The 57,671-nt window shown below is 56.0% G+C and carries 53 protein-coding genes, 1 tRNA gene, 1 other RNA gene and 1 pseudogene (1 of these 56 running past the window's edge); 16 read left to right on the forward strand and 40 right to left on the reverse strand.

Features of this window, described 5'->3' with window-relative positions; all coding sequences use genetic code 11:
* The first annotated feature begins 217 nt into the window (after window positions 1–217).
* The 12 genes and pseudogenes from C4520_21450 (at window position 218) to C4520_21505 (ending at window position 13,414) form a co-directional block, all read left to right on the forward strand.
* Window positions 218–2,458, forward strand: a complete 2,241-nt coding sequence (locus C4520_21450) for a hypothetical protein (GenBank protein RJP14287.1) — start codon at window positions 218–220, stop codon at window positions 2,456–2,458.
* A 325-nt stretch (window positions 2,459–2,783) separates the two neighbouring features.
* Window positions 2,784–3,230 (forward strand): hypothetical protein, encoded by a 447-nt coding sequence (locus C4520_21455; protein ID RJP14288.1) that lies wholly within the window; start codon window positions 2,784–2,786, stop codon window positions 3,228–3,230.
* Between the two features lie 65 nt (window positions 3,231–3,295).
* A pseudogene (locus C4520_21460) lies at window positions 3,296–3,784 on the forward strand (DUF1440 domain-containing protein).
* A gap of 378 nt (window positions 3,785–4,162) precedes the next feature.
* Window positions 4,163–4,972 (forward strand): hypothetical protein, encoded by an 810-nt coding sequence (locus tag C4520_21465; GenBank protein ID RJP14289.1) that lies wholly within the window; start codon window positions 4,163–4,165, stop codon window positions 4,970–4,972.
* Window positions 4,973–5,067: 95 nt separating this feature from the next.
* Window positions 5,068–6,222, forward strand: coding sequence for an acyltransferase (locus C4520_21470; protein ID RJP14290.1), 1,155 nt, complete (start codon window positions 5,068–5,070; stop codon window positions 6,220–6,222).
* A 225-nt stretch (window positions 6,223–6,447) separates the two neighbouring features.
* Window positions 6,448–8,061 carry an ATP-dependent acyl-CoA ligase gene (locus tag C4520_21475; GenBank protein RJP14291.1) on the forward strand — a complete coding sequence of 538 codons (1,614 nt, stop codon included), beginning with the start codon at window positions 6,448–6,450 and terminating at the stop codon, window positions 8,059–8,061.
* 114 nt (window positions 8,062–8,175) lie between these two features.
* Window positions 8,176–8,541 carry a nucleotidyltransferase domain-containing protein gene (locus tag C4520_21480; GenBank protein ID RJP14292.1) on the forward strand — a complete coding sequence of 122 codons (366 nt, stop codon included), beginning with the start codon at window positions 8,176–8,178 and terminating at the stop codon, window positions 8,539–8,541.
* The gene (locus tag C4520_21485) at window positions 8,522–8,914 is read left to right on the forward strand and encodes a HEPN domain-containing protein (GenBank protein RJP14293.1); all 393 of its coding nucleotides are present in this window, start codon (window positions 8,522–8,524) and stop codon (window positions 8,912–8,914) included. The genes C4520_21480 and C4520_21485 overlap by 20 nt, the downstream gene beginning before the upstream one ends.
* 34 nt (window positions 8,915–8,948) lie before the next feature.
* Entirely contained in the window at window positions 8,949–10,193 is a 1,245-nt protein-coding gene (locus C4520_21490; GenBank protein ID RJP14294.1) for a 2-hydroxyacyl-CoA dehydratase, read from the forward strand.
* Window positions 10,194–11,015 carry a hypothetical protein gene (locus tag C4520_21495; protein ID RJP14295.1) on the forward strand — a complete coding sequence of 274 codons (822 nt, stop codon included), beginning with the start codon at window positions 10,194–10,196 and terminating at the stop codon, window positions 11,013–11,015.
* A gap of 141 nt (window positions 11,016–11,156) precedes the next feature.
* Window positions 11,157–12,737, forward strand: coding sequence for a long-chain fatty acid--CoA ligase (locus C4520_21500; protein ID RJP14296.1), 1,581 nt, complete (start codon window positions 11,157–11,159; stop codon window positions 12,735–12,737).
* A gap of 59 nt (window positions 12,738–12,796) precedes the next feature.
* Window positions 12,797–13,414, forward strand: coding sequence for a LysE family translocator (locus C4520_21505; GenBank protein RJP14297.1), 618 nt, complete (start codon window positions 12,797–12,799; stop codon window positions 13,412–13,414).
* A gap of 53 nt (window positions 13,415–13,467) precedes the next feature.
* Here C4520_21505 and C4520_21510 read toward each other — a convergent pair whose 3' ends face one another.
* The 3 genes from C4520_21510 to C4520_21520 all read right to left on the reverse strand — a co-directional run bounded on the left by C4520_21510 (window position 13,468) and on the right by C4520_21520 (window position 17,221).
* Window positions 13,468–15,072 (reverse strand): hypothetical protein, encoded by a 1,605-nt coding sequence (locus C4520_21510; GenBank protein ID RJP14298.1) that lies wholly within the window; start codon window positions 15,070–15,072, stop codon window positions 13,468–13,470.
* A 150-nt stretch (window positions 15,073–15,222) separates the two neighbouring features.
* A complete protein-coding gene (locus C4520_21515) occupies window positions 15,223–16,920 on the reverse strand; it encodes a pyridine nucleotide-disulfide oxidoreductase (protein ID RJP14299.1) in 1,698 nt (565 codons plus the stop codon).
* A 22-nt stretch (window positions 16,921–16,942) separates the two neighbouring features.
* Window positions 16,943–17,221 carry an ArsR family transcriptional regulator gene (locus C4520_21520; GenBank protein RJP14352.1) on the reverse strand — a complete coding sequence of 93 codons (279 nt, stop codon included), beginning with the start codon at window positions 17,219–17,221 and terminating at the stop codon, window positions 16,943–16,945.
* Window positions 17,222–17,706: 485 nt separating this feature from the next.
* On the opposite strand from C4520_21520, the gene C4520_21525 reads away from it, so the two are divergent.
* Window positions 17,707–19,461 (forward strand): N-acetylmuramoyl-L-alanine amidase, encoded by a 1,755-nt coding sequence (locus C4520_21525; GenBank protein RJP14300.1) that lies wholly within the window; start codon window positions 17,707–17,709, stop codon window positions 19,459–19,461.
* A gap of 13 nt (window positions 19,462–19,474) precedes the next feature.
* On the opposite strand, the gene C4520_21530 is transcribed toward C4520_21525, so the two are convergent.
* The 22 genes from C4520_21530 to C4520_21635 form a co-directional block, all read right to left on the reverse strand.
* Window positions 19,475–20,089, reverse strand: coding sequence for a hypothetical protein (locus tag C4520_21530; protein ID RJP14301.1), 615 nt, complete (start codon window positions 20,087–20,089; stop codon window positions 19,475–19,477).
* Between the two features lie 4 nt (window positions 20,090–20,093).
* Window positions 20,094–21,065, reverse strand: coding sequence for an MCE family protein (locus C4520_21535; GenBank protein RJP14302.1), 972 nt, complete (start codon window positions 21,063–21,065; stop codon window positions 20,094–20,096).
* Entirely contained in the window at window positions 21,066–21,893 is an 828-nt protein-coding gene (locus tag C4520_21540; GenBank protein RJP14303.1) for an ABC transporter ATP-binding protein, read from the reverse strand.
* A gap of 20 nt (window positions 21,894–21,913) precedes the next feature.
* On the reverse strand, window positions 21,914–22,750 hold the full coding sequence (locus C4520_21545; GenBank protein ID RJP14304.1) for an ABC transporter permease: 837 nt from the start codon (window positions 22,748–22,750) through the stop codon (window positions 21,914–21,916).
* Window positions 22,705–23,046 (reverse strand): anti-sigma factor antagonist, encoded by a 342-nt coding sequence (locus C4520_21550; GenBank protein RJP14305.1) that lies wholly within the window; start codon window positions 23,044–23,046, stop codon window positions 22,705–22,707. Before C4520_21550 ends, C4520_21545 begins: the two co-directional genes overlap by 46 nt.
* Window positions 23,036–23,491, reverse strand: a complete 456-nt coding sequence (locus tag C4520_21555; GenBank protein RJP14306.1) for an ATP-binding protein — start codon at window positions 23,489–23,491, stop codon at window positions 23,036–23,038. The genes C4520_21550 and C4520_21555 overlap by 11 nt, the downstream gene beginning before the upstream one ends.
* Window positions 23,488–24,135 (reverse strand): ribulose-phosphate 3-epimerase, encoded by a 648-nt coding sequence (locus C4520_21560; GenBank protein RJP14307.1) that lies wholly within the window; start codon window positions 24,133–24,135, stop codon window positions 23,488–23,490. The genes C4520_21555 and C4520_21560 overlap by 4 nt, the downstream gene beginning before the upstream one ends.
* Window positions 24,132–25,127 (reverse strand): PASTA domain-containing protein, encoded by a 996-nt coding sequence (locus C4520_21565; GenBank protein RJP14308.1) that lies wholly within the window; start codon window positions 25,125–25,127, stop codon window positions 24,132–24,134. The genes C4520_21560 and C4520_21565 overlap by 4 nt, the downstream gene beginning before the upstream one ends.
* A 12-nt stretch (window positions 25,128–25,139) precedes the next feature.
* On the reverse strand, window positions 25,140–26,486 hold the full coding sequence (rsmB, locus tag C4520_21570; GenBank protein RJP14309.1) for a 16S rRNA (cytosine(967)-C(5))-methyltransferase RsmB: 1,347 nt from the start codon (window positions 26,484–26,486) through the stop codon (window positions 25,140–25,142).
* A 27-nt stretch (window positions 26,487–26,513) separates the two neighbouring features.
* Window positions 26,514–27,449: a methionyl-tRNA formyltransferase gene (locus tag C4520_21575; GenBank protein ID RJP14310.1), complete on the reverse strand. Its 936-nt coding sequence runs from the start codon at window positions 27,447–27,449 to the stop codon at window positions 26,514–26,516.
* A 10-nt stretch (window positions 27,450–27,459) separates the two neighbouring features.
* Window positions 27,460–27,774, reverse strand: a complete 315-nt coding sequence (locus C4520_21580) for a YbaB/EbfC family nucleoid-associated protein (protein RJP14311.1) — start codon at window positions 27,772–27,774, stop codon at window positions 27,460–27,462.
* Window positions 27,775–27,800: 26 nt separating this feature from the next.
* A complete protein-coding gene (gene dnaX / locus C4520_21585; GenBank protein RJP14312.1) occupies window positions 27,801–29,540 on the reverse strand; it encodes a DNA polymerase III subunit gamma/tau in 1,740 nt (579 codons plus the stop codon).
* Window positions 29,541–29,604: 64 nt separating this feature from the next.
* Window positions 29,605–29,869, reverse strand: an RNA gene (ffs, locus tag C4520_21590) — signal recognition particle sRNA large type.
* A 72-nt stretch (window positions 29,870–29,941) separates the two neighbouring features.
* A tRNA-Ser gene (locus C4520_21595) sits at window positions 29,942–30,037 on the reverse strand.
* A 114-nt stretch (window positions 30,038–30,151) separates the two neighbouring features.
* Window positions 30,152–30,997 (reverse strand): c-type cytochrome biogenesis protein CcsB, encoded by an 846-nt coding sequence (gene ccsB, locus C4520_21600; GenBank protein RJP14313.1) that lies wholly within the window; start codon window positions 30,995–30,997, stop codon window positions 30,152–30,154.
* Entirely contained in the window at window positions 30,990–32,831 is a 1,842-nt protein-coding gene (locus C4520_21605; GenBank protein ID RJP14314.1) for a hypothetical protein, read from the reverse strand. The genes ccsB and C4520_21605 overlap by 8 nt, the downstream gene beginning before the upstream one ends.
* A gap of 432 nt (window positions 32,832–33,263) precedes the next feature.
* On the reverse strand, window positions 33,264–34,259 hold the full coding sequence (locus C4520_21610) for a polyprenyl synthetase family protein (GenBank protein RJP14315.1): 996 nt from the start codon (window positions 34,257–34,259) through the stop codon (window positions 33,264–33,266).
* A 271-nt stretch (window positions 34,260–34,530) separates the two neighbouring features.
* On the reverse strand, window positions 34,531–35,919 hold the full coding sequence (gene lpdA, locus C4520_21615) for a dihydrolipoyl dehydrogenase (GenBank protein ID RJP14316.1): 1,389 nt from the start codon (window positions 35,917–35,919) through the stop codon (window positions 34,531–34,533).
* 103 nt (window positions 35,920–36,022) lie between these two features.
* Window positions 36,023–37,456, reverse strand: a complete 1,434-nt coding sequence (locus C4520_21620) for a fucose isomerase (GenBank protein RJP14317.1) — start codon at window positions 37,454–37,456, stop codon at window positions 36,023–36,025.
* Window positions 37,457–37,696: 240 nt separating this feature from the next.
* Window positions 37,697–37,921 carry a hypothetical protein gene (locus C4520_21625; GenBank protein ID RJP14318.1) on the reverse strand — a complete coding sequence of 75 codons (225 nt, stop codon included), beginning with the start codon at window positions 37,919–37,921 and terminating at the stop codon, window positions 37,697–37,699.
* 6 nt (window positions 37,922–37,927) lie between these two features.
* Complete coding sequence (locus tag C4520_21630) at window positions 37,928–38,110, reverse strand: hypothetical protein (GenBank protein RJP14353.1); 183 nt, start codon at window positions 38,108–38,110, stop codon at window positions 37,928–37,930.
* 12 nt (window positions 38,111–38,122) lie between these two features.
* Window positions 38,123–38,395: a hypothetical protein gene (locus C4520_21635; GenBank protein RJP14319.1), complete on the reverse strand. Its 273-nt coding sequence runs from the start codon at window positions 38,393–38,395 to the stop codon at window positions 38,123–38,125.
* Between the two features lie 329 nt (window positions 38,396–38,724).
* On the opposite strand from C4520_21635, the gene C4520_21640 reads away from it, so the two are divergent.
* Window positions 38,725–39,813: a hypothetical protein gene (locus C4520_21640; GenBank protein RJP14320.1), complete on the forward strand. Its 1,089-nt coding sequence runs from the start codon at window positions 38,725–38,727 to the stop codon at window positions 39,811–39,813.
* 135 nt (window positions 39,814–39,948) lie between these two features.
* The gene (locus C4520_21645) at window positions 39,949–41,364 is read left to right on the forward strand and encodes a hypothetical protein (protein ID RJP14321.1); all 1,416 of its coding nucleotides are present in this window, start codon (window positions 39,949–39,951) and stop codon (window positions 41,362–41,364) included.
* A 154-nt stretch (window positions 41,365–41,518) separates the two neighbouring features.
* On the opposite strand, the gene C4520_21650 is transcribed toward C4520_21645, so the two are convergent.
* Entirely contained in the window at window positions 41,519–42,391 is an 873-nt protein-coding gene (locus tag C4520_21650) for a 3-hydroxyacyl-CoA dehydrogenase family protein (protein RJP14322.1), read from the reverse strand.
* 231 nt (window positions 42,392–42,622) lie between these two features.
* On the reverse strand, window positions 42,623–43,288 hold the full coding sequence (locus C4520_21655; GenBank protein ID RJP14323.1) for an alpha/beta hydrolase: 666 nt from the start codon (window positions 43,286–43,288) through the stop codon (window positions 42,623–42,625).
* Window positions 43,289–43,467: 179 nt separating this feature from the next.
* Here C4520_21655 and C4520_21660 point away from each other — a divergent pair, with 179 nt between their 5' ends.
* Window positions 43,468–44,601, forward strand: a complete 1,134-nt coding sequence (locus C4520_21660) for an acyl-CoA dehydrogenase (protein ID RJP14324.1) — start codon at window positions 43,468–43,470, stop codon at window positions 44,599–44,601.
* A gap of 16 nt (window positions 44,602–44,617) precedes the next feature.
* On the opposite strand, the gene C4520_21665 is transcribed toward C4520_21660, so the two are convergent.
* The 13 genes from C4520_21665 to C4520_21725 form a co-directional block, all read right to left on the reverse strand.
* The gene (locus C4520_21665) at window positions 44,618–44,968 is read right to left on the reverse strand and encodes an EthD family reductase (protein ID RJP14325.1); all 351 of its coding nucleotides are present in this window, start codon (window positions 44,966–44,968) and stop codon (window positions 44,618–44,620) included.
* A 90-nt stretch (window positions 44,969–45,058) separates the two neighbouring features.
* Window positions 45,059–45,832 carry a hypothetical protein gene (locus C4520_21670; protein RJP14326.1) on the reverse strand — a complete coding sequence of 258 codons (774 nt, stop codon included), beginning with the start codon at window positions 45,830–45,832 and terminating at the stop codon, window positions 45,059–45,061.
* Window positions 45,833–45,869: 37 nt separating this feature from the next.
* Window positions 45,870–47,603 (reverse strand): long-chain-fatty-acid--CoA ligase, encoded by a 1,734-nt coding sequence (locus C4520_21675; GenBank protein ID RJP14327.1) that lies wholly within the window; start codon window positions 47,601–47,603, stop codon window positions 45,870–45,872.
* A 130-nt stretch (window positions 47,604–47,733) separates the two neighbouring features.
* The gene (locus C4520_21680; GenBank protein ID RJP14328.1) at window positions 47,734–48,852 is read right to left on the reverse strand and encodes a pyridine nucleotide-disulfide oxidoreductase; all 1,119 of its coding nucleotides are present in this window, start codon (window positions 48,850–48,852) and stop codon (window positions 47,734–47,736) included.
* Window positions 48,853–48,886: 34 nt separating this feature from the next.
* Entirely contained in the window at window positions 48,887–49,843 is a 957-nt protein-coding gene (locus tag C4520_21685) for a carbon-nitrogen hydrolase family protein (protein RJP14354.1), read from the reverse strand.
* 113 nt (window positions 49,844–49,956) lie between these two features.
* Window positions 49,957–50,769, reverse strand: coding sequence for a TIGR04290 family methyltransferase (locus tag C4520_21690; protein ID RJP14329.1), 813 nt, complete (start codon window positions 50,767–50,769; stop codon window positions 49,957–49,959).
* Between the two features lie 51 nt (window positions 50,770–50,820).
* Window positions 50,821–51,957 carry a glycosyltransferase gene (locus C4520_21695; protein RJP14330.1) on the reverse strand — a complete coding sequence of 379 codons (1,137 nt, stop codon included), beginning with the start codon at window positions 51,955–51,957 and terminating at the stop codon, window positions 50,821–50,823.
* Between the two features lie 16 nt (window positions 51,958–51,973).
* Window positions 51,974–53,059, reverse strand: a complete 1,086-nt coding sequence (locus tag C4520_21700) for a hypothetical protein (protein RJP14331.1) — start codon at window positions 53,057–53,059, stop codon at window positions 51,974–51,976.
* Window positions 53,056–54,363 (reverse strand): glycosyltransferase, encoded by a 1,308-nt coding sequence (locus C4520_21705; GenBank protein ID RJP14332.1) that lies wholly within the window; start codon window positions 54,361–54,363, stop codon window positions 53,056–53,058. The genes C4520_21700 and C4520_21705 overlap by 4 nt, the downstream gene beginning before the upstream one ends.
* Window positions 54,364–54,391: 28 nt before the next feature.
* Entirely contained in the window at window positions 54,392–55,534 is a 1,143-nt protein-coding gene (locus tag C4520_21710; GenBank protein RJP14333.1) for a glycosyltransferase, read from the reverse strand.
* A 260-nt stretch (window positions 55,535–55,794) separates the two neighbouring features.
* On the reverse strand, window positions 55,795–56,082 hold the full coding sequence (locus tag C4520_21715; protein RJP14334.1) for a hypothetical protein: 288 nt from the start codon (window positions 56,080–56,082) through the stop codon (window positions 55,795–55,797).
* The gene (locus C4520_21720; GenBank protein RJP14335.1) at window positions 56,043–57,125 is read right to left on the reverse strand and encodes a gfo/Idh/MocA family oxidoreductase; all 1,083 of its coding nucleotides are present in this window, start codon (window positions 57,123–57,125) and stop codon (window positions 56,043–56,045) included. The genes C4520_21715 and C4520_21720 overlap by 40 nt, the downstream gene beginning before the upstream one ends.
* On the reverse strand, window positions 57,122–57,671 hold the 3' portion of the coding sequence (locus C4520_21725) for an L-iditol 2-dehydrogenase (GenBank protein RJP14336.1). It continues 470 nt past the right edge of the window; 550 of the gene's 1,020 nt are visible here — the last part of the coding sequence; the start codon falls outside the window, past its right edge — the gene reads right to left on this strand; its stop codon occupies window positions 57,122–57,124. Before C4520_21725 ends, C4520_21720 begins: the two co-directional genes overlap by 4 nt.

Below are 57,671 nucleotides of genomic sequence, written 5' to 3' on the forward strand. Positions count from 1 at the left end.
AGAGAGAGCCAGAGAAAATGTAGTGCCTAGAGCTTTTTCTGTCTCTGTAAGTTCTTGATACAAAATAGCTTAATTTTTCAAACTGTCGAAAATGAGTTAAATCTATCAATGAATTCGCTTTTCGACAAGAGGCTCAAGCTGCCGCTGTCGATCTTAAGGGAACCGCGACATTATTTTATGGGAATTTTGAACAGAAAGGATAATTGCGGGGGGATTTATGGAATCCAAAATGTCCTCTGCATTCAAAAATGGAAGCTCTCGATCGAAACCGGAAGGTTTATCACAACCTGAATATCGGCGGCATCTTCCCGCTCAAAACAGGATACTGATTGAAAGCAGGAACTGCTGGAGGCTTGCTCATGCCGACCGGTTTGCGTTTCTTATTGATGCCGACGCGTATTTCGCCGCTTTGTACGAGGCGGTGACGCGAGCCCAACAATGCGTGATGATCGTCGGCTGGGACTTCGACCGCAGGATCAACCTCTTGCGAGATCGACGGAATGGCGAGTACCCGGTTATCCTTGGCGACCTCTTCATGTCCGTCCTTTCGCGGCGGCCGGAACTGAACATATACATACTCGAGTGGGACTATTCCATCGTCTATATGTTTGAGCGGGAACTCTTTGCCCGCTTCCGTGCCATCCGCAGTCATCCGCGACTGCATTTCCGACTTGACGGAAACCATCCTCTGGGCGGATGCCATCATCAAAAAATCGTCGTGATCGATGACGCCCTCGCCTTTTGCGGCGGAATTGATCTGGCGCAGCAAAGGTGGGATACACGCAGCCACAAACCACACGACCCGCGGCGGCTCAATCCGCAAGGACAACTGTATCCGCCTTATCATGACGTGCAAGTCGCGGTGGATGGCGCCGCGGCTGCTGCGCTCGGCGAATTGGTTCGCGAGCGTTGGCTCCGCGCAACGAGCCGCCGAATTCCTCCCGCTCAGCCTGCCGCCGCAGATCCATGGCCGCCGGACGTAATTCCCGACATTCGCGAGGTCGAGGTGGGGATCGCTCGCACCGAACCGGCCTACAGAGGACGAAAAGAAGTCCGCGAAATAGAGACGCTGTACCGCGACTGCATTCTCGCGGCCCGGAAATACATCTACATAGAAAACCAGTATCTCACTTCGACGGCGGTCGGCGACGCGCTTGCCAAGCGACTCCGCGAGAAAGACGGCCCCGAGATCGTCATTGCGCTGCCTTACAGAAGAATAGGATGGAGGGAGGAATACACCATGGGCCTCCTTCGCGGCCGCATCGTCCGCGAACTGCAGCGCGAGGATGAATACCATCGGCTGCGCATATATTATCCCCATGTGGAGGGGCTCGAAAAGGGCTGTAAGAACATCCATTCAAAATTAATGGTGGCCGACGACTCCCTCGTCCGGATCGGCTCGGCAAACCTCAATAACCGCTCAATGGGCCTCGATACCGAATGCGACCTTGCAATTGAGGCATCAGGCAATCTACAAGTCGAGCGCGCAATCAGGCTGCTGCGAGATCGTCTCTTCGCGGATCATCTCGGATTAGAGGCGGAAGAAGTGCAGCAAACCATCGAGAGCGAAGGCTCTCTCATTGGCGCGGTCGAAAAGCTGCGCTTACGCGTAACCGGTTTCTCGGTAAAACCGCTTTCGCCCCACCTCCCGGAGTGGCTGGAAAAGGTGGTTCCCGTCAAACTGCTCCTGGACCCGGAGCGGGCTTTCTCTCTTGGGAATCCAGTAAGAGCCTTTCTTCCGGACGAGAGCAGGAGGGTGAGTTCGCAATTCCTCGTTGGAACTCTTATAGCGCTCCTTCTGATATTTTCGATGGCCGGCATTTCCCACTGGACGCTGTCGTCATTCGGACCGCTGAAAGCCGCCCTCGCGCAATCGATGGTTTCGCTTCTTCAGGTCCCGGCATTATCATCGCTAATCCTTGCCATTTATGTCCTCGGCAGCATGCTTCTCATTCCCATAACATTACTGGTTTTCATATCCGCCCTTTTGTTTGAACCGCTCCACGGCTTCCTTTACGCTTTTCTCGGATCGCATTTGGCGGCGATGGTCCTTTTTGTTGTGGGACGCTGGGCCGGCTATGACCTTCTCAATAGGTGTGCAGGGAACCGGCTGGGTCGGCTCAGAGGTCGAATGCAAAGGGGGGACATCAAGGCGGTCTTAGGAGTGCGCTTCTTTCCCGTTGCTCCTTTCACCCTTGTGAGCCTTGTCGCTGGCGCGTCACGAATCCACTCCCGCGATTTCCTTCTTGGGACCCTCGCGGGAATGACCCCGGGAATCGCCGCCACCGTTTTTTTGGTTCATTGGATGAAAATCATATTTCGCGAGCCCGGTTTCGCCAAATACATGCTCATTTTCAATTTGGCGGCGCTGGTTGTGCCGGTTCTCTTGCTGATCATTCATTTCCGTATCCATCGCGTGCATGCCGGCAGAAAGACGGATCAAACAAGTCAGGAATGACAAATTTCCGCATCAGTCCCCCGATCAAATTCCCCTTCTTCCCGAGAAAGCCCTTCGCAAACAAAACCCACCATGATCAGCCTTTTTTGGCTCCCCCTTTTGCCGCACATCAGGCTCCGGATACACCGTGGAACACTTAGGCGCGCCAGGCTTCCTTATACGACATTCTTCCACAAGTGTCGCGGCTCCGAGCGATGGATAAACCCATTTTAACACCTTCATAGCACAGGAGATGCCTCACTCGTTCCAAATAAAATTCAATAGAATTTCCGTAAAAAAATGTGCAAACTTTAAATGGACATCGCAACGAAGAGAGGTGTTATCGATGAGAAAAAACTCCCGGTTTTTCTTTGCAGGGCTGTTAATCGCCGGCTTCCTGTTCGGGGCGGAACTTCCCGCTTTCGCTCAGCCGCATGAACGAGCAGCCACAAGGCTCCACGAAAAGAAATCCGTCGGCCAGCTTGAATACGAGAGAATGAGAAATATTATTTATGACCGTGATCCCTTTCGCTACGACAGGCCGTATCGAAGATATCCGTATTATCATTTTCAACGAAGATTTTATTACGGCCACCCTTACTACGGCTATAGGTATCCCTATGGTTACAAATATCCCTATGCCTATCGGTATCCCTACGGCTACCGCTGGCCTTACACCGATCCCTACGACTACTTCGCCGCTCCCGATTATCTTCGGCCGCGGGACTACGGCTATTTTGGGTATCCGCCTCACTACTATCGCAACTACCGGTATCGGGCATATTGGGATTGAAAGCTAATGACAAGACGAATAGGTGGTATTTTGAGGACTCATTTGCGAAAGGAAAGGATTCGGCAATGAAAGGTAAAGAGGCGCTTTCGAATGTCGGGATCGGACTGGTGGGCGGCCTGATCGGCAAAATGCTGATGCAGCCGGTCTCGAACAAACTTTATCGGTGGGAGCCCGAAGCGGTGCGCCAGCGCGAGATCGACGTCCGCCCCGGACTTCCAGCCGATATTGCAGCCGAAAAGATTCGGCAAAGACTCAATCTCGACCTCTCGCAGGCGCAGACGCAAAAACTGGGGCGAGTGCTTTTTTATGGCGCCGGCATGGCGTGGGGACCCATTTACACGCTGCTGCGAAATGCGAATTTTCACCCGCTGGCCGCGGGACTGGTTACCGGAGCCGCAATGTCGGCCGTGGTCGACGAGATAATGACGCCCGGGTTGGACCTGAGCGCGCCTAACCGCGCATATCCCCTGCTTACACACCTGAGAGGATTTGCCGCCCACCTGGTCTACGGGTTGGCGGTGATGGCGACGGTTGAGATGATAGCAGGATTGGGCAGGACTATCGCCCGAAGGGCTGAACCCGCTGAGTTCACTTCCCTTATGGGGCGTGAGGAAGCGGCCGTTTCCGCGACCTGAGGCAGCCGTTTCCCGCCGTCTCGTAAACGAAGTCCGGCCGCTCGACAGAATCTACCGGAGCAAGCGTACGCGCCTGCTCAGCAAGTGAATGCCGCCCTTTAATCCCGCTGAAGAAACACTCCATCAATGTGGCTCTTTCGCCGCACAATGCATCTGGATGCGAACGCCGGCCCAATGGATGTATAATGGCGCTCATGGTGCACGTCTTCGCTTGCCCGTCTATCTCGCTTGAGAGTTCCCATTGCAAGGAGAAGCGGCGCGCGCTTGTCAATAGTCATTACCCCCGGGAGGGGCCCTTTGGACGTTGAACTCTCCCAACGAAGCATACTGGAGTACCGCCGTCGCGCCTGGCCGCAGGGGAGCCTGCACACGCTCGATGAGATCGCCGCATTCGTGAAGAGAGCGGGGCTGGTCCTGATTTTCGGTTCCCGTGAAATTCCGCTGCCGAAATTGTATGACTGCGCCGATTACAACTCCGACTGGTGGGAATCAAAGGACCTGTTGCAGACAAAGAAGGTGGCATATACCGGACGTGTGGTGCGGCATAAAGCCACCCTGATCTCGATGGATTTGCTCGCTGCTTTTCTTTCCGTATATCTTCACGGCGGCGGTTATCTCATTTATGAAGAAGAATATTACTGGGGGAAATTGAGCGAGCTTGCAAACCGGATTGCAGCATATCTGGATTCACACGGTCCCACACCTGTCGACCAGTTGCGCCAGTCGCTTATGACGCCCGGCAAGGAAAATACGCGCAAATTCCATGTGGCCCTCTATGAGCTGCAGACAAAATTCAAGACCGTCTCCGTCGGCCTCAAACAAAAGGGATGGGGCGTGCGCGTGCTTGGATTGTTTATCGATTGGGTTCCGCCCAAGGTCGAGCGCGAGGCCGAGCGCATGCCAAGAGAGAAAGCGCTGCAACTCATCATTGCGCGAGCGGTCGAGACAGCAGGCGCCGTTCCAGCCTCCCTGCTGCCGCGCCTGTTCGGCTGGAATCCGGAGGAGGCGTCGCAGGCGGTTGAAAACCTGGTGAAAAATCGAAAAGTACATCGCGCGCGCATGCCAAAGAGGCGAGATGAATGGGTGGTCTTTCCAGACTTGCGTTAATTCCTTTGAACAGACGGGCATAGTCGCACCTGCGATGAAGATCCTAATGAGAATGTGTATTTCCCGAAGGCGCACTTCCATCTCCATTTATCAAGATGCAGTGGAGGCAGAGAATGAGCGGCGTTCAAGTAAGACGCTACGACATAGATTGGCTTAGGGTGCTGGCCGTGTTACTGCTCATTCCTTTCCACACAGCAATAATCTTCGCTCCCGCAGATTCGCTATCATACATCAAAGACCAAGAGAATCGGGTTCTGAACCAATTCTCGTGGTTTGTGCACCAGTGGCACATGCCGTTGCTTTTCCTCGTTTCGGGAGCAGCCACATGGTTCTCCCTGAATTCTCGGACGGGCCGACAGTACCTTGGAGAAAGGGTTCAGCGACTCGTCATCCCCCTTGTCTTCGGTACGCTTGCGATTGTTCCGCCGGCAGTGTACTTTCAGCGCCTGCAGTTCCAGCAATTTCAGGGCTCTTACATTGCTTTCTATCCGCACTTCTTCAACGGCATCTATCCCGAGGGGAATTTTATGTGGGGAAGCCTGTGGTTTCTCGCATACCTTTTCGTTTTCTCTTTGATTGTATTGCCGTTGCTTCTCTTTTTCAGGAGAGAGTTCGGAAAACGTCTTATATCAACGGTTGCCTCCCTTTGTGAAAGGCGCGGTGAGATATTTCTCTTCGCCGTTCCACTTGCCGTCATTCAGGCAGCCCTGCGAGCGAGATGGCCCGGCTTTCAAAATCTTATCGGTGATTGGGCAAACTTCTTCTTCTATATCACCTTCTTTATCTATGGCTATCTCCTGTGCTCCGAACGAAGATTTGAGGAAGCAATAGCAAGAAATGGGACCCTTGCCCTTGGGATGGGGGTAGTCTCGTGGCTGTTTATTGGCGGGATATCTTGGATCGGCAAAGAGCCGGTCCCGGGTTACTCGCCCGAATGGATTCTTTACATGATTCTCTTTGGTTTCAACTCTTGGTTCTGGATAATCGCCATTCTGAGTTTTGGTCAGAGACACCTTGGTTTCACCAATAAGGTACTTCAATATGGAACCGAAGCTGCTTTACCCTTCTATATTATCCATCATACTATTATTGTGGTGATCGGATATTATGTGGTGCAATGGAACCTGCGGGGTATGAGCAAGTTCTTTGTTATCACGACTGCTTCGCTGATCGTGACCATTCTGTTATACGACATATTTGTGAAGCGGGCAAATGTAACGCGATTTCTCTTCGGGATGAGAGTTGGGTAAAGACAGAGCATGGACATGTGCGCTTTCCCTTATCCAACCTGCATTTTCTGCCGGTCGCAGGTCGGGTCTTGGCCCAAATAAAGTCCGATTCTGACAGGCAGACGCCAGTCCTGCGCAGATTGACATTCCTTTCTTTCCTTTGATAATATTGGGCCACGAAGAATTTTCTTTCATTTTCCATCCCTTGCCCTCGTCGTCTCAGCGAAAGAATCGGGAGTGTGTCATATGGCAATCGAACTGAATATGATGATCCTCGGCCACGTGATCCAGATGAAGGCGGAATCGGCGCCCGACAAGAAGTGCCTCATTTTCGAGCGCGGCGAAAAACCGGATGTCCACCTCACCTACGCCGACCTGTGGAAAAACACCAACAAAGTTGCCGCGCTGCTCCAGGAGCACGGACTCAAAAAGGGCGATAAGTTCGCCGTCATGATGCGCAATCATCCGGAATTTCTTTACGCCATGACGGCGGGCACATTAACCGGCGCGATCTCCGTCCCCATCGACCCGCGCACCAAGGGAGAAAAACTCAAGTATTATCTGAATAATTCCGAGGCGAAGCTGGTTCTCATTACCGCCGACCTCGTGGAGAATCTGAAGCAAATCCTGCCCGATGTGCCTTCCGTCAAAGCTGTGTATGTGAATTACATGCCGTGGGAAAAACTCCCTGCCGATTCGCCCTACCCCATCCTCAACCAGGTGATGGACGGGCCGGAGAAAATGGTCGGGAATCATATCGAGGACCCCATGCACCCGATGGAGATCATCTACACATCCGGCACCACCGGCGACCCGAAAGGCGTCGTCTGCGCGAACAACCGCATCGCGCAGTACGCGCTCATGGCCCAAATGGTGTGGAAATATCAGGAGGATGATGTCCTCTATACCGGGCTCTCGCTTACTCACGGCAACGCGCAGGCGGTAACCCTCATGCCCGGCCTCGTGCTCGAGCGGCTCGTCGTTTTGAGCGAACGCTTCACCAAATCGCGCCTGTGGGATATCTGCCGCAAGTTCGGGTGCACCACGTTCTCGCTGCTCGGCGGCATGGCGACTGCGATCTACAGCGAGCCCGCAAAACCGAATGACGCCGATAATCCGGTGAAAGTGGTCATCAGCGCGGGCACGCCACGCGCCATCTGGGAAGCGTTCGAGAAGCGCTTCAACGTCCAGATACTCGAATGGTATGCGGCCGTCGAAGGCGGATTCGCCTATAAGCCAGTCGGCGAAGGACCGGTCGGCTCATTTGGGAAACCGGTGCCCGGTCTGCTCGAGATGAAGATCGTGGACGAAAACGACAACGAGTGCCCGCCTAATGTCATCGGCGAACTCGTTTCGCGTCCCGCCAGCGGCGAGCCGGCCCACGTCGAATATTATAAGAATCCGGAAGCCTCGAAAAAGAAGGTGCGCGGCGGCTGGCTGCGCAGCGGCGACATGGCGCACACCGACGAGAACGGCTATTTCTTCTTCGACTACCGCAAAGGCGGCGGCATCCGCCACAACGGCGATTTCGTGCATCCGGATTATGTGGAGAAAGTCATCGCCGAGCATCCCGACGTGACCGAGGTCGCCGTCTACGGCGTGCCATCCGCGGGCGGGGCGCCGGGCGAACTGGACGTCGTCGCCGCTATCGTTCCGGTTGACCGGGCGAAATTGAATCTGGGGTCCATTTACGCCAAGTGTCGGAAAGAACTTGAGACTAATTTCGTGCCCTCGTACCTGCAGGTGCTCGAAGAGATCCCCAAAACGATTTCCGAAAAGCCGCAGGAGCGGTTCCTCATAGACCTGTTCGAGAAGCGAAAGGAAGACGTCTATACGGAAGAACGCGCGAAGCGGGGATAGAAACAGATTATGAAAACCGGCATCAGGCCCGGCGCCGGCCTCTGTCATGGATAGCATATTATGAAGTAAGGTGAACATCATTTCAAAAGAGCAAGAGTCATTTTGCATTAATAGATGGAACTAGACATGTCAATTACCGTTCAACAAACCGGGGAACTGATCTCGGAAGAAATCATTAGGGCTGTCGTTCAGAAAATTGCCGAAAATTTCTTTCCGGATAAAATCATAATCTTTGGCTCCTACGCCTCTGGCAACCCGACTCCCGATAGCGACCTGGACTTGATGGTAATCATGCAGACAGACCTTCCACGCCATAAACGAGCTGTCCCTCTTCGTCTTCTTTTCCGCCCCACTCCATGTGCCATGGATATCCTTGTCTTCACACCGGAAGAAGTATCGTACTGGAACGGCGTGACCAATCATATCATCACAGAAGTGTTTGCTTCCGGAAAGGTCGTCTATGAACGACAAAAAGCGTGACTTAGCAAAAGCCTGGCTCAAAAAGGCCCAAAATGATCTCGTTACGGCCAGCCAAACGCTCTTGCTTCCCGATGGGCCTACCGATACCGTCTGTTTCCATGCTCAGCAGGCCGTCGAGAAGGCACTCAAGGCGATGCTGGTTTACCAGAATGTAGCCTTTCCCAAAATACATGACTCGCTCAAGTTGCTCGATTTGGTTCTTCCTTCTGCGCCGGATTTGGAAAAGTATCGCCAACGCTTTGCCGAGGTCTCCGGCTATGCGATTGAAGTGAGATATCCGAGCGACCTGGTCGAGCCGACCCGGGAAGAAGCGCTTCAAGCCTTCAAGTTTGCTGAAGAAGTGGTTCAGAAAATAGCCGCGCGCCTGATCTGAAAACCCACGGCTCCTGCCGTTGGAAGGATAATCCGTGAAAGCTGAAAGCTCGAAGAAACGCCTCAAAATCTCGAAGGAACTCTGGCGGCTGGTGCCACAGTACTTCGCCGACGCGCATGCCGCAAAGGCCGAGGGCAAACTCATCGCGTGGCTGCCTCCGATGAACGGCGCCATCGAGGTATTTCGCGCGCTCGATATCGTGCCCGTCATGCCGGAGAACTGGTCGCCCATCTGCGCGGCCACGGGACTCGCGGTCGATTGTATCGAGGCCGCCGAGCGAATGGGCTACTCGCGAGACCTGTGCGGCTACCTGCGCAACGCCATCGGCTATATCGAAGAAGGCATGAAGAAGCCCGATCAGCCGCTCGGAGGGCTGCCGTCACCCGATCTGATCGTCGCGTTCGGCGGCGGCTGCATCCCTGCAATGAAGATTTTCCAGGCGTTCGCCGAACATTTCAATGTGCCCACGTATCTTGCCGACGGCCCACAAATCATGCCCGACCGCATAAACGAAAAGACCGTTTCCTTCGCCTCCGAACGTTTTCTGGATTTCATCCGGTGGACCGAGCAGCAGACCGGCAGAAAGCTCGATATGGACCGCCTCAAGGAGGTCGTCCGCCTCTCCGATCGTGCCTGCGAGCTGTGGGATCAGATCATGGATTACCGCCGCTGCGTGCCCACTCCGTTCAGCGCCGCCGAGATCGGCGTGATGTTCGTCATGGTCGTTCTGCCCGGCACGCAGCAAGCGGTCGATTTCCTCGAAAAATTCAAGGAGGAGGTCGAGGAACGGATCCGCGCCGGCATCGGCTGTATTCCTCAGGAGCGATTCCGCCTGTTCTGGGACAATATCCCGCTGTGGTACAACATGGGAATCTTTAATTACTTCGAGAAATTCGGCGCCGTCGTTGTCGCCGAAACATATTCCGCCGCCTGGTCGATCCGGCTCGACCCCGAAAAACCGATCGAGAGCCTCGCCCTCAAAAGCATGCTCTCGTTCCCGCTCGTCTCGAACGTGTCGCTCAAGAAACGGATCGATATGGTGCTCGATTCCTGCCGAAAATACAGGATCGACGGCGCGATCCTGCACTCCAACAAAAGCTGCAAGCCGATCTCGCTCGGCCAGATGGACATCCGCAAGGCGCTCATGGACGAACTCGAGATCCCCTGCGTCATGTTCGAGGCCGACCACATGGACGTGCGCAACTGGAGCGACGCGCAGGTGAAAAACCGCCTCGACGCCTTCATGGACATGCTCGAACAGCGCAAATTCGGAAGATAAATGCAGAACCTCCTGCCGTTTCCCATCATCGACTTTCATGTGCATCTTTTTCCCGACCGGCTGTTCGATGCCATCTGGCGCACATTCCGGGAAGACTACAACTGGCAGGTACGCTACCCGCTTTACACGCCGCAGATCATTGATTTTCTCAAAAACCGCGGCGTCGAGAAAATCGTGTACAGCAATTACGCGCATAGGACCGGCATCGCGGAAGGCCTCAATCGCTGGAACATCGAACTGCTCGAGCGGGAGCCGAATCTCTTCTGCTTCGCGGCCGCACACCCGGACGATCCGGCAGGCGAAACCCTTCAAGTCCTGGAGCATCCGCGCGTCATCGGCTTCAAGCTGCAGCTTCTTGTCCAGCGTTTTTATCCGGACGACGAGCGCCTGTTTCCGCTTTACGAAAGGGTCATCGAGACGGGCAAGCGCATCCTCATGCATGTCGGCACCGGCCCGGTCGGTAACGAGTTCGTCGGCATCAAGCATTTCCGCCGCCTCATGAGGCGGTATCCGCAGCTCAAGGTGAACGTCCCCCATATGGGCGAGTTCGAGGTGGATGCTTTTTTCGACATGCTCGACGAATATCCGGGCCTGTATCTCGATACCGCCTTCGCATTTTTCCCGAATGAACTGAATACCTACGTGTTCACCGCCGAAAAGCTGCTGCGCCATCAGGACCGCATCGTCTACGGCTCCGATTTCCCCAATCTCATTTTCGACTGGGAAACGGAGATTGAGATTCTAATGGGCCTCGGGCTTGGCGAGAACGCCTGCCGGAAAATCTTCCGGACTAATGCCCTCGATCTCCTCTCTCAGCACTGACAATCTTTATTTTACTCAGGACGCAATGACACTAAAGTCGCCGAGCGCCAAGACGTTTGACAGAATAAGGGAATTATCGGTATAATTCGTCGCATTCTCGAAACGCCGCAGTACGTGACCCGAAATTCCCGGAGGTATCGCATGAGCACCCAGCCGCAGCAAGCGCCCGCTTCCCCACCGGCCCCCTTCACCCTTGCGTGGTACGCGCAGGAAATGCCCAACAAGCAGGCGGTCAGCGATGGAGGGAGACATTATACCTTTCTCCAGTTCTACCTCTTCGTGAATCGGCTGGCGAACGTGCTCGGCTCCCTCGGCATCGGCCGCGGCGACCGTGTAGGCGTGTTGATGCATAACAGTATCGAGGCGATGGCGATGCCGTACGCGGTCGGAAAATTGAAGGCGAACGCAGTCCCCATCGGCTACCGGCTCAAGAGTAAGGAAGTCGAATACATCCTGAACAATTCTCAGGCCAAGGCGCTGCTGATGGGAAAAGAATTCGACGACGTGGTGCGGCCGATCCTGAACAACCTTGAAAACGTCACGCCTGAGCGAGTTCTCGTCAGCGGCGGGAATCTGCCCTGGTGCAAACGGCTGGAAGCCCTGACCGCCTCCGCGCCCGAAACCGATCTGGAGGCCGATCCGGAGGAATCAAGCTCATCCATCATCTACACATCCGGAACGACCGGCCTTCCGAAAGGCGCATTCCGCGAGAACCGCCCACGCGATCTGCAGCTCATTATGAGCATCATCTCGAATTTCCGCATCACGAGCGACGACCACCACGTCGTCACGTGCCCGCTTTACCACAGCGCGCCGCCCGTATTCGCCGGATTGCACGTGATTCTCGGCGGTTCTGTTCACATCATGCCGAAGTTCGACCCGGAACGGTTCCTCCAGGTGGTCGAGCGTGAGAAGATCACCAGCACCTTCATGGTGCCGACCATGCTGAACATGGTGGCTACGCTGCCGGCCGAGGTGAAGAAGAAGTACGACGTCAGCTCGATGCGCAACATCGTCGTCGGCGGCGCTCCGTTCCACATCAGCACGAAACGCGCCATCATCGAATATTTCGGCGAGGGCCGCCTGTTCGAGTTCTACGGCTCGACCGAGACCGGCATCAACACGATCCTCAGGCCGGAGGAACAGTTGAAGAAACCGGGCTCGTGCGGCGTCGCTTTTGACGGCAACGAAATTCTCCTGCTCGATGACGATCGCAAACAAGTCTCGCAGGGGGCGGTCGGCGAGATGTTCATGAAGAACAACATGCTGGTAGACGGCTATTTCCGAAACAAACGCGCGACCGAGGAGTCCTTCCATGACGGCTACCTCTCAGTCGGAGATATGGCTTACATGGACGAAGAAGGCTACTACTACATCGTCGACCGCAAGAAGGACATGGTCATCAGCGGCGGCGTGAACATCTATCCCGCTGAGATCGAGATAGCCCTGAACCATCACCCGAAAGTTTTCGACTGCGCGATCATCGGAGTTCCCGATGAGCAATGGGGTGAAAGCCTGAAGGCGTTCGTGGTGCTCAAGCCAGGCTGCACCGCAACGCCGGACGAAATGATTGAATTCTGCAGACAGAACCTCGCACCTTACAAGAAGCCGAAATGGGTCGAGTTCGTTCCCGACCTTCCTCGGAATCCAAGCGGCAAGGTCATGAAAAAATCCCTGCGAGAGCAGTATCGTACGCCCGCTCCGGACGGCCGGCCGTCTTGATGGCCGTACTCGATACCCTCTCTTTTCCATGCCGCACCGAATCAGTCTGAACAAGGACTATGGACGATTTTTTCTTCTTCAAAGGACTGCTCATAGGATTTTCGATTGCCGCACCCGTCGGCCCGATAGGAGTTATCTGTATTCAAAGGACCCTCGCCAACGGCCGCTGGTCCGGCCTGATCTCCGGGCTGGGGGCGGCAACAGCCGATGGTTGTTACGGTATAATTGCAGCATTCGGTCTGACCGCGATCTCAAACCTTCTTGTCGGCCAACAGCTATGGGTGCGTTTTGCGGGAGGGCTCTTCCTACTCTATTTGGGCTTGAGGACATTCCTGGCCAAACCGTCAGAGGCTGTCTCACGCGCGGATGAACGAGCCGGCTTGATAAATGATTATCTATCCACCTACCTTTTGACTATCACGAATCCGGTTACCATCCTCTCGTTTGCGGCGGTTTTTGCCGGCATGGGTCTGGGCACTGCAAACGAAAGTGCACTTTCCGGAATCATGCTGATTGCGGGCGTCTTTACCGGTTCGAGTTTGTGGTGGGTTATCTTGAGCAGCGGCGTCAATCGTCTGAAATCCAGGTTGAACGCTTTCCTCTTGAAGTCTGTAAATTGGATTTCAGGTCTGATTATTACCGGATTCGGAGTTTTTGCATTGGCAAGTATTTTTTAGCAGAACATCGGCCAGTGCTCCGATATGCTCGTACCTGGAGGCCGGACCGGCCCCTAGACATTCTTGAATACCACCCGTCCTCCCAACACGGTCATCAGCACCTGCGCGTCCGGAATCTGTTCGGGCGGAATCCGCGTGATGTCCCGATCGAGCACTACCAGGTCGGCATATTTTCCTTCTTCGAGTGTGCCGAGATGCGCCTCATCAAATGAGAAGTGTGCGGCCTCGGAAGTGTACAGGCTTATCGCGTCCTCGACCCCCAGCTTTTCTTCCGGACCGAAATCCGCGCCGGAGCCGGTCTTCCTGAGGATCGCGTCGCGAATCCCCACAAGCGGCAGAGCGGGCGCAACCGGACAATCGGACGCGCCGGCTACTCGGACACCGTTGTTTTTCAGCGACCGATACGGGTAGAGCCGGTGGCCGCGGTCGCGCCCAAAGGCTTCGAGGAAACCGTCCCCGAGGTACGAGAAGAACATCGGCTGGCTCGATACGTAAATGTTCATGTTGGCCGCGCGCTTGATCTGTTCATCGGTAATATTCCCGCAGTGCTCGATCCGGTGGCGCAGCGGGTTATCGCTCCTCTTGCCGAGCACGCGCTCATACGCATCGAGCAATGTACCGATTGCGGCATCGCCCTGCGCATGAACGGCTATCTGATAGCCGGCATTGTGAAAACGCTCAACCTTCTCAAACATGTCCTCGCGAGATGACAGGTAGATTCCGGTCTCCGAACCGCCCTCGTACGGCTGAGAGACAGCCGCCGTCCGGTTACTCATGCCACCGTCCATGAACATCTTGATCGGGCCAACCTTCACCATCGGCGTGCCGTACCCGAAAACAATGCCGGCATCGAGCAGCGCCGAAGCCATGAAATCGATGTTCATCGTGTAGATGCGCAGGTTCAGCCGGCCTCGACGCTCCATCTCCTGATACAGTTGCAGCGTTTGCGGCGTCACATAGGCCTCATGAAGAGAGGTAATTCCGGCGCGATTATAATGCTCAACCGCCGTCTCGATCATTTTCATGCGGCCCTCGAGCGGTCGCATGAGGAACTCCTGCATGAATAGTCCGTTCACCTGATTCATCAAGGCCGACTCCTCGAGGATGCCGTTCGGCTCGCCGGTCGAAGCGTCGCGCCGGAGCGCGCCGCCGGGCGGATCCGGCGTATCCTTCGAATAGCCGAATCGTTCGAGGGCAAGCGAGTTGCAGACGCCTGCATGGCCGGAAACCTGGATGAGCAGGATTGGATGCTCTGTGCTGACCGCATCGAGATCAACCCGGGTGAGCGGGCGGTTTTCCTTCAACTGATAATGGGCGTATCCCCATCCCTTCACCCAATCTCCCGCCGGTGTCTTACCGGCCTCGGCGCGGAGCCGATCGATGATATCGGCGATCTTTGTGATGCCGGACGCGGCCCGGCAATCGACCGAGCTGACCAGGTAGCCGTAAAAGGAAAGATGATTATGCGTGTCGATGAAGCCGGGGAGCAGCGTTTTGCCGGCAAGATCGATGACCCGAGTACTGCTTCCGCCGAGCGCAAGAACATCCTCATTCTGGCCCACTCGAAATATTCTGCCCCATTTGACGGCGAGCGCGGAGGCCATTTTTTCCTGCGGATCGAGTGTTAAGATATTGCCGTTCTTGAAAATCAGGTCCATCACGCCGCTCCTCTCCTAGTGTGCGCCAACATCCGAGCTAAGGCGGGGAAAATATCGAAAATGTACCCCATTAAAACATGTTTGGAAACATTTTTCAATGCATGTTAGAGTTGCGGCGGCGGATTCCATGCAGGTCTTGCATTTCTTTCTTTATGACGCGCCGTTGCCTGTTGCAAGCTCAAAAGGCCACGTCACCACGCCGCCGTCCATGAACTTTGTGTCCTTGAAGCCGGCTGCATCGAGTATCTTGCACGCTTCGTATCCGCGCAGGCTGATCTTGCAAAACGGGATGATTTCCTTTTCCTTCGGCAGTTCGCCCAGGCGTTCTTTCAGTTGGCCGAGCGGGATCAATTTCGCTCCCGGTATGCGCACTTCATCATATTCGTTCTGATTCCGCACGTCGAGGAAGACAAAATCCTCTCGCTGGTCGAGCTTTTTCTTCACGGCCAAGGGCGAGATGCCGCGAGCGTCGCCGGAGAGTTTGTTGCGCATCACATTGATGGCGGTGAGCGCGGGGCCGATCGGAGATGAATATGGTGGAGCATAACACAGGTCGAGATTCCCAAGCGATTGTGCGGTCGCACCGCCGCTGATGAGCGCTGCGAATACATCGATTCGTTTATCGACGTCTCCCATGCCGACCACCTGCGCGCCCAGTAATCGTCCCGTTGGCCGCTCGGCAACGAGTTTGATGGCGATCAGTTTCGCGGTCGGATAATAGTGGGCACGATCGGGACCGGGCGCTATAACCGTCTCGACGTCATATCCCATCGCCCGCGCCTCTCGCTCGATCAGGCCGGTTTTGCCGACGTTCAAGTCGAAAGTCTTGAAAACTAAAGTCCCAAGCACCCCCGGAAATTCATCGCGCCCGCCGGTGACGTTGATGCCGACGACGCGACCCTGCTTGTTTGCGGTCGAGCCAAGCGGCATAAAGACCGGCTTGCCGCTCACCAGGTTGATAACCTCAACGCAGTCGCCGGCGGCATAAATGTCGCGGTCGCTGGTCTCCATGTGTTTGTTCACAGTGATGGCGCCGGTCTTTCCGATTTCCAATCCGGCCGTTCGCGCCAGTTCGACATTGGGTTTCACTCCCATCCCAAGCACAACGAAATCGGCTTCGATAACACCTTTTTCCGTAACCACCTGCCTAACGTTTCCCGATGCGTCCCCCCGAAATTCCGTAATGCCCTCCGACGTCCTTACCTCGACTCCCTTGGAAAGGAGATGGCGCTTCACCATAATCGACATCTCGTAGTCCAGCGCAGTCATCACCTGTTCCATCTTCTCGATGAGGATTGTCTTAATGCCGCGATGCACGAGCGATTCGGCAGCCTCCAGACCGATAAAGCCTCCGCCAACGATCACAACTCTCCGGCCGGGAAGGATCAATCCTCGCAACGCCTCGGCGTCTTCAATGGTCTGCATCGTGTGGATATTTTTCACGTCCTTCCCCGGTATCGGCGGTACAAATGCGCGCGCTCCAATCGCGAGAAGCAGCTTGTCGTAATCCAGGCTCAGCTCGCGGCCGGTGTCCACCATCTTGCCGGTGACCTTCTTGTTTTTCCGGTCGATCCCGGTAATCTCGCAGCCGGTGATGATGTCCAGCTCCTTCATCTTCTTGAAGAACTGCGGCGTGCGGGGCACGCCGAGCAGATTCGAATACAATGATTCCTGTTTCGGAATGATTCCGCTCACGTAATAGGGCAATCCGCAGGCGGCATAAGAAATGAATTTCCCCTTATGGACAACGGTTATCTTCAGGTTTGGGTCGCGACGGCGCGCCTTTGAGGCGGCCTTCAGACCGGCGGCATTCGCGCCGATAACTACGAATTTTCTTGTTTCACCCATTCTCGTTCCTCCTCATGCTCTCTCATTTTAAATCTCGCCGTCTGCGTATGCATTCAAGCAGTCCAAGCGCAGACTCGTCGGCCACCCGGTAAAAAACCTGGTTTCCCTCGCGGCGCGCGCGCACGGCGCCATGGGCTCTCAAGATTCCAAGCTGATGGCTGATGAGCGCCTGTGTCTTTCCGGTCGCCTCGACAATTTTAGAAACGGGCTTCTCGCCGTCTTTCAGGAAATCGATGATCCGAAGCCTGACCGGGTGCGCAATAGCCCTCAGCGTGGGCGCGAATTGCTCAAGCAGCTCCATCTCGATCAGATCGTGTTTTACCCCGGTGTTCACGAAAGCAAATATATCACGATATTGCGATATTGTCAACTGAAAGCACATGGTTGGGTGGCCCGGCCTGTGCAACTTGTCCGACCCGTCCGACCTGTCTGACCTGTCCGCCCTCGCCCAACCCGCCCGATCCCCCTCTGTGACCTGTCGGACTCGTTCGACTTGTTCGACCAGACCCACTCTTCAATCACGTCCTCCTTGTCCGATCACTCCTTTCCGTCCACCCAGTCTGACCTGTCCGACTTGTCTGACCTGTCTGAACCGTCCTATCGCTCTTTTCCTTTCCGTCCACTCAGTCCACTGTGTCCACCTCGTCCACCCCGTCCGACTCCCCACCGAACTTGTCCCCAACACACTATCCGTAGTGGTTCTCTATCCTAAAAGTTGAAAAAAATCAAACTTATGGTATAATACCCAAAATCTCTTTTCCGCGTAGCAGACTGATCACGTGGGGCATGTACAGAAAAGATATCCATCCATATCTTCTTTGCCATATCGGCTGGCTCATGCTGTTCTCACTTATCCTGATCGCGCCGACGACACAGGTGTATGCGGCAGTTGAGACGTCTCTTGAGCCGGGGTTGACTGTATCGCTGGGAAATGATAATGAAATCGCAGTAAAAGCTTGTCCCACAGGAGATTACGATTTACAGGAATGGGTCGACAGGTTGCTTGCAAACCCCGAGACGTGCCAGAAGCTGATTAAGGGCGACTGCCTGCATGTACCCCTTGAGGATTTGACGCCCGAGTATCAGTTGGAAGCGGTCAAGGCTCTTTTTCCGAATGACAGCCATACCGAAGAGCATTGGATTCACAAGGTGACGTATGTCTCGACACGAGCGATCGGCGGCGAGACTCTATGGAGCATGAGCAAGTGGTTCACGGGAAACGCCCAGAACCACACCAAGATCAGCGCGTACAACAAAATGTCGCCCCGTAAAAAACTATACAAGAATTCGATCGTTAAAATCCCCGTCCATCTGCTGTCGCCCGCCTTCAGGGACATGATCACTTTTGAAATCGCGGCCAGGCGTACCGCCGAGGGGGGGGCGGCTAAGCTGAAGCAGTTGAATGGAGAGTTGGTTTTAAAGATGGATTCGCAGGGACCGTATGCTTCCTACCGGATGAAGAGGGGCGACACGATCTATTCGAAGGTTGTTATGCAGTTTACCGATCGTGTGACCGCTGAGGACGTGATGGAGGCGACGAAGCTCATCTGCGAGCGGAGCGGGATAAGAGATCCGCGCAGATTGAAAAAAGGCGACGAGATAAAGATTCCGCTCGACCTGCTCTCCGTGATGTACTTGCCGCCTGACGACCCCCGAAGGGTTGAATACGAGCGGCTCCAGAAAGAAGCCGACCGGTATTCAAATCCCATTCAGACGGAAGATCTGAAAGGCATAATCGTCATTCTTGATCCCGGCCACGGCGGCAACGATCCCGGCACGATAGGGCGAATCGGACATAATCGCGTATATGAAGACGAGATCGTGTACGACATCACGTGCCGGGTCAAGCACATCCTTGAGACGACGACTCTGGCAAAGGTGGAAATGACGCTTCAGGACAAGAGTGAGAATTATGGTTTCAAGGATGTCTCCTATTTTCAGAACGATCATGATGAATATGTTCTGACGAATCCTGTTTACCGCAATCATGATGCCAAGGTGTCCGCAAACCTGCGGTGGTACCTGGCGAATTCGATCTTTCGAAAAGTGACCAAGGCGGGAGCCGACCCTGATAAAGTCGTTTTTGTCAGTTTTCACGCCGATTCGTTGCATCCGGATGCCCGCGGAACGATGATCTATATCCCCAGCACTTACTTATGCAGCGGAAACGGCGGAAAGACCGGAATCGAGTATACCTCACGCGCAGAGGTGAGAGAGAGCCAGTACGTGCAGATATCGTACAAGAACAGGGTTAGATCGGAAGGCCTATCGGGAGACCTGGCAAAGCAGATCATCCGTTCTCTGCATGACGAGGGAATCGGCATCCATCCCGCGAAACCGATCCGCAATCAGGTAATCAAACGCAGGCACGCCTATGTTCCTGCCGTTATCAGGCACAACATCGTGCCGGTAAAGATTCTGGTGGAAGTCGTAAACTTGAATAACTCCGACGACTGCAAACTTGTGAACGATCCGAAATTCCGGGACAAGTTTGCGCACGCGTTCGTGCAGGCGCTGAAGCATTATTACGGCGATAAATAATCGCGGCGGGAGCTTATTCGGTGAGGCCGGGTTCCGTCTGCCGGAGCGTCTGAGCGACTGACGAAAGGATAGAAGTAATCGTTGCTTCGGCCGCCCGGGAGATGGCCTGAACGGTTGCCTGCGCGCCTTCGCCCTGCACCGGTTCTGTTTTCTCCAACGTGCCACTCCACCGTACGGCGCCACTCTGATCCAGCAACTCGACATCCGCGGCAACTTTTCCGAACTTGCCCTCCGCAGTCGTGGTCTCTTCAAAAGTCAGAATTTTTCCTCGGATCGAAAAATCGGCGTTATTGGAAATCGCCCCCAGTTTCACTCGCTCGAAAAGGCCTGAGCCCGCGGCGCGGCGATACAGCCGGTGAGCGAATAATCTGCCCGGCAGTTCCGCCCATCTTTCATTCGTGTAGAAACCGATTGTATTGTTTTCGCGCCAAACGATATTGCGTCGCAAAAGCGGAGAGTCGGCCTCAAAGCTCGCTACAGCAAGCGAAACAGGGAAAACAGGCTCGCCGGGTGGCGGAGCGGCAACGGGTAGCCCGAGCACATAGTAATTTGTAGGCGTCAACTGCGTCGCGCAGGCAAATAAGCAGAGCGCGAGCGCCATCGTAACAACGGCGTACCTGCGATGCATTGAATTATTCCCTCTCGATGACCTGTCGTTCGGGCGGCTCGGTCCGCCAGAACAGGCGCCACGGCCGTCCGACAAGGTCTTCGGACATGTCCCTGAAATTGACGGAGGTCGATTCCAGATTCTCGATCACGGTATTCATGTCATCGACGTTCTCCGTCACGAGCGCATCCAGTTTTTCGGCGGCGTCGCGCGCCTCGGCGGCCGCCGTGCGAATCTCATCTATTGTAGTATCCAAATCATCCCGGTTTTCCGCTACTACGGAAGAAAGCATGTCGGCAAGTATATCGAGTTTTCTTGAGGCCTCCCGGAAATTCTCAATGGTGGTGTTGATCTCCTGCCGGTTCTCCTCCACTATGCCGGCGACTTCCTTGATCACGCGGCTGATGTTTTGCCTGTTCTCGATAAGAATGGCATCCAGGTCGTTCAGAAGCCGGTCGAGGTTTTCAGCGGTCACTTCCAGTCGCTTGCGCAGTTCGGGAACCTCCTCCATCAGAATGTTATCGTTAATGATGCCGAGCGACGTATCGAGCCTGTCAACAACGGTGCGGGCTTGCGCTATCAGCTCGTTGAAGGTCGGGACTTCGGTCGCTTGTATTTCGCTGCCGGGCGGGAGCAGAGGCGCCTCCGCCGAGCCGGTGCTGATCTCGATATAGAAATCGCCGACAAACCCGATGTTGTTTATGAAGGCGACCGAATCGGTTTTGATGGGTACTTCTTTCTTGATACTCATGACGACGCTGATCAAGCTGGTGTCTTCCCTGGAGACGTGAACGTCTGAGACGTTGCCGACCTCCATCCCGCCGAACCGGACGACTCGCCCCGGATCGATGCCGGCCACGAATTTCAGCGAGGTTGAATACTCGACCATCTCCTGGCCGAGACGCAGACCGAGAATGGCAATAATGAATCCGGCCAGGATCAAAATGCTGAGGACCAGCACGAAACCGACTTTCACCTCGTCAGCCCTGTATCCCATCTACTCCCCTCTTTCCCGCAGGATGTCCTGGAGATAATCGCCCCGGCCTTCGCCTTCCGGATGCGGAGCCCCCTCAAGAAATTGCCGCACGATTTGATTGTCGCTGCGGCGCATTTCGTCGGGAGTCCCCAAGAAAAGGATGTCCCCGCCGTGGATCAATGCAACTCGGTCGGCAATCGCAAAAGCGCTCTCGATCCGGTGGGTCACCACCACCATGGTCAAATGAAACGCGCGCTCCAACTTCAATATCAAAGAGTCGATATCAGCGGCCAGGCGCGGGTCAAGTCCCGCAGACGGCTCATCGAAAAAAAGTATCTCGGGGTCCATCGCCATTGCCCGGGCCAAGCCGGCCCTCTTCCGCATGCCGCCGCTCAATTGAGACGGCAACAGGCGTTCTGCCCCCGTAAGCCCCACCAGTTCGAGCTTGATCTTCACCATGATGTCGATGACCGATTCGTCCAGCCGGGTGTGCTCCCGCAGCGGGAGCGCAACGTTGTCAGCCACCGTCATCGAGTTGAACAAAGCCGCGCTTTGGAAAAGAACGCCAAACTTCTTCTTGATGTTCGCGAATTCCTCCGGGGAAACCTTCGTGATGTCCTGGCCGTAAATCAGAATCTTGCCGGATGACGGTTTTTTTAATCCTATCAGGCATTTCAGAAATGTGCTCTTCCCGCCGCCGCTTTCGCCGAGAATCACCATCGTCTCGCCGGCCATGACGTCCAGCGATATCTTGTTCAGAACCACTCGGTCGCCGTACTTCACAACAAGGTCGCGCACCGAGATTCTCGCCTCGGGACCGCCTGATTCGAATGCTGAACGGCCTGTCATAACTCAACCCATTGTTCGGGTCAGATCACATAGTAAAAGAGAGCGGTGAAAATCAAATCGGCAACGATGATCAAGAAAATCGAGGTGACGACAGAAGAGGTTGTGGCGCGACCCACACCTTCGGCGCCTCCCCTGACGGAAAAACCGTAGTAGCAGCCGACCATGGCGATTATCATCCCAAAGGCCACGCTCTTGATCAAACCGGTGATGATATCCCGCATGACAAGATAATCGACCGTATACGAATAATAGAGATTGTAATTCATCTCGAGGCTGTAAACGCCGATGAGCATGCCGCCGGCAATGCCCACAAGGTCAGCGATCATCGTGAGGCAGGGTTGCATGCAGATCATGGCGAGGAGCTTGGGCGCCACCAGGAATTTGATCGGATGGAGCGCCATCGATTCCAGCGCATCGACTTCTTCCGAGACCACCATGGTGCCGATTTCCGCCGCAAAAGCGGACCCGCTCCTGCCCGCCATGATGACGGCCGCGATCAGCGGGCCGAGTTCCCGGGTCATCACCACGCCGACAATCGGGGGAACATACAGCAGCGCGCCGAACTGCTCGAGTTGATAAGCCGACTGCATCGCCATGATCGCGCCGACGAGCGCGCAGATGAAACTGACGATCGGGATCGAATCGAAGCCGACAATAACCATGTGGCGGAGCACGCTCTTCCAGCGCATTCCCCGCGACGTGAAGGGGGCGATGAAGCTCCATTCCAGCGCCTGAAGAGTCAAGCGCAAAAGGCGCCGAGCGGCCCGAATAACTGAAAACAACCTGTTTCCGAAGTAGCCAAAGAAAGCATTTAGCGCTTCGGCCGGATCTGGAGAGCTTCGGATTCGGTTTGGCATATCTGGAATACCTGGTGAAGGCGGGCCAGCTTGAAGACTTCGGAAACCCGCTCGTTGAGGCCGACAAGACGGACGATGCCGGAATATCGTTTCGCCAGTTGGAACCCTTCTACCAGTGTGGCGACTCCCGAACTGTCTATATATGTCACCTCAGAGAGATTGACGACAATCGGCGAAAGCTCTTTTTTGACGGAATCCAATATCGCCTCGCGCAAGGACGGCGACGAGTACAGGTCCACTTCGCCTTCGGCCCGTATGATGACGGCCCGTCCCGCACGTTCAGTCTTAACCACCATTGTCGTGCTCCGCGGAGGAGAGAAGCTTTGTCATGTGGATTTCATTGCCGACCTCATGTGTGGTCTCGTACTCGACTTCGTCCATCATGCATCTGATCATGTGAACGCCAAGACCGCCCGGCTGGACTGAGGCCGCGTCCGGCGGCCGAATGCGCGAAAGGTCGATCTTCTCACCGAAATCCCTGATGCTGATCTTGATCCTGTCCTCGTGCAACTCGCATTTGATCACAATGATCTCGTCGGGCTTGCCTTTATAACTATGGCGTATGATGTTTGAACAGGCTTCACCGACCGCCAGGCAGATCCTGTCGCGGTCCTTGAGGGAAAACCCGTTCAATTCCGCAAGTTCTGCGATAAGGCTGCGTACGATGCGCAAGAACCGAGGAATGGATGGGATAGAGAGACTGACGGTTTGAATGGGATGTTCCGGATCTCGCTGGTTCACGCTTGGGTACCGCGCAGGCCTCTGATAGCCAGCGCATAGTCCGACGTCGAGAAAACGGAAGAGCCCGCTACCAGAATGTCGGCGCCGGCCTTGACAACGGCCGCGGCATTTTCCGTAGTGATGCCGCCGTCGACCTGGAGATTCACCCGGTTTCCAATAAGCTCTTTTGCGTGCGCGATTTTCTTTAATATCTGTGGAATGAATTTTTGGCCGCTGAACCCGGGGTTTACCGACATGATCAGCACCATATCGAGATCGTCAACCATGTATCTGACGTTATCGATCGGCGTGGACGGATTCAATGAAGCGCCGGCCCTGACACCCAGATCCTTGATCTGATGGATTACCCGATGAAGATGAGGGCACGATTCGACGTGAACTGTGATGATGTCCGCCCCCACACTCGCAAATTCTTCTATATAGTCGGCCGGATTCTCAATCATCAGGTGGACATCGAGCGGGACGGTGGCAACCGATTTAATTGCCCGTATAACAGCCGGCCCGAACGTGATATTCGGGACGAAATGACCGTCCATGACGTCCAGATGGAGCAAGTCGGCGCCGGCCTGCTCGACGGCAGTCACTTCTTCGGCCAACCGGCGAAAATCAGCGGATAGAATTGATGGGGCGATTTGGACTCTCACCGCATGATCCTTTCTGTTTCAAGCACGTCGTCAAGGTAAACCTTTACCGTACACTGAGCCGAATATCCGAAAGCCGCCCGGATACCGGCGCCCGGTTCTTCGATCTCATTATATATGGTTCTAATTCCTTCCGGATCGGTGACTTCAATGCGCACCGATTTCGACCAGAACCCGTAGGGCACCTGGTAAATGAAAACAGCCTGTTTGCGCTCAAGCTCATTCACTTCCCCCTTCAGACTGCTCACCACCAGCGAGATCGTATCTCCCTGGCGCACCAGCAGGCCCGGCCGCGGATTCTGGTCAAGTACTGTCCCCTGCGGGCGGCTAAAATCTATTCTCGGCATTATTTCCCCGATCTGGATTCCCATTGCCTCCAGAATACGGCCCGCCAGCTCTACCGAGGCTCCCGCGAAATCAGGTAATCGGTATTTTCGAGGATATTGGCCGAGACTCACCAACACGTTTACCGGCGTGTCACGCTCAACCTGTTGCCCGGCCGCCGGCATTTGCGCAATCACCGTATCTGCCACCTTTTGATGATGAACTCTCGAAATCCGCCCCGCTTTCAGACCGGCCCGGTTCAGTTCGACCTGGGCTTCCCGCACCGGTTTGCCTGAGACATCAGGCACCTGCGAGATCTGGCTCCCCAGGCTGATCACCACCGAGATCGACGCCCCCTCCTTTATTACCGACCCCGGAAGCGGATCTTGCGATACAATGAAGTTCTCCGGAATCAACGAGCTGTTTCTGGCGCCGGCTTTCTTTAATTCGAGCCGGCGCTCACTCACCAGATCGAGCGCCTCCACTACGCTCTTGTTCACCAGGTTCGGAACAACCACTTTCTCACCATGCTTGATGATGAGGTTCAGCGCCAGCAGCCCAAAAACAACGGCCGAAGCCAGGAAAACAACGGCCCCGATCGCGATTTTCACAAACGGCGTCGTTACCAGCTTCTTGACGGAATTCTGATCCTGTTTTACTTCGTTTTGCACAAACTTATTATATTATAATCGCCTGAGACGGGCAATGAAAAACCCGTCCATGTTCTCATCGCCCGGTAAAATCTGCACAAACCCCTTGCTTGTCAGATATTTCTCCAGGGGTTTGGGTACGTGCGGATCGACCTCAAACCGGCTGTGCCGACTCAAGAACCCCTCAACCAATCGCTCATTCTCTCTTTTTGCAATCGTACACGTTGAATATACCAACAGCCCGCCCGGCTTCAGACATTCCGAAGCGCGTTCGAGGATCTTTGCTTGCAACTCGACCAAAGCCGGGATCTGCTCGGGTCGCAGCCGCCATTTCAAATCCACGCGCCTTCGTATCACTCCGAGCCCCGAACACGGAACGTCGGCCAGAACCCGGTCGGCGCCGGAAAAAAGAGGCGTGAGGTCTTCCGTCGCGTCCTGTTCTTTCGTCTCGACGATAGCGGCGCCCAGACGCGCCGCATTTTCTCTGATGAGACCAAGACGATGCTCATGCACGTCGAGCGCATTTATCTTTCCCTGATTCCGCATTAACGCCGCCAGATGTGTCGCTTTTCCCCCCGGACCCGCACACGCGTCGAGTACCGTGTGACCCGGGCGGACGTCGAGACAATAAGACGCAAACATCGAGCTCACGTCCTGCAGATAGAAAAGTCCTTTCTCATGAGCCGGCAGTTTCCACGGGGTCGCGCCAGCGGCAAATTCGACGGCTTCTTCGAGCAGTGGGACGGGCGACGCTTGAACGCCCTCGCGCTCGAGTTGCTCCAGAAGTTTTCGCCGGTCCGTTCGAAGCGCGTTCACGCGCGCGCTGAGAGGAGGCATCTTGTTGTTGTTCTTCAGGATCGTGATCGTCCGCTCCGATCCCCAATCCTGAATGAACTGCTCCACCATCCACTGAGGGTGCGAGTACTTTACCGAAAGATCGGCGGCATTATCTTCAGGAAGCGCGTCAACCGCCCGGAGCAGTTCTTCCCGGTGCGAATTTCGGAGCACCGCGTTCACGAGTCCCGCAGTGCCGGCATGCCCGTATTTCTTTGCCAGCTTGACGGATTCGTCGACCGCAGCCGATTTGGGTACCCGATCAAGATACAGAATCTGGTACAGCCCCAGGCGGAGAATATTCCGTATCCAGGAAGATAATTCCTCGAGCGGTGTCGTGCTTTGGCGGCTCAGCGCCCAGTCGAGCGTTCCTCTCGTGCGGAGAGCGCCCATCACGAGCTGATGAATGAAGGCGCGCGCCAGATCGGACGCAGCCGCTTCCTCTTGCGATGCGAGCAGCAGTTTCGTGAACGAAAGAGCGGCCTCCGTTTTCCGGAGAATTTTCAGCGCCTGTTCCCGCGCCGGATCAACCAGTTGTTTCGGCATAACGTCAGAATATCGGCCGGAAGATAATCACGAGCCCAAGATGACGCCCGGTTTGACCGGGTGCCCTCGCAAAAATTCAGCTGTCCTCAGGCGCTTGCCGCCGGCCAATTGAAGTTCCAGCACACGCATTGTTCCGCCCGAGGCCTGAATCACAAGATCGTTGCCCTCTGCGGCAAGAACCTCGCCCGGCTCGCCGGTATCTTCGCGCGTTCCGGCGGGAACGGTCCTCCAGATTTTCAGGGGCTTGCCTTCCAGCAAGGTTTCGGAGCCGGGCCAGGGATTGAACGCTCTCACGCGGTTATGGATTTCTTCCGGCGCCCGATTCCAATCTATCCGGGTCTCTTCTTTCGTTATCTTTTTGGTTATGGTCGCCTGGGTCGCATCCTGCGGTTGGAGAGTTATCGTTTCTTCCTCCATCCCGTCGAGGGTTTCGACCATCAAAGAGGCTCCGATTTGCGACAGTCTATCATGAAGCGTTCCTGCCGTGTCATCGTCCGCTATGCTGACTTTCCGCTGCAGGAGAATGTCGCCTGTGTCCATTCCTTCGTTCAGCAGCATGGTGCTCACTCCGGTTTCGCGGTCGCCGGCCAAGAGGGCGGCTTGTATCGGTGACGGTCCTCGGTACTTCGGGAGGAGCGAGGCGTGCAGGTTGATGCAGCCGAGGCGAGGGGCTGAAAGAAATTCTCGCTTGAGGATTTGACCGTAAGCAACAACAATGGCGGCGTCCGGTGCAAGCAGGCGCACCTGCTGCACAACTTCGGGCGATGACGCTTTCTCCGGCTGAAGAACAGGAATGCCGAAAGCGGAAGCCGTTTGCTTTACCGGGGTCGGCGTCACACGCAGCCCGCGGCTGCGCGCCCGGTCCGGCTGGCTGATAACGGCGGCAATTCGGTGGTGACTTTGCTGGATGCGTTCGAGGGTGGGGACAGCAAACGCAGGGGTGCCGAGAAAGATTATTTTCACGCTTTTCTTCTTACATGAGCCCCGGAAGCTTCAGGTTCATTCCGCCGGCTATTTTGGACATCTCCGCCGTGGCCAGTTCTTCCGCCTTGCGAAGAGCCTCATTAACCGCCGCAAGCGTCAAATCCTGCAGCATCTCAATATCATTCGGGTCAACCACCTCGGGCGAAATCTGGATGGATTGGATTTCCCGCCTGCCGTTGGCGACTACTTTAACCATCCCGCCCCCTGTGGTGGCCTCGACCGTCTTCGTACCAAGCTCATCCTGCAGCTTGCTCATTTTTTCCTGAAGCTGCCGCGCCTGCTTCATGATCTTTCCCATATCCATATCGAACGCTCCTTCCTGAGGTGAAGCTAATCACTTACGTATACAATTTTGCCATTAAAGAGTTCCAGAACCTTTTTCACTATCGGGTTTTTCAGCGCCCGCTCGACAAGTTGTTCCTTTTCTGCCTCCGGAGGAGGCGTCCTCGACGGCGGCTCTTTTGCTCGGTGGGATACGGGATGAGCTTCCGCAGTAATCATCTTTATCTTGATGGCTCTCCCGCTGACAGTTCGCAGCGTCTGCTCCAGGAGCATCGTCATTTCCTTCTGCTCCAAATGTCGCCTATTGTAGCTGTGCTCCGGCGCAAAACTGATGATCATCTGATCGTTATCCAGTCCGCAGAAGCTGCCGCGCTGCAAGAAAGAGTAAATCGACATCCGGTGTTTCTGGATTTCCCCCAGGAATTGGTTCCATAAGTCAAGCTGGGACTGAGGCTCCTCTTCCCCGGGGTCTTCCGCCGGGCGGTGTTCGATGGGCTCTTCAATCCTTTCGGGCTCGTCCCCGATTTCATTTGCGCCGTCATATGAATAAGTCGATTCGGAAACGCCGCTTTTCTCCGACACGGGCGTTCCCCCATCCGTCGGCGAAGCACCCGAATCCCCGCGGGTTTTCTGCAATCGTCTCTCGAGAGAAGTCAGCTTCGAGAGAATGCTTTCAACCGACACCTCGCCGCCGAGATGAGCAAGCCTGATAATCACCATTTCGAGCGCCACCCTCGGCGAGGGCAATTGACGGAAGCGGCTCTCGAGTTCCGACAAGTCCTGGACTATCTTGACGATGTTCGTTTGTTCATACTTTTTGCAGATTTTTTTCAGATCGGCTATCTCTTCCTCCGGCAGATCAATAAGGGCCTCATTCTTTGGGTAGGTGGCCAGAAGAAGGTTCCGAAAATAGAGGGTCAACTCCTTGAGGAACTGACCCAAGTCCTTTCCCCGCTCCACGACGTCGTCGATGATTTGCAGGATAGAAATGGAATCTCCGGCCGAGATCGAGATCGCCAGTTGGCGGTAAAGCTCCTGACCCACCGTTCCAAGCATCGCGTGCACGTCATCAAGCAATATCTCGCCGTCGCTGAACGAGACCAGTTGATCAAGAATACTGAGAGCATCGCGCATGCTGCCTTCAGATGAACGGGCGATGGCGAATAGTGCGCGATCCGCTATCTGCAAATGCTCCGTTTCCGCAACTTCTTTCAGGCGACCGTGTATCTGGCGCGATGTCAAGCGGCGAAAGTCGAAGCGCTGGCAGCGCGAGAGAACGGTTGTTGGAATTTTATGAGCCTCGGTGGTGGCCAGGATGAATTTGACGTGGGCGGGCGGCTCCTCCAGCGTTTTCAGAAACGCGTTGAATGCGGCGGTCGAAAGCATGTGGACTTCGTCGATGATGTACACTTTATACCGCAAGTTTGCAGGCGCTATCTTTACATTTTCGCGCAGGGCACGGATATCATCGACGCTGTTGTTGGAGGCGCCGTCTATTTCAATAACGTCGATCGAGCGACCCAGCCCGATCTCAGTGCACGCTTCGCACTCGCCGCACGGCTCGCCGTCGGCCGCGACTGGGCAGTTAAGCGCTTTCGCGAAGATCCGGGCTGTCGTCGTCTTTCCAATGCCGCGCGGGCCGACGAAGAGATAGGCATGCGCGGTGCGGCCGGACCGGATCGAGTTGAGCAGCGTTGTGGTGATATGTTCCTGCCCCACGACATCGCGGAACTGCTTCGGGCGCCATTTTCTCGCTAATACGACGTAGGACACTGCTTCTCCTTCTATTTAATCGAGCCCCGGGAGCCGGCAACAGGACCCCTTAGATTTTGATGCATCAAAAAAATTTGGCTCGTGCACCCGCCCTCGATTCACTTCACAGGCCGCTTTCCGGACCGCCAACTCAGACCAGGTTACCTCCGGCACACCGGACAGTCGCTTACCGCTGCTCCCTTCCGGGCCTGGCGGGGTTGGGCAATATCCGATTGCGAAGGACCCGCTCCTCATCGCCGGCGTATCCGGCGCAGACACCTGATCCATCAAACCTCAGACGGGAATTCGATCTCGCTAAAGCGGGTTGCGAGTACAGGGCACCGCTAACTCCCCATCTAGCACGAGCCGAAACATGACCGATCTTTAGACGCGCCGCCTAAAATTTGCGCTTTCAGTCGCTCTGATTATCTCAAGAATGGCGGAGAGGGAGGGATTTGAACCCCCGAGGCGAGTTTTAGCCCGCCTAGCCGATTTCGAGTCGGCCGCTTTCAACCGAGCTCAGCCACCTCTCCAATACGAATGGCGGGCACAGATGTCCCGCCTTTCAATTATAGCATGTTTCGACAAAGTTTCAACCCTAAAGCAGAGGCTGGGGCCGCATGCTTCGAGGGGGGCCAAACGCTTTTTTACGCGTACGAATGCAGGCCCGAGAGGATGAAATTGACGCCGAAATACGTGAAGATCACGGCCAGAAAGCCCACGATCGAGCCGACCGCCGTAAACATGTTCAGGTCCTTGATGCCGAACCGGCCCGATACATACTTGAAGTGGATGATGATCGCATAAATGATCCACGTGATCAGCGACCAGGTTTCCTTCGGGTCCCAGCTCCAGTAAGTGCCCCAGGCTTCGTTCGCCCAGACGGCCCCCGTGATGATGCCGATCCCGAGGAAGAGGAACCCGAAACGAATCGATTCATAATTGAAAGATTGGAGCACCTTTTTCAGCTCCGCCTCTTTGCCGGTCCCGCCTTTTACGGGAGAACGCTCCCCCTTCAGCTTCAGAACCACATATACAGCGCTCACACCCGCCGAAATGGCAAAAGCGGCGTATCCGATGAAGCAGGTGATGACGTGATACGTCAACCAATTGCTTTGCAGCGCGGGAACAAGCGGTTCAATCGCATCATTAAAAAATGAAGCCGCCGCAAGGGCGGTGACCGCCAGGATCGCCGCGAGCGCGCCGACCACGCGTATCTTGTAGACATATTCCAAGACAAGATAGATGAGGATAATCGACCAAGAGAACAGCATGAGCGACTCGTACATATTGCTGAACGGCGGCCTCTGAGCCTCCTGCCAGCGCAGGAGGATCGCGACGGTCATGAGAACGAGGCCCAGAAGCAGGCTCATCGTGCCGGTATATCCGAAAACTTTGCCCAGGCTCTCTCTGCGCGTGAAATTATTGACTGCGTAGACGAACGAAGCCAATATCATTGTTAAAAATGAGATATTTACCAGAGAATTACTCATATTTTGCTGCTCCTATCGCTTCTCGACCGTCCGCAGAAAGTTGTTCGGCCCTTGCGGCCCTTGATTTCCTGACGAGGGGATTGACGTAGAAGATGACAATCATCCCCAACGTCATAACAATGAAACCGATATACACCAGCGTGACGCCGGGGTCTTTTTTCACCTGTAGTCCGCTCCAACTCGAACGCTCGGAGTCGTAAGACGACTGGTAGAACGTGTAGCCGCCGTATCTCAGCGGGTCGTTCACCTCGATCTTCTTCTCGGCCACCACCTTGCCGTCATTTATTACCTGCAGGATGCTGAAGTAGTCTTTTACCATATCTTCCTGCTGAAACACCATTTTATAACCGGGAACATCGATCGGATTACCTTCCCACAGATAAACGGGGTCAGCCAAGCTTGACAGCGACAGCTTTATCGCCGGTTGATTCGGCATGTCCGGCCGGTTCTCGATCGTTCGGTTGATGTTCGCATTCGCAATAAATCTTTTGGCGGCAAACGTATACGCGATATCCGACACGGTTACCGGCTCGTCGATGTTGATCTCTCTCTTTTCCACCAGTTTTCCATCACGCAGGACCGCCAGAACGGGAGCGCTGCCCTGCGGATTCAGCACGAGCAGCAATCGAGAGGCATCAGCCTGATGCGGGTCCATCCGGTATTTCATCTCAAATGGCGCATCGGCGCTCGCATGCATCGAGGGAAACTTCGCGAAGAGCCACTGCTCCTGGCTGAATTCGTTCGGACCGGTGACTCTGACCTGGAGCGCCGGATTGTTCGGCTGATCGGAGCGGGAAACTACCTCTCGCCCCGGATTGATGACAAAATCCGGCACGTACCGAAGAACTTCGAGGGTGTATCCGGTATCGCCGATCTTGTGTTTCGCGCCTACTTCGGTGGAGTATGTTCTCTTTTCGGATTCGCCCGGAAACGTGATCTCTATTTGGCTGCCGCTCTTAGGACGCGCCGTCAGCAGCTTGATCTTCTCTTCAATGTCATTTTCACTCTCAACAACGAGGTAGAGTACCCCGAGGCCCGAACGCCCAAAGGTATACGGTCGCTCGATTTGCGATATCACGTACGCCTGTCTCTCAGTTCCGTCTCCAGACAACGTGAATTCCATGGCAGCCATGCCGGTTTCCTGAGGTCCTTCAGTTATGGAGGTGACCATCGAAGCATGGGGAAGGAATTCTTCCACCACGATTGTCTCGGCATTTGCGGATTTGACGCCGGCTCGCGAGAGCAGGCCCGACCACGCCGATTGCGGAAGGGCGACAGTCTTCCCCTCGTCGAGCGAAAAGCTCTTTTGTTTTCCGGATTTCACGTCCAAAACGAACAGGCGGTTTGCCGGCTCCTCGCGCAGGTCCAGGATGAAATCGGCCAGTTTTAGCTGGAACGGCAAAGTCTCCATTTTCTGGGTGGCCCGCCCGATGCTGATCTGGTCGGTGGTCTCGCCCTCGTGTATCACCATGAATCCCTTGATTCCGAAGATCGCGCCGGCGAGTGCGCCCAACAAAATGAACAGCAGCCCGAAGTGAGTCATCATCGCGCCGGCCCGGTTCCACCGCAGCTTGAAGCGGCTGACCGTGCACGCCAGCGTGTTCAATCCCAGGAGAACCAGCAGAATGACGAATCGCGGGTCATGATACACATCATAAAACCCGAGAAACCGGAAAATGCGGTCCCATGTCGGCCCGTATACCTCTGCATATTGATTCGGGTCCTGCGCGTTCTGCAATACGATCGTACCCACAACCGATGGGATCAGGATCAAGACGAACAATACAATGGTTAGCTTGACTGAACAGAAAAACTTCCAAACTTTGCCTAGCATTTTTTCTCCTGGTTAACTTTTATATTATACCATGCCATGCATGAGTATCTGAAGCTCGCGATCTGGCTGGAGGATTTCAAGCGGGATTAACCTTGACATCCTTCTCCCTTCACATGCAAATATGACCTGAAGAAAACAAGTGAGCAAGTGCTTTGCCAACACCTGTTTCTCTCCCCCGCTTCACGGCGGCCCAATCCTTCATTCACGCCTTTGCCCGATCAACAGATGCGTTACCCGCTGTAATCAGCGAACATACACGATACAGCCGGGAGCCTCGTCCAGGGAAAAAGGCAACCGCCGGCCTTGACGGCAAATCCTCCCAAAAAGACACGTGTTTGTTTTCCACTACGACAGCATGCGCCCGCGCTGAAAACATACAGCGCGAACAGCGAGAGATGAGCAGGAGGGGGAACCTTTTGAGCGGGAACGAATCTACCTTTCTCGCGCCACGATATAATCGCAGAGGTCGACCATCGATTTCTTGTATTCGGAATCCGGAAAAACGTCAAGGGCGCGCTTGGCCTGTGCGGTGAAATCGCGCGCCACCTCGATGCAATATTCGTCCGCGGCGCAGGTGCGGACGATTTCGCACAGCCAATTCTTATCTTTTTCCTCGAGTCGGCGCTCGTGCAGGATTTTCTTTATTCTGTCGCCGTCACGCTTGTCGAGCCGGCTCAGCAGGCAAATGGTCGGCAAGGTTGCCTTGCCTTCTCGGATATCGCAGAGTATCGGTTTACCCAATTTTTCCTCGCCGGCCACAAAATCGAGCAGGTCGTCAACGATTTGAAATGCCATGCCGAAGTTGTAACCGAAAGCGTGCATTGCATCCACCGTCTCGGCCGGTTCTCCGATGAGCTGAACCGGCATCTTGCAGACAGCCCCCATGAGCGAACTGGTTTTATGCTCGATGATGCTGAAATAATCCCGTTCGCTGATGATGCCTTCGGAGCGGGCGGTGATCTGATGGAGTTCTCCTTCAGACATGTGTTTGATCGCCGTCATCATCGTGCGCATGATGCCGGAATTATGATTGTCGCTGAGAACGTACAGCGCCTGTGAAATGATGTAATCTCCGAGGAGAACCGCAACCTTATCGTGCCAACGGGCGTTAACCGACTCCGAGCCGCGCCGCATTTTGGCGCCGTCAACAACGTCATCATGGATCAGGCTCGCGAAATGCGTCATCTCGCTGGCCACCGCGATATCAATCAAGAAGGCGTCGTTTTTGCCTCCCGCCGCCATTCCGGTCAGCAGCGCCAAAGCCGGACGTATCTGCTTTCCCTCGACAACTGTCTTCTCGAACCCGATTCCACTGATTAAACTAAAAGCATCCCGCAGATGCCCGAGCAGGTTCTTCCTGACCGCCTCCAGTTCTCTTGAAATCGGCTGATAAATCGTAGATAAACTCACGTCCTGTGAAAGCTGCATGGACAGTCTCCGCTTCTACTCGAAATCCGATTTTTTGGGTACTGAGAATCTCTCCGACGATTGCGCCGGGCCCAAGGCAAAAAATGCGATAAATCAATCGCCGGACAGATCGACCGACCCTGGAGGTAACTCTTGGGCAACAGACGAATTCGCATTATTTTAGCACATTATCGAGGAGCGCGTCAAACAGGTTTTTCCGGAACACCCGCACCTGTTCGGCTGCGGAAAAAACCCCTGTAAGGAAGCGATCTCGATCGCCCAGACCGGAAATTTACCGGCTTATCATGTGAATCGCCTGTTTGCGAACGGCTTCGTCGGCCTCATGAATGCTCTCGGAGAGGGTGGGATGCGCGTGAATCATTTCCGCGAGCTGTTCGACCGTGATTCCAGCGTGTACGGCGAGCACCAGCTCATGAATGATGTCGGTCACATTCGGGCCGATCATGCTGGCGCCAAGCACCTTCTCGGTCTTCTTGTCCGCGACAACCTTCACAAAACCGGTGGTATCCTCGATAATCATCGCCTTGCCCAGCGCAGTGAATCGGAATTTGCCGGTTTCCACCTCAAAACCGGCCTCCTTCGCATCATTTTCCTTCAGGCCGACACTGGCGATCTCCGGCCGGGTATACACGCAGTACGGGATGGCATCATATGAAAATGTCCGGTCCCCGCCAAGAGCGTTGGCGACCGCCACTGTTCCCTGCATGCTCGCGACGTGCGCGAGCATCACTTTTCCCAGAACGTCGCCGACAGCGTAAATGCCGGGCGCGCTCGTCTCCATCTTGTCGTTGACCAGGATAGCGCCGCGTTCGTCATGGTCCACGCCGGCATCGTCGAGCCCGATCCCTTCGGATACGACCGACCTGCCGACTGCGACCAGCGCCTTCTCGGCCTCGATGACTTCGCCGCCCTCTGTCGCGGCCTTCACCTTGCCGTCGGACACGTCCATATTCGTGATTTTGGCGCCCGTCAGAATCTTGATGCCGCGTTTCTTGAACTCGCTTTTCAGTGTCTGCGAGACCTCGCGTTCTTCGGTGGGAATAAGCTGCGGAAGCAGTTCGATAATAGTCACTTCCGAACCGAAATCGCGAAACATGCTTGCGAACTCGCAGCCGACGTAGGCGCCGCCAATGATCATGATCGACTTGGGAACCTCTTTCAGGTCGAGCGCCTCGGTGCTCGTTATCACATTGACGCCATCCACCTTGAACATCGCCGGCCGCATTGCCTGCGAGCCGGTCGCAACGATAATCTTGCCGCTCTCGCCCTTCGCCTGTCCCTGCGGCAGTGTGACGCCGACGCGGCCGTCGCCAAGTAATCTCCCCTCGCCCTGCACGTACTCGACTTTGTGAGCCTTCAATAGGCTATGGATTCCGCCGACGAGTTTCTGGACAATCGCGTTCTTGCGTTCGAGCGCCTTCGGGTAAGCGAGCCTGACGTCGGATACCTCCACGCCGAATTTTTCCGCCTCCTTCGTCCTGGCCAATACATCGGCGGTCGCCAAAAAAGCTTTTGTTGGAATGCACCCCCTGAGCAGGCAGGTGCCGCCGACTTCATCTCGCTCGATAAGCGCTACATGTGCGCCGAGTTGGGCCGCCCTGATCGCGGAAACGTAACCGCCGGTGCCGCCTCCAATAATCGTGATATCGAATTTCGCCATTGACTTTTCTCCAGTGCAGGGTGTCTCTCGTGCGGCAAGAATAAAAAACTATAACATTTAATTTTCGTGCAATCTAGCACATGCAGGGAGCGATGTCAATGTATCAGTCGCCGCCGCGCAGCCACTTCTGTATTTCTCTCTCCGATGGTTCTATGGGATCGGGAGTGAGGCCGGGGATATACCGGCAGGCCTCATACAGAGCGGCGGCATGATTGCCATGGACGCCGGCAACGTGATGAACGTACGGCCCCCGAATGATGCGCTCTTCCCAGAGCGGCCAATCGCCCGTCTCAAACCAGACATACGTGCCTCGGCTCAAGGGGCCGGCGACCGTTTTGCCCTCGCCGATCAGGAGCGAGTACTCGCCGTGGTCGCCGTCGAATCGGGCGACCGTGACCGGGCCTTCTTTCAACCTGAATTCGCCGCAGCCGGGATAGTTGCCTTCCATGATGTAGTGGCCGCTGCACGCAAGAGTCGGGCTCTTCTTGTCCTTGAGAGCGAGCGGGAAGTTGCCGCAATGCCAGAGCAGTTCCGCATTGTCGTTCTCGGGGTGGCGAACGGTGAGATCGGCAAAGAAAACGGATTGCTCCATTCTCGCCGCCGCCTGAAGCAACAAAGCCGTCACCGCACCGTGCACGTCGGTTTCGCAGGTTACCGGCAAGCCCTCCGCCGTCAAGAGGCCATTGATGAAACAGGGAACGATCCCGAGCGCCGGCTGCATCGCGTTCCAACATTGGAGCGCGATCGCGTTTAGTTCGCGCTCCTTTGCCCATTCCTTCAGCACCCTCTTGAGACCGACCATCGCCTGGAGCGCTTCTTCCGAGCAATCGGTTGTATCGACGGCCGCCTTGATCGATTTGACCTCGTTGACAACCGCTTTCCGATGATCTTTCACGATAGCGCGAGCGCGATCAGCCATCTCGGAAAGCGCCACGGGCGCCACCTCGATGCCGAACCGCTCGAGAAGCTCGCCCTCGTTATACATCATCGTCCAGAAAGCGCCCGGCCGGGGCGCAACCTGCCCGATGCGCATGCGCCGGAATGCGTTCGCGGCGGAGGCGGCGGAAACGAAGGTGCGAAACCCCCTCTCGAAGACCGGCTCATCGAGACGACTGTTTACGATATAGGTGAAGGGGACGTTCATTCGGCGCAGCACCTTGCTCGTGGCGAACAAGCCGCACTGAGTATCGCGCAGGCGCAGGCCGTCGGGGCTGGGCGCATCATCTCGCGGTCCCCATAACAGCAGCGGAACCCCGAGCATCTTGCCCAATTTCGCGACGGCATCCTCGGAACCGAAATTGCAGTGCGGCACGAAAACGGCATCCACGTATTCATGCCGGAACTTCTTGAAAACATCGTTCACCTGATCAAGATTGAAAAGGAGCCCCTCGTCGTTCAACCAGTCGATATCCACAACATCGATGCCGAATGACTTGAGCTTCTTCAGAATCAATTTCCGATATTTGCCGGCTTCTTCCTTGCTGAAAGTGACCCGGCGCGTCGGCGCATACCCGAGCCTGAATCTCTTGCCGTTCATAAAGCTCCTTTCCAATGGGGTCAGTCTTACATTATGATTCTGCTGCAAAACCCTCACTCTCGGGTTCAACCGCGCTATGGTAGGTGCGAATTTATTCGCACATTCAAGACTGGCCGAATGAATTCGGCCCTACCAAAGGGGGGCTCTGCAGTGGAATCACATTATTACGTTTTGCTAACGGAAGAAGCTGTTTGCCCCTGAAACGACACGTTTCGCTTTTATCTTGGAATCCAGTGCCTGTTACGGCACCCAGAACGGCCCGGTTTTTCCGATCTCCCGCAGCGTGTTGAAGAATTCGGGCATGAATTCCTGCATGCGCGAAATGTAATCCGGCTCCATTCGCTTGCGGAAAAAATCGATCGAGAACAGTTTTACCAGGTCCGCCACCGGTATGATGCCCGCCTCGGTCGCGGGATCAAACTGCTTCCAGTTTCTCAGATGTTCTTCCGACCGGAAGAAGTTCATCGTGCTTCAGGCAAAGCCCGGATCTTGCATCCACGAGAAGAACGGAACGGAGACATGCCCGATGATCTCTTCAGGCTGTTTCTTGAGGATTTGACCGTCCTTGACCTCGACGTGGATCGGCTCGCCGCAATCGAGACAGGGAGAATCAATATTAATGATCTTGCCCGGAAAAAGCCAGCAGACTGCCAGCGACTCGAATGCTCACTGGCCAAACCATTTCTGAAGGCCGTCAATCGTGATTCGGTACTGGTTCTGCAGGTTGTGAAACGGGGCCATCGAAACCAGCAGGTCGGTCTTGGGGTAGAGCCAGCCGGGCACGCCCGAATTGATCAGGTTGTGCAGCGCCTGGCGCCCCTCCTCCATCGAAACCCCCAACTCCTTCGCGATTTGGGTGTAATGCGGCGCCTGTCCCGTTTCGACCATCCCTCTCATGATGATGTTGAACGTTCTGTCCAATTGCGTGGGTTCGGCCATATGCTCATCCTCCTGTCCTTTGCCGCGACCTTTAAAGCCGCCGAAATTATATGAGGTTTCGCTAACTATTTCAAATCAAACCCGTTTGTGCAACTGAAACAAAGGACAGCCGCCAAAAGTTCATGATAGATTCTGCTGCAAAACCCTCACTCTCCGGTTCAACCGCGCTATGGTAGGTGCGAATTTATTCGCACATTCAAGTCAAGACTGGCCGAATGAATTCGGCCCTACCAAAGGGGGGTTCTGCAGCGGAATCCATGAAAAACTCCTTTTGGTTTATAATATGCAAAATCCGAATAATCCCGGGTCCATCGAATAGGAGGAGAATAATGTCTGGCAGAGGTTCTATTGCGTCCACATCACCCCGACCCCATACAAGCCCGCTCTTTCTTGCCGCGGTTCTGTTCATCTTTTTCACGGTTTTCTATTCAGGATGCGGAAGACGTGCCGAAGTCATTACCGCACAACATTCCGGCCGAAGAGTCGGCCCCTATGACGCCGACGGCCGATATATCGCATACGTCTGGTCTCCGGCGCAACTGATGAGCACCCAGGGACACCTGGTGCTTCTCGATACGTTCTCCTCCGAGGAAATCGAGCTCGAACCCGATCTCAACGGGCCGATAACCTTGTCCAACGGCCGCGTGATCTGGTGGAACTCCCGGCTGAGAGATGTTGAGGGGATGAGCGACGTTCTCGTGTACGATATCGAGAAGCGCGAAAAATCCGCGGTCGCCCGCGCGAAAGTGGCGGGGCTGGATGCCGATGGCGCCCATATCGTTTGGGAACAGCAACATCCTGATCACGGCAGCGAAATCGTTTTGTTCAACCAGGATACGGGGCAACAAAAGGTAATCAATACACCCGCAGAGACCCTCGCGATTAACCGGAACGCTCAGATTGCAGGCGGGATGATCGCATGGGAGACCTATATTCCGAAAACCAATCAATCGGCAATCGTGCTTTACAATCTTGCGGACCAAAAGCTTTCGGAAATCAGGAGCTCACACGGACATATCCGGTACAGCCTCTCAGGCGAATACCTCGTTTACTGCCAAAACAAGGACATCCATCTCTACGCCATTGCCTCGGGCGATGACCGAACAATTGCGTCCCTTGAACGCCTGAAAGGGACGCCGCGCATCGAGGGAAACAGGATCGTTTGGTGCGAGCATATCAGAAAGGAAGAATTTAAGGGAATTCCGGGCCAACCGCTTATGGACGAAAAAGATATCTGTAATGTTCTTGAATATGACATCAGTTCCGGCAAGAAGCGGACCATTGCCGCCAACCTGCTCTCCAATGCCGGCGTAAACATTCTCGGCGGACGCATCTATCTGCCGGTTTATCGTGAATATCCGCCGCCCGGCGCGAGCAACCTGGTCGTTTCGGTGGACTTGATGGCGTGGCAAACGTGACAGCGCGGGGCGGCCTCTCACAGCTTGACTCCCGCCTCTTTTCCGAATATCCTTAAGAGGCTCTCCCGATGCGTTGGTTCTCCCCTCGACCTCTAATGCGCTCTGATATTCGGACGATGCACAGGAGTTTTCTGTATGGCCCAAAGAGATGATATGCGCCGCTTCTTCTCGCCCCAATCGGTTGCCATTGTCGGGGTCCCGCGCAAGCCCGACCGCTTCGGCGGCGGAAGCTTTCTGGCAAAACTGCTGGAATGCGGTTTTCCCGGAAAACTGTTCCCGATCAATCCGGGTGCGGACGAAATCCTCGGACTCAAGGCATATCCTTCTCTCTCATCGCTTCCTGTCGCGCCTGATCTCGTGATCGTTAGCGTGGCGGCCGCCCATGTTCCGGCAGTCCTCGAAGAATGCGCCCGCCTCGGCGTGCGGCACATTCATATCCTTTCATCAGGCTTCAAAGAGATCGGTACGGAAGAGGGCGGGCGCCTTGAGGAGCGGGTACGAAAGATTGCAGGCGAGATGAACTTGCTCATCATCGGCCCCAACTGCATGGGGCCATATTGCCCGTCCTCACGATTGACCGCCTGGGGCGCCATTCCCGGCATGAGCGGACCGGTCGGCGTCATCTCACAGAGCGGCGGTATCACGCAACGGCTGACGGAATACCTCTTTTCAATGGGAATCGGGACAGACAAGGCCGTCAGCATCGGGAATGCCGCCGTCCTGGATACTCCCGATTATCTTGAATTCATGGCTCATGATGAGAACGTCCGCGTAATCGCGATGTACCTGGAGAGTGTGGGCGACGGCAGGAGATTTTTTCAGTTGGCGCGCAGGATCACGAAAAGCAAGCCGATCGTGGTCTGGAAAGGCGGTGAGACAGGCGTCGGCGCCCGCACGGCGGCGTCCCACACCGGCACGCTCGCGGGTAATCATGCCCTATGCGAAGCCATGTTCCGCCAGAGCGGAATCACGCACGTGCGTTCTTTACATGAATGGGCCGACGCCATCATAGCCTTTGCCTTGCTGCCGAAACCGCAGGGCAGACGGGTGTTCCTCATTGGCGGCGGTGGAGGCAACAGCGTCGGCAACAGCGACACATGCATCAGGGAAGGCCTCGACGTGCCAAGGCTATCGGAAGCTAGTATGAACAGGCTTCGCGAAACTGTGCCGGTCGCGGGTTCCATCGCGGGCAATCCTCTTGATATGTGGCGCATATTCGACGACCCGGATTACCTGCTGGAAATCCTTGAACTGGCATATGACGAGCCGAACGCAGACATGCTTATTGTGGATCGTTTGATCCCCCGGAAGGCGTTCCACATGGAAGAACGGGCCGATGCGACGGCGCAGATCGCGAAGCTGATGAGAAAACACCTGCTCGAAAAACCGACCGTTGTCACCGCCGACTCCGACGGCGGCGACCCGGAATTGGCGGCAAAGGGGGCGGCTCTGCGCGCCAAATTCACCAGCGCCGGCATACCAGCTTATCCCTCGCTCCAGCGTGCCGCCCGCGCCCTCGCTCATCTATATCGATCCGGACGTCATCTTTGATTCCGCCGCAGAACCCCCCTTTGGTAGGGCCGAATTCATTCGGCCAGTCTTGAATGTGCGAATAAATTCGCACCTACCATACCGCGGTTAAACCCGAGAGTGAGGGTTTTGCAGCAGAATCATCTTTAGGAGATGACCCCGGCTCCGAATGCTCTCACTTCGCCGGGTATTCATACCAGCCTTTACCGGTTTTCTCGCCGTAGTTGCCTTTGACGTACTTGTCGACTACGCTCGGATACGGCAGTTGAGCCGGGTCGCCCGTCCGCTTGAAGCGCTCGATGTCCATTGTGTATTGCAGGTCGATCCCGATCAGGTCCATCAACCGGAACGGCCCCATCGGATGGCCGGCGCCGTATACGCAGGCCTTGTCGATGTCCTCGGCGGAGGCGACGCCCATCTCGAGCATCCATAATGATTCTCTCGTGATCGCGCCGAGAATCCGGTTGACGACAAACCCGTCGACTTCCTTCTTAATGAGAATGCCGACCTTTTCGAGTTTGGCGCACAGGTCCATCGAAATCTGCGCGGTCTCATCCGATACGTGCGGCCCCTTCACAACCTCGACCAGTTTCATCACCAACGCCGGATTAAAGAAATGCAGGTTCACCACCTTGTCAGGGCGCTTCGTTGCGTCGGCGATTTTGGAGCTCACAATGGCCGAGCTGTTGGTTGCCAAGATTGCATGCGCCGGCGCCAGCTTATCGAGATCGGCAAACACTTTGCGCTTTACGGTCAGGACCTCGACGGCGGCCTCAATCACGTAATCCGCGTCTTTGACGGCATCCTTCAGGTTCGGGGTAAAAGAGATATTGGCGCGCGCCTGCTTCGCCTGCTCTTCGGTCATCTTCCCCTTCTTCACCCGCCCGGGCAGATACGTATCCGCAAATTTTTCCGCCTTCTTCAGGACTTCCTCATAAATGTCCGTGCACGTGGTCTTATAGCCATGGATCGCGCACAGGAGCGAAATCTGATGTCCCATGTTGCCCGCGCCGATCACAGAGATATTCTTGATGTCCTCAATCTTCATCTGCTCTCCTCCTTCTCTTCGCTATTGCCGTCGAGACCGAAGCCCGCCGCTGTCGTCTTTCCTGCCGGATATCTCCAAGAATGATGGAGCGCTACGGGGGGAATTATAGCAGATTGCGTGCTAACATCCAAAAGGAGCCCGCTCAAATAGCGTCGGGACAACGGTTTCTTTTACGAGGTCCATTCGGCGCTTCCGGAAGCGGGGCGCGCGAAGACAATGGAAATAAAGGGATCACGCAGCCGCGATTTTGCCCGCAAGATATCTTTTGAACCAGCCCGCGGCTGCTCGCGAGACCTCCTCGAGCGTTCCAGCCTCCTCAAAGAGATGGCTTGCGCCGGTGATCACCGCGAGTTCCTTCGTGCATTTCAGCCGTGCGAGCGCCTGCATGTTCAATTCAATGACGGTCCGATCTCTCTCGCCGACAATCAGCAATGTCGGCGCCTCCACGCGCGGAAGATACTCCATCGCCAGATCGGGCCTGCCGCCGCGCGAGACCACCGCCATAATCTCCGATCTCAGTGCTGCAGCCGCCTGCAACGCCGCGGCCGCGCCCGTACTCGCGCCGAAGTATCCTTTCACTAAATCCCGCAATTCGCCTTGCTCGTTCAACCATTGCGTCGTCTTGATCAACCGGTCGGCGATCAAGTCGATATTGAATCGGTTCTCATAGACCAGGTCTTCCTCCTCCGTCAGCAGGTCGAACAGGAGCGTTCCGATGCCGCTCTCCTGCAGCTCGTGCGCAACGAACGAGTTGCGCGGGCTGAAGCGGCTGCTCCCGCTGCCATGAGCGAAAATCACCAGACTCTCGGTCTCCTTCGGCAAATCCAGAATGCCTGGAAGCGTTATCTTGGGACTGATTTTGACATCGACCGTCTGTTTGATTTTTTCCTTTACCATCGGTTTCCCCTCCTCATCCCGGGCACGTGCGGGCCGGGCATCCGTGAAAGCCAATGTGCCTCTGAATTGTCAGTTTCCTTTAGTATGTCTTAGTATGTCTTCTCCAAGTAAAATGTTATAATGTCAAAAATCTGGGGACGTCGCTAGACCGCTGAATAAAAGCTTAGGGAGAGACGAAAGTGGAGGATCGACTCGAAGATTTGAAGTGCAAAACCCGCGATTTTGTCGAGACGGAGATCGAGCCTTTCTCGGCTGAGATAGAGGAGACCGACGCAATCCCTCAGGCGCTTGCCCAAAAAATCGCCGCCTCAGGCTTGCACGGGATGGCGGTCCCGAAAGAATACGGCGGCATGGGCCTCAACGTCCTCGAGGCATGCGTGGTGATGGAGGAGCTTTCGCGCGTCAACCAGGCGGTCGTGCGCTTTATCGGCGGCTCGATCACCGGGCTGGCGCAATTCGGGTCGGAACACCTCAAAAACAAATATTTTCCCCGCATCGCGCGCGGCGAGGCCAGAGCCGATTTCGCGCTCAGCGAGCCCGAGGCCGGCAGCGATGCCGCCGCAATCAAGACACGGGCCGAACGGAGAGGAGATTTATATTACCTGAACGGCGTCAAACATATGATCTCCAACGGCAGCGTGAACAATCTGCATCTGGTTTTTGCGGTTACAGACCCGCAGAAAGGCGCGCGCGGCGGCATCAGCGCCTTCGTCGTGGAAAGAACGTTCCCCGGATTCTCGGTGGCCGCGGTCCAGCCGAAAATGGGGTTACGAGGAATGCCGATAGCACGCCTTCATTTCGACGAGTGCCAGGTGCCGCAAGAAAACCTCGTCGGCGAGGAGGGGCAGGGGTTTCTTGTCGCGATGGGCGGTCTCGACGCCGGACGGCTCCAATTCATCGGGGCGGTCGCCGTCGGCGCCTCACAGAAACTGCTCGAGCTTTCAATCGAGCGCGCTCGCTCGCGCCAACAGTTCGGCAAACCGATCGGCGAATTTCAGGCGATTCAGTGGATGTTAGCGGACATGGCGACCGAAGTCCACGCCGCCCGCCTGATGGTGCACGATGCCGCCCGGAGGCTTGACCGCGGCGAGACGATCACGCTGCAGTCGTCGATGGTGAAAGTGTTTGCTTCGGAAACGGCCTGGCGGGTGGCCGATAAGGCCCTTCAGATTCACGGGGCGGAAGGCCTGCTGAAAGGCTCGCCCATCGAGCGGTTCTATCGCGACGCGCGGCTCGGCCGCATCTGGGACGGCACGTGCGAAATCCAGCGCCACATCATCTCGCGCACGCTGCTGAGAAATTCAGGGACATGATTTCCGTTTCTCTCGCTCATCCCTTGATGATGTGCTCGGTCGCCAGAAAGATGCAGGAGCGATCGAAGTCGATGAAGTTGGCCTCGTCGCGGACTGCCGCAAGCGCGCCCTCCGTACCCCCGAGCTTGAGCAGATCCTCCTCTTCGAACCAGAGTTCGGCCACGCCGTCATACGGCTCGTTTCTCCCGGCTGGATGCCCCGCAGCCAGCATTTGCTGCAGTTCTCCCCCGATCGCGTGCACCTGAATGTAGCGCTTGACGCCCGGAATGTTCTTTCCGAAGCGGGCATGCGTCTCCAGCCAATATTTCCGGAATTCTTCGATGGATAATTCGGGCCTGCGGCGAATGCAATAGACTATCTTAATCATGGTTCCCTCCCGCCTCAAATCTCAGACTTCGGCGATATACTACAAGCGATTACTAACGGAATCCTGTCTCGTGAATGACTCTTGCCGTCATCACCCGAGGCTGGTTCGGCTTTCGTATCCTTTCAGCACGAGGCCGGCAGTATCTACGCGCGGGTCGAGCACCATCGACAATGACTTCTGCGGGCAGATGGAAATGCACCGGCCGCAGCCTTTGCACTCGTCGCTGATGAATGTCCGGCCGGCTTTCGTCTTGATTGCCCCCGCAAGACACGCTTCAACGCAAAGCCCGCAGCCGTCGCATCGCTCGTCCACGATTACCGTTAGACCCGGCAGGCGGTGAATGTTTTCAAAAAAGCCGGGCGTTTTCCGCCGAACCCCGCGCCGCACATTACAGCAGCAATCGCAGCAGAAGCAGATGTTCATCATCTGCCGGAAGTCGAGCCCCCATATCCACGCATCGACTGCATCGTGGACGACCAGCGGAACCAATCCGATCTCGACAGCCCGCTCGGCATGTGCGATCGCGCGGTCACCGGTTACGGGCCGGCCCAAATAAGATGGCAGATTGCTCACGGCGCCGCCAAGGAGCAGGCACCCAAAATCATGCGGAAACGAGCGGCAGTTCTCGCCGCGCCGGCAAATGCATTCATGCATGATTGCGACGGCGCTCGCGCGCTCGATGATCGGCCGCAGCACGAGCAACGGCAGAACCGCATTCTCGCCGCCGCTTACGACCTGATTGACCGGAATGATATGGCCGGACGTGGTCTTCTCGGATGATTTTGTTCCGAGCCCGGGCAGCTTCACATGCCCGAGCTTCCACAGCTTCATGATCAGGTTATAACTGAATCTTGATCTTACCATCCGAAAGTCCGGCGACGCAACGCCATTTTTCCCAGCATTATGTCCCCTTATATGATTTCTTTGCTGACGCGAGGAATTCGGAGAGACGATTCTTGATGGTCCGCTTGTCGAATTTACCGACGCTGGTCTTCGGAATATTGTCGGTGATAAGAATATAATCGGGCAGCATCCACTTGGTGATTTTACCCTTCTCGACCCCCTCGACCTCAAGAAAAGCGATGATATCCCGCTCGGTCTTTTGCGCGCCGGGAACAAGCTTGATGATGGCCATCGGACGCTCGCCCCAGACCGGATCGGGAACCCCCACATATACCGCTTCGAGCACGAAATCGGCGGTGGCGGTCAGGTTCTCAAGCAGCACGGTCGGCACCATCTCCGCGCCGCTGCGGATCATGTCGGACAGCCTGTCGGCGATGGTGATGTATCCATCGGGGTCCACCTTGGCGACGTCGCCGGTATGAAACCAGCCTCCGCGCCAGACGTCGGCCGTTTTCTGCGGATCCTTGTAATACTGTTCCATCACCCACGGCCCCCGCATCACGATCTCGCCGATCGTTTCATTATCGTGCGGAACAGGCGCTCCTTTTTCATTAACCACCTCTACCTCAAGACCGGGAAGCGCCACTCCCGTCTTTACCCTGATCTGATCGAGTTCCTCGCTCGAGAGGTTCGCATGTATTTTCTTGACAAACGCGGTGATCGTCGTAGGCGCTGTCTCCGTCATGCCGTAGCCGGAGGCCGCATTGAAACCCGGAATCGTTTTTTCCGCCTTCTTCTTCAATCCCAGCGGCAACGCCGCTCCGCCGACGCTCACGTTTTTCAGGCTGCTCAGATCGTACTTCGAGATTTCCGGGTACTCCACCAGCATCGCCAGCATCGTCGGCACGACGCCGGTCGTTGTCACCTTCTCCGACTCGACCAGCTTGCAGAACCCGTCGACGGTAAATTTTCCCGGCAACACCATCTTATGCGAGCCGAACGCGCACATGAACGGAGCGCCCCACCCATGGATATGAAACAGCGGCGTGTTCAGCATCGTTACGGCACACTCTCCGAGGTGCGTGCTCCTTGGGTCGGAGTTCCAACTGCGGCCAAGCATCGTGTGCAGCGACTGGAGATACAACTGCCGGTGCGTAAACAGCACACCCTTCGGCAAGCCCGTCGTGGCGGTCGTATAGCAGAGCGTGGCGAAAGTATCCTCATGGAGATACGGCCAATCGAAAGCTTCCGGCTGGGCTGCAATCATTTCCTCATACTCATACAGCGGCTCGATTTTGGTTGAAGGCTTTCCCGTTTTGTCCGACATATAAACGAACGCGCGCACGACGTCCTTGATGCGGTCGTAGATGCGTTCAAGCGGCGACAGCATGAAATCGTCGAAAAAAATGATCTGGTCTTCGGAATGCCTGATGGTGTGAATGATGTGTTCGAGCGAAAGGCGGATATTGATCGGGTGAAGCACAGCGCCGGTGCATGGCACGGCATAATATAATTCGAGGTGGCGGTGATGGTTGAAGGCCATCGTGGCGACGCGCTGGCCCGGACGTCCCGGCTCTCCTCCCTCAATTCGCAAAATGTTCCGCAGGGCATGAGCCAGTTTGCAGGTGCGCTCGTACCATTCTCTCCAGGTGAAACGGAAAATTTGGCCCGTATCGGCATTGCGGTAGACCACGCCGACTTCATCCGGATACATGCGGACCGGCCTCTTCATGAATGTCGTCAGCAGCAGCGGATAATTCTTGCTGAATTCCGGATACGTGCGCATTTCCAAGTCTGGCCCTCCCCTTTCGCTCTTGAAGCCCGAAAAAGTCCCTCATGCGGCATGAGTATATCGCATCCGAGCCGGCGGTATCAATAAGGATTTTGCAGGCATTCCAGGTTCGCGCTAAGCCACTTCTTCCTCATTGATCACGTTCGCCCGAGACCTGATATCTCCTCATGAATCCTCTATCCAGCCGTTCTTTCAGGAGAAAGGGCAGCCTGCCGTTGATCGCATAATTTTTTCTCCACAAAAGTCCCTTGCCGTCGCCGAGATTGAAAATCAACAGGTAATTATGTTGCGGCCGGAAAGCCAAAAGCTCGCGTCCTTCGAGTGCGGCCAGCAGGTTGCGGCACAGGACAGGCGCCTCGCGGACCGCATATACGCCGACCTTATCAAGCGGGCGCGGTTGAAAGTAGATGCAGTCACCGGCCCCAAACATGTTCGAGTACCGCGTGCTCTGAAGAAACCGGTTGACCATCAAGCCGCCGTCCGGCCCGGTCTCGAGTCCCGATTGCCGGAACAAGTCGGATGGTTTTATTCCTATGGCCAAAAATACGACGTCGTGCTTCATTACTTCCCCTGTGTCCAGATGCGCCTCTTCCCGCTCGAGTCGCCGGACCAGCGGCCCCTCGCGCAGCTCGATGCCGCGCTCGGCCAAGATGCGCCTCGCGAGGCGGCGCCCCCTTGGAGGTATGCGCGGCAGAAGCATTTCGCCCGCTGCCAATACGATCTGAGCGGAGCGGCGCTCCACTCGGAAAAGCATCGCAAGATTGCATGCAATCTCAAAGCCGGCAGGTCCGCCACCCGCGACCAGGATTCGGGGTTCTTTCTGAGGCAACTCCAGCAACCGGCGCCGAGCCTGAAAAAGGTTCTCTACCGGCTTCACGGAAAAAACATTCGGATGGGGCTCAGCAAGCGTTGTCTGAGGCACAAAGCTTCCGACATTGAAGGAAACAACATCATATTCTACTCGAGAGCCCGATGCGCAAATGATCAGATTCCGGTTAGCATCAATCTGAACGACCGAATCAATGAGGACCGCTATCTTCCGATCCTCGGCCATCTTCTTTACGTGAAAACGCACCTCAGGCGGCGAGTATCTTCCGGAGAGCATCCCCGGTCCCATGCCGGAATAATAGAAATAGGGCGCGGGAGTTATGAGCGTTACGCGGTGGCCCCTCGCGGCAAATTCGGCCCCGGCCTTGAGCACTGCCAGATGCGCATGACCGGCGCCGACCAGAACGAGATGTCTTGCCATGGTGGAGGAAAGTCTGCTTGGAAGAATTGCGCGTCTAATGCGCGGCGGCCTGCTCTTGCCTGCTTAACGGTGCGACACCGAGCATGCCCGCTGCTTTCATCTTTCTGTAATAGCGACGCCCATGGAGATTTTGATAGAACCAGGCAAAGCGGATTTGCAGCGGCAGATCCGGAATCCAGAAGCGATCGGGGATTTCCTCGGTCGCTGACACTTTGCCCGGCTGGATCTCGGCAGTGATTACCCCTTCGCCCTCCTCGCGAGTGCGGCGAGCCAGAACATTGCCGGTCGCATCCACTATCTGGGTCTCTCCGAGGTACATCGAATCATATTTCAGTGGAAGATATGGAGTATCCCCCACAAAATCGCCCGCGTGTGAGGCGTGAACAACCGGCGCGCCGACCATCCGGGCCATGCGTTGCGGGGTCTCGAAGAGGATGCGCCGGTTCTTCAGCGTGAGCGACTCGGGGAGCTTCTGGCCGCGCGGGAAATCCCACCAGCACGTGCCGCCGATTATCATTTCCACCTTTCCCTTCAGCCGCCGCGCCGTTTGCGTGCGCACATACTCCCAGCACAGCGCCGCGCCGACTTTCCCGATGGGCGTGTCAAGGACGCCGTCATCATTGCCGCCGATGTAGTAGCAGTTCTCCCACATGGTCGGCATATCCTTGTCATGCGTCACGTATGAGCCGTCGGGGAACACAAGCACGAAGGTGTTGTAGTTGTCATCTCCGCGCCTGCAGATGAACGAGCCGCCGACATATGCGTGATGCCTCTGCGCCGCTTTTTTCATAAGCGCATGGGCGGGGCCTTCCAGTGGCAGCGCCGCGTTTAACAAACTCGGATGAAAACCCACGGCCGACGTGAAAAACTCAGGTAAAATCGCCCATTGCGCGCCCTTCTCAAGGGCTTCCTCCAATAAGCGTTCGGCTTTCCGCAGGTTCGCCGGCACGTCCCCGAATCTCGCGCACAACTGAATCGCGGCGACTCTTATTTTATCCGCCATCACGCAAGGTTCTCCTCCAACTGTGGTTACACCCATGTTTTCCAAAGCTTATACTTCGCCTGGTAAGAAAGTCAAGGTATGCAACTGATCTTCGAAAACGTTCAAGTCGAGGCTGATGGTTTGACGCCGAGGGCGGAACGCATTTCTTCTGCAATGAAATTCTCAGAGCGCGAAGGACCGCCCTTTCCCGGCCGGCAGATATAGGTTTCATGAGCGGGCCGATGAAGGATCTCGAGGCCGCAGGAACGCAAAATCGCCTCCACCGCCGCCCTATTGGGCGCCCACCAGTTCGTGGGGTCGCCGTTAAGTTGAAACTCAATGAAAGCCATCTTCGGCCAGCCGGGCTGCAGCATCAGCTCTCGCTGATGAATGCCGATATCCGGCGGAGGCGTATAAACTTCTTCCTCCGGCATTGTCAGCGTCTGGAACACCAGCATCTTCTTTGTCTTCCGGGAAAGGATATCCAGCGCCAGCAGGGGGTAGCGGAGATGATAAAAAACGCCCATGAACCACACGACGTCGAAATCCTCTTTGAGCCGCGCTATCTCGTAGACCTGCATGTATTCAAAAGAAACCTGCCTCTGAAGCTCGAATTTTTCAGCCGCCCACTGCGCCTGCCGGAGATAGTGATGGTCGATGTCAATCCCAAGCACTGTCGCACCACGCCGTGCGAGCTGAAACGAATAGAAGCCGGCGTTGCAGCCGACATCAAGTGCATGGCAGCCCGAGAGATCGTCTGGCAGGTACGGCGCCAGCGGCTGCCACTTATAGGCAGGAAAATCACCCAGGGGATGCTGCGGAGCCGTCTGGATGCCGCCGGGCAGGTGAAGGTTATGGAACCACGGCCCGAGCGCGGCGATCTCATGCTCGATCGGGGTGCGCGGGTTCTGGTAATATGCTTCAAGCGTGGGCATCGTTCTTCTTATTTCCAATGAGGTGACGTTCGTTCATGAAAAAGATGCGCCTCAGGGCCTTCGATCAGCCTTTCCCGATACGGCGTGCCGCTTGCCCCTTTTTGTCGCCTTCCATTGGAGCGCTTCGCGCGCGCACTGCTCGAATTCCTCCGCACGATGCATCGCGGTGTGCTGCGTCAACACCCTCATGCGCGCCCGCTCGCCCACGAGGCGGCGCTCCTCGTCGGGCAGTTTCTTGAGGAAATTAAGAGTGTCTTCCGGCTTCTGACTGAGAAGGATTTCAACGCCCGGAATGAAGAAGCTCTCGAGGCCCTCCCAATAATCGCTGATGATCGGTGTCGCGCATGCGGCGGCCTCGAACAGGCGCACGCTGGGCGAGTAGCCGGCCTTGACCATGTCGGCGCGCGTCACGTTCAAGGTGAACCGCTGCGCGTTGTAGAAGGAGCAATGCCGATCAGGCGGGAGGTGCTCGACGCGCTCCACGTTTTTCGGCCACCGGACCCCGGTCGGATACTGCGGGCCGGCCACAATGAAACGGCCTTTGCGCCACCGGATCGCCGGCTGCAGCATCAAACGGCTGAGAACCGGCTGGCGGTCGGAGCTATACGTCCCCATGTAACCGAGATCGTAGGAGCAGTGACCGCAGCAGGGGTAATAGGCATCCGGGTCGACGGCGCAGTACAGCGCCCGCGCCATCGGCGAGCCATAGTCGCGTTCAAGCCTCGCAAGGATCGGCCCTCCGGTGAACGAGAAATACAGGTCGTATTGCGGTATGAGGTCCGGAGCTAGATATTCAAAATCCGCATTCTGCAGCTTGGCCATGGTCAGCGGCGTGTCAATATCATAAAAGGCCGATACTTTTTTCACCGTTTCCGTTACCCACCTTCCCACTTCGACTCCGTCAGGGACAAACGAACCGACAACGACGATATCCGCCAGGCGCACCTCCTCGGCAAAGCGCTCCTTGAGTTCCTCGATTCCGCTATACAGTTCCGTCCGGCCATGCGGAGGGACCGGCAGATCGCGGTTGGAGGCATACCACGGCATATCCCGCTCGAGAAAAAGGATCCTGTGTCCACGCTGGGATAACGCCTTGATCAAACTGCGGTAGGTCGTCGCATGGCCGTTGCCCCAGGAGGAAGTTATGGTAAGACCGATAAAGACGATATCCAGTTGCTGTCCTCGCATCAGGGATTCCTCCAGGCTACAGCACATTTTGCAAGATGGACTCCACCTGTTCGCTCCGCCGCGCGTATGTATGCTCGCTCAGCACTCGCTCGAGCGCCGAACGTCCAATCCCGCGTGCGCGGTCCGGCGAGACTGTTGCAAGATGCTCAACGACATCGGCCCCCCTTTCGGCCAGCAGGCACTCCTTGTTCGGTTCAAGGAACAATTCGATTCCCTCCCACGCATCCGTCACGAGACAAGCGCCTGCGCCCGCCGCCTCGAATACGCGCGTCGGTGGGGAATAGCCGTAGTTGGCCATACTCTCTCTGTTAATGTTGAGGATCATACGCGGAGTGCAATTGAACGCGTTATGATCGCGCGTGTACACGTGCCCGAGATACTTTACATTTGGGAGATCCGGCACGTCATGGTCCCATCCGTTTCCGCCGAGCAGGAAAAGTTCCTTCGGGACCCCGCGAGCCGGAGCGAAAAAGAACTCGAAGACACGTTGCTCGCGATCAGGCAGCCGATTGCCCAGAAACCCGACGGCCGCCCTGAACCGGTCATCGGGCGGAACGGGATGATGCGTTGTCGGATCGAGCGCGTTATACACGGGCACGCACATGCGCGCCCCGAGAGCGGTATACCCGCTCACAACCGGATCACCGCCGCCATACGTGAGCACAAGATCGTAAAGCGGAATGAGCGGGCGGAAAGGATCGGCCGGATTCGACCGAATTCTCTCCAGCGTTGCCGGCGCATCGACGTCCCAATAGACTACGAGGTTGTTCGGCCGCTTGAACTGCAGGACAGCCTCTTCGAGCACGTCGTCGAACCTGCCGACGCCGCTCGCCTTTACAACGATGTCCGCATCGCGCACCCCGGACAGCGCGACCAGCACATCCCCCTCATTTTCCGCGCGATAAACGACGCTGCGCGCATACGGCGGCTCCGGAATATCTCGGTGCTTTTGTCTCTCGTAAATGTCGGGCTCGTAGAACGTGATGCGATGCCCGCGCTCGTGCAGATTCCTGATGATGCCGCGGTAATACGTTGCGGCTCCATTCCAATAGGCGGACACCAAGCTCGAACCAAAGAAGGCAATCGAGTATGTTCTCTTCATGACCCTCCTTTAAGAAGTTCTGGAAAGACGCGGCGGCGCGGCGAATGCATCCGGCGTCTCGATCTTCTCTTTGCCGTTTTCGGATAGGGTTTTTGGCTCGAACGTATTCTCATCATCCGCCTCGGCTGCGCCTCCGCTGCTTGCGGACTGATCAATTCGATCGGAATGATCCTGCCATTCAATTTCCCATTCATGGAAACCGGCGCAAGAATCTCACTGCGCATGCCAAGCTCTGCGCATATCTGAAGCAGCTCATCCACCCGATGAATACACGTGTGGCGCTCCCATACCGTCTTCAAACCATGCTGCGCCAGCGCCTCCGCAAATTCGGGCTCATTCAGAAGCCGCCGGATATGCGCTTTCATTTCCGGTCCGCTCCCGGCCACGAGGTAATCTTCTCCGGCGGTAAACAGATGTTCGGCATCTCTCCAGGGAGAGCAGATCAAGGGAATGCCGCACGCGAGCGCCTCGAATGGCCTGATCGTGGGGATTCCCGGCAACGCCTTGACATACGGGCGCCGCGGGATGTGCGCTGTTATCTTGAACTGCGCGAAAACACGAGGGACCATGTAATTCGGCAGCCATCCTTTGTAGCGGATACCTGCGCCTCTGAGCAGCCTGACGGCGCGCCTTGGATAGCGCACTCCATATGCGTGCGCCCGCAGGCCGAGAGCTTTCACCGGTCTGAGCAGAAACTTCTGAAGCTCGGCGGTGCGCTCGCCGTCGCCCCAATTCCCGATCCATACCAGATCCCCGGTCTTCCGCTCGGCCGGCAGCGGGCGGAACACGCGCGTATCGGCAGCTTCGTGCCACGTCCAGGCGCGCCTGATCCACCTCTTCGAAAGATAAATGTTTCTGATCTTGTTCCCGAAGGCAAGCACGCCGTCATAGTGAGACAGCTCATATTTTTTCATTGCCTTGATGTCGGTAATAGACCGATGATGGGTATCGTGGAAAAGCAGCTTGAAAGACTTCTGTTGTTTCCGGTGTCTGCCGATCTGAGAGACCAGCTTGTGGTCGTTCCATTCATGAACGAGCACCAGATCGAGTCCATCGAGTTGCTGCTCAAGCGTCTTGAGCGTGCAGATCGTGCTGGAGAGGTTCGGATACATCATGTGGAACTCGCGAAGCGGCCCGCGCCCATGCTGCAGGATCAGGTTGCGGCGGCTCCACGATTTCCACGGCTCGAACACGCGCACCTCATGTCCCCGCGCCTGCAGCTCGGTCACAATCCCGCGGAGGAAATGCGCGTTGCCATGGTTCCAGTCCGACACAAGTGAATGATAAAAAAAGCCGATTCGCATGTGGCTCTATCTGCTCCGGAAAAAGCAACTACTGAAGGCGCAGTATCCGCAATCGACCCGTCGGATCAGGAGTCGATCTGGCTGAGTGATCGCGCATGAGGGGCCCCTGTTTTCCTTTTTCGCTTGCCATGCGTCGGTATAAAGACAAATATTCCCGTGCCATATGCTCCGGCGAGAATTGCAGCGCCCGTGCTCGCGCTCTTCGCGCGAACTTGTTTCGGAAAGGGGTATTGGACGTAAGGCAATCAAGCGCCTCCTGCAATGTCGCATCATCATCTGGTGGGACAAACAAGGCAGCCTCGTCCCACAGCTCGCGAAGGCTGGGAATATCTCCCAGAACCAGCGCACAGCCTGCAAGCGCGGCCTCGAGCACGGAAAGGCCAAACGGCTCATACCGCGCCGGCAGAGCGTAAATGGCCGCCCTCCCCATCCACCGTGCCAGTTCCCTCCCATCCAGATTGCCGAGCAGTTTCAACTTCACAAAACTCGCCGTCCCGCCATCGGGATGCGCGGCCGGGCCGGCGGCGAAAACAGGCCACTGTATATGCTGCGCCACTCGCTCGAGAGCCGCGATATTTTTTGCCTCATCCCACAGGCGGCCGGCGGTTAACACAAATGATTCCTTTTCTGCGGGACTGTGCGCTTCCGCGTTTCTCCCATTAAAAATTCTGCCTGCGCTCTGAAAGGAGCCATAGAAATTCTCCAGGACCGCAAGCATCGAGGCGGTCGGAGCGGTAACCGCATCGGCACGACGCAGTCCTTCCGAAACGCTCTTCCGGTAGCGTTCCCAGGAGGGGGGCGGCTCGTGACCCTGCACGGCCGCAAACCAGGAGTACACGCAGGAATGTGCGACAATCAGCTTCGGCGCCTGCCACGGAAGCGCGGCATGAACATATGAATTCAAATGAATGATATCCGGCTGCACGATCGATTCGAGGCCAAGAAGCCATCTTCCCGCCATCTCGACGTCCGCCCATGGCTCCTCCATCCACTCGAGTTTATAGCTGCTCTCGGAGATGACCAGATTCGGCACGCGCCGGATCACCGTCCGCTGCCGGGAGGAAAGCGGCGCCCCCATCGTGGCGAGCACCACCTCGACGCCATGGGCGCCGAGCGCCTCCGCCAACTCGAGTGAGTACTGCCACACGCCGCCGACCGTATCCGCCGTCATCAAAATTTTACGTATATCTTTCTTCACGAGTTCCGCCGGGAAAATTCAAATGACCAGATTGCCACAGTCCTGAACGTTTCGCGGCATCTTTGAACAACAGAATTTCTGAAGTGGTTTCTCAAGAAACGGTACCATTTGATCAAGCCGCTAAACTTGAACTATGTAAAATCGCATCCCGTTCGGCAAGAGTGAATTTTCCTTTCGACGGCCTCTTCCTCCTCAATTTTCTTGGTCATAGCCAAAAACATTCTGTCCCTGCATCACTCACTGTCGCGGCTGACGAATTTGGAGAATCTGCTTTCTTTCCCGTTGGCCGTCTCTTCCTGATAAAGGAAAGCTAATTTCGATTCCTCGAATTTCTGGAAGAAGGTTTCCCAATCGATCTCTTCCAGTTGTTCCTTTCCGCCGTAACCGGGGAAATCGATTCGCAAGATGCCCGCGCCCGTTGTATCTTTACTTTCTTTCACGGTTGCGGGACGCCCGCCCCTCTTCTCCACCCACTTCCGGATCACGTCATGATTGGTGGTTTTCCTGGATTCCCCTGCCATACATGTTCTCCTTCGAAAATGGATAGCGCCGAATGTTCATAAATTTCATCAAGAACGGCGGCAACCGCGGCCACCTGTTCAACAGCGGGATCAAAGCGGCTGTTTTCAGCAAGCTGCCACGCCCACTCAAGAGCGGCCCGACCGCCCCATTCGTCCGGCGGCTTCGCTATCACTTGTCGGGAAGTCCCGCGAAACAATTCAGCCTGAAAATCATAGAACGAGCCGTTCACATTCATGAGCGATAACGTTCCCGCCGTGCCGTAAAAAGACGCTTCGATCACTGCGTCGCAGCCGGCCGAAAGATGCCACGAGCACGCGAGGGTGACCACCGCGCCGCTCTCGAGCGTCAGTTGAGCCGCCGCGTAATCTTCGACGGACTCGAGCCGGTCTGCAAGCGGCTTGCCCTTGGCAAAGAGCCTGCTCGAAACTCGTCTGACTCGCGGGAAGTCGAGCGTCCAGAGCGCGAGATCGACGAGATGAATGCCCAGATCGATGACGCACCCGCCGCCGGACTTCTCCGGCTCATAAAACCACGGCTTGTCCGGCCCGTATGCATTGTGGAAAACGAGATTGACCGAAAATACTTCGCCAATTTCGCCGCTTCGAATCAGCCCGCGGATCGATTGTATTCCTCGCAGATGGCGGTAGGAAAGGTCGACCGCCAGCAACCGATCAGCTTTCCGGGCGGCGTCAATGACCGATGCAGCCTCGGCAAATGAGCGGCCGAGCGGTTTCTGGCAGAAGACAGCCAGGCCGCATTGAAGCGCCGAGATCGACTGCTGCGCATGCAGAGCGCTCGGCGTGGCGATGACGACCGCATCAAGCCCGCACTGAAGCAATTCATCCAGTGAGCCGCACAACTCGGCGTGGGGCGCGCATTCGGCAGCCTTTCTTGCCGCCTCCGGTAGCGGGTCGGCGATCGCGGCCACCTCCAGCATTTCGCCCTTCGCCAGCGATTCGAGTCGATGGCGGCCGATCCAGCCGACGCCAAGGAAACCTATCCGTTTGCGGGCAACGCGCACGCTGTTATCGAGCTTGCTCATGGGAAGACAAGCGCTTTCACAAAACCATCCGGACGCGAACGCAGCAATTGGAAAGCCTCGGACAATTGCTCCAGCGGGAAGGTGTGCGTGCAGAGGGATTGGAAGGGCAGCTCTCCCCGGGCCGCGGCATCTACCGCTTCGCGTATCCCCTTCATATAAATTGACTGATCGCGCTCATGAGCGTTTATCACATCAAGGCCGCGCCAGTTCCACAACTGCATGTTCACCTGGCGGGGGCCGTCCTGATGATAGCCCGCAATGATCAGCCGCCCGCGAACAGATGTCAGTTCTGCGGCCAGGTCAAGAGGCCACTGCTGCCCGGTCGCCTCGATCACGCGCTCGCACCAGTTCTCGCCGGTCAGTTTCTTGACGTTCTCGATGACTCGCCAATGATCATCCATGAGGATAGCTTGTCTCGCGCCCAAAGATGAGGCGAGATCGAGCGCATGTTTTTTCCGCGCAACAGCGATGACTCGAACGCCTGCCCGAGCCGCAAGAATCGTGAGGAGCGCTCCGAGAAATCCGATACCGACGATCGCCACCGTT

It is taken from the genome of Candidatus Abyssobacteria bacterium SURF_5 (genome assembly GCA_003598085.1).
Lineage (GTDB): Bacteria > Abyssobacteria > SURF-5 > SURF-5 > SURF-5 > SURF-5.

Excerpts from the sequence above, each read along its gene's own strand:
- C4520_21645 (RJP14321.1), top strand. The coding sequence starts at position 39,949 with ATGGCCCAAAGAGATGATATGCGCCGCTTCTTCTCGCCCCAATCGGTT.
- C4520_21720 (RJP14335.1), bottom strand. The coding sequence starts at position 57,125 with ATGAGCAAGCTCGATAACAGCGTGCGCGTTGCCCGCAAACGGATAGGT.
- C4520_21550 (RJP14305.1), bottom strand. The coding sequence starts at position 23,046 with ATGGTGGTTAAGACTGAACGTGCGGGACGGGCCGTCATCATACGGGCC.
- C4520_21510 (RJP14298.1), bottom strand. The coding sequence starts at position 15,072 with ATGGACCTGATTTTCAAGAACGGCAATATCTTAACACTCGATCCGCAG.
- C4520_21705 (RJP14332.1), bottom strand. The coding sequence starts at position 54,363 with ATGCGAATCGGCTTTTTTTATCATTCACTTGTGTCGGACTGGAACCAT.
- C4520_21525 (RJP14300.1), top strand. The coding sequence starts at position 17,707 with ATGTACAGAAAAGATATCCATCCATATCTTCTTTGCCATATCGGCTGG.
- C4520_21520 (RJP14352.1), bottom strand. The coding sequence starts at position 17,221 with ATGGAGCTGCTTGAGCAATTCGCGCCCACGCTGAGGGCTATTGCGCAC.
- C4520_21495 (RJP14295.1), top strand. The coding sequence starts at position 10,194 with ATGCAGAACCTCCTGCCGTTTCCCATCATCGACTTTCATGTGCATCTT.
- C4520_21710 (RJP14333.1), bottom strand. The coding sequence starts at position 55,534 with ATGACGGCGGATACGGTCGGCGGCGTGTGGCAGTACTCACTCGAGTTG.
- C4520_21695 (RJP14330.1), bottom strand. The coding sequence starts at position 51,957 with ATGCGAGGACAGCAACTGGATATCGTCTTTATCGGTCTTACCATAACT.
- C4520_21455 (RJP14288.1), top strand. The coding sequence starts at position 2,784 with ATGAGAAAAAACTCCCGGTTTTTCTTTGCAGGGCTGTTAATCGCCGGC.
- C4520_21545 (RJP14304.1), bottom strand. The coding sequence starts at position 22,750 with ATGCCAAACCGAATCCGAAGCTCTCCAGATCCGGCCGAAGCGCTAAAT.
- C4520_21580 (RJP14311.1), bottom strand. The coding sequence starts at position 27,774 with ATGGATATGGGAAAGATCATGAAGCAGGCGCGGCAGCTTCAGGAAAAA.
- C4520_21640 (RJP14320.1), top strand. The coding sequence starts at position 38,725 with ATGTCTGGCAGAGGTTCTATTGCGTCCACATCACCCCGACCCCATACA.
- lpdA (RJP14316.1), bottom strand. The coding sequence starts at position 35,919 with ATGGCGAAATTCGATATCACGATTATTGGAGGCGGCACCGGCGGTTAC.
- C4520_21690 (RJP14329.1), bottom strand. The coding sequence starts at position 50,769 with ATGCCCACGCTTGAAGCATATTACCAGAACCCGCGCACCCCGATCGAG.
- C4520_21540 (RJP14303.1), bottom strand. The coding sequence starts at position 21,893 with ATGACAGGCCGTTCAGCATTCGAATCAGGCGGTCCCGAGGCGAGAATC.
- C4520_21505 (RJP14297.1), top strand. The coding sequence starts at position 12,797 with ATGGACGATTTTTTCTTCTTCAAAGGACTGCTCATAGGATTTTCGATT.
- C4520_21480 (RJP14292.1), top strand. The coding sequence starts at position 8,176 with ATGGAACTAGACATGTCAATTACCGTTCAACAAACCGGGGAACTGATC.
- C4520_21535 (RJP14302.1), bottom strand. The coding sequence starts at position 21,065 with ATGGGATACAGGGCTGACGAGGTGAAAGTCGGTTTCGTGCTGGTCCTC.
- C4520_21635 (RJP14319.1), bottom strand. The coding sequence starts at position 38,395 with ATGGCCGAACCCACGCAATTGGACAGAACGTTCAACATCATCATGAGA.
- C4520_21670 (RJP14326.1), bottom strand. The coding sequence starts at position 45,832 with ATGGTAAGATCAAGATTCAGTTATAACCTGATCATGAAGCTGTGGAAG.
- C4520_21665 (RJP14325.1), bottom strand. The coding sequence starts at position 44,968 with ATGATTAAGATAGTCTATTGCATTCGCCGCAGGCCCGAATTATCCATC.
- C4520_21475 (RJP14291.1), top strand. The coding sequence starts at position 6,448 with ATGGCAATCGAACTGAATATGATGATCCTCGGCCACGTGATCCAGATG.
- C4520_21485 (RJP14293.1), top strand. The coding sequence starts at position 8,522 with ATGAACGACAAAAAGCGTGACTTAGCAAAAGCCTGGCTCAAAAAGGCC.
- C4520_21625 (RJP14318.1), bottom strand. The coding sequence starts at position 37,921 with ATGAACTTCTTCCGGTCGGAAGAACATCTGAGAAACTGGAAGCAGTTT.
- C4520_21470 (RJP14290.1), top strand. The coding sequence starts at position 5,068 with ATGCAGTGGAGGCAGAGAATGAGCGGCGTTCAAGTAAGACGCTACGAC.
- C4520_21450 (RJP14287.1), top strand. The coding sequence starts at position 218 with ATGGAATCCAAAATGTCCTCTGCATTCAAAAATGGAAGCTCTCGATCG.
- C4520_21610 (RJP14315.1), bottom strand. The coding sequence starts at position 34,259 with ATGCAGCTTTCACAGGACGTGAGTTTATCTACGATTTATCAGCCGATT.
- rsmB (RJP14309.1), bottom strand. The coding sequence starts at position 26,486 with ATGCCGAAACAACTGGTTGATCCGGCGCGGGAACAGGCGCTGAAAATT.
- C4520_21650 (RJP14322.1), bottom strand. The coding sequence starts at position 42,391 with ATGAAGATTGAGGACATCAAGAATATCTCTGTGATCGGCGCGGGCAAC.
- C4520_21655 (RJP14323.1), bottom strand. The coding sequence starts at position 43,288 with ATGGTAAAGGAAAAAATCAAACAGACGGTCGATGTCAAAATCAGTCCC.
- C4520_21500 (RJP14296.1), top strand. The coding sequence starts at position 11,157 with ATGAGCACCCAGCCGCAGCAAGCGCCCGCTTCCCCACCGGCCCCCTTC.
- C4520_21680 (RJP14328.1), bottom strand. The coding sequence starts at position 48,852 with ATGGCAAGACATCTCGTTCTGGTCGGCGCCGGTCATGCGCATCTGGCA.
- C4520_21620 (RJP14317.1), bottom strand. The coding sequence starts at position 37,456 with ATGAACGGCAAGAGATTCAGGCTCGGGTATGCGCCGACGCGCCGGGTC.
- C4520_21605 (RJP14314.1), bottom strand. The coding sequence starts at position 32,831 with ATGCTAGGCAAAGTTTGGAAGTTTTTCTGTTCAGTCAAGCTAACCATT.
- ccsB (RJP14313.1), bottom strand. The coding sequence starts at position 30,997 with ATGAGTAATTCTCTGGTAAATATCTCATTTTTAACAATGATATTGGCT.
- C4520_21715 (RJP14334.1), bottom strand. The coding sequence starts at position 56,082 with ATGGCAGGGGAATCCAGGAAAACCACCAATCATGACGTGATCCGGAAG.
- C4520_21700 (RJP14331.1), bottom strand. The coding sequence starts at position 53,059 with ATGAAGAGAACATACTCGATTGCCTTCTTTGGTTCGAGCTTGGTGTCC.
- C4520_21530 (RJP14301.1), bottom strand. The coding sequence starts at position 20,089 with ATGCATCGCAGGTACGCCGTTGTTACGATGGCGCTCGCGCTCTGCTTA.
- C4520_21515 (RJP14299.1), bottom strand. The coding sequence starts at position 16,920 with ATGGGTGAAACAAGAAAATTCGTAGTTATCGGCGCGAATGCCGCCGGT.